Origin of the sequence: Mucilaginibacter gossypii, from assembly GCF_900100945.1 — a bacterium.
Classification (GTDB): domain Bacteria; phylum Bacteroidota; class Bacteroidia; order Sphingobacteriales; family Sphingobacteriaceae; genus Mucilaginibacter; species Mucilaginibacter gossypii.
In genome coordinates, this window is record NZ_FNCG01000006.1 from 57,672 (window position 1) to 115,342 (window position 57,671).

Genomic DNA, 57,671 nt, shown 5'->3' on the forward strand with positions numbered 1-57,671 from the left:
CCTTTTTGGCGGCGACGTTGACAAGGCTATTGAACCCGCACTGGCTATAGAGGTATTCCATAATTTCACGCTGATGCATGATGATATTATGGATAAAGCCCCGCTCCGCCGTGGCAAAGCAACTGTGCATGAAAAATGGAACGCCAATGTCGCTATCCTCTCCGGCGATGCCATGATGGTAGAAGCCAACCGCCTGATGATGAAGGTTGATGACAGCATTTTGCGTAATGTACTTGACGTTTTTAACGATACTGCGACCGGCGTGTGCGAAGGCCAGCAAATTGATATGAGCTTTGAACAGCGTAACAATGTAAGTATTGAAGAATATATCAACATGATCCGTCTTAAAACGGCGGTGCTGTTAGGTGGTACATTAAAAATCGGCTCCATCATTGGCGGTGCAGCTTTAACCGACGCAGACCTGATCGATGCTTTTGGCGTAAACCTGGGCATAGCGTTTCAGCTACAGGACGACATACTGGATGTTTATGGCGATCCTGAAAAGTTTGGCAAGCAGGTTGGCGGCGATATCATCTCCAATAAAAAAACATTTTTGCTAATCAGGGCCCTTGAACTGACAAAAGGCAGCCAGGCACAAACGCTAAACCAATGGCTAAGTGCAGCTGAATTTGACACTGCAGAAAAGGTTAAAGCTATAACCAACATTTACAACGAACTTGATATCAGGCAGCATGCTGAAAAAGCGATGCAAACCTATGCCGATAGAGCTTTCGTAGCCCTCGACGCTATTAATCTGCCCGAAGATCATAAACAATACCTGCGAGATTTTGCAGACGGCTTGCTGGTGAGGGAGAATTGATTTATATTTAAGGATGAAGAAATTTTCACCCATCCTTATCATTTTAATGGTTTCATTAAGCGCTAAGGCGCAAAAACTTACGCCTCCGCATTTCCGTGGTGGCGATAAGGCATTTCATGAATTTTTAGATCAAAACTTAAAATGGCCAAAGGAGGTAAGCGGAGGAGAAGGCATTGTTACCATAAGCTTTTTTGTTGAAAATGACGGCCGTTTAACCGACTTGAAAGTTGTTAAAGGCATGAGTGAACCTTTTAATAAAGAAGCTTTACGGGTAATTTCTTTATCAAAAAAATGGATCCCGGCCATGCGCGACGGGCATTTTATTAAATCAAAATATTCCGTCCCCATACAATTTTATACCGTGCAGGATGTGCAAGTTTTAGATAGCGCAAAAGCTAATTGACCAATCATCATAAATTTCACCAAGGAACAAAGGTCGATGAAGAGAATCCTGTCCGCTGCGATGTTCATAATGGGAGCCCTAGCAACAAAAGCTCAAACAACTGATACAACAAAGGCTAAAGACCCCGTATTTACATCAGTTGAGCAAGTTCCTGTATTTCCGGGTGGCCTCCAGAAGCTTGCCATACTCATTCATGAAAATTTTAAATATCCTAAAGGAGATACAATTGAAGGCCGGGTATATGTTGTGTTTGTGGTAGAAAAAGATGGAAGTCTTAGCGATTTAAAAATTGCCAAAAGTTTATCCAAGGCTACAGATACGGAAGCGCTACGGCTTATAAAAATGACTTCCCCCTGGCAACCAGGCATGAGAGGGGGCCAGCCCGTAAGGGTTCAATATGCCTTACCCATTAACTTTAAACGCAGCCATTAATATTCTATGAAAAAAGCCATACTAATTTCAACTATATTCCTTTTTGCCGGATATGTTCGTGCCCAAACCCTCACCTCAGGCGGAAAGCTTAAACCCGAGCAGGCCATTATGGATGTTCGGCATTATACAATCTCTCTTGTTGTGGATCCGGAGCAAAAAACCATTAATGGTTTTACTACCATTGATGTAATCATGGCGAAACCAACCAGGGTTTTATTGTTTGACCTGTTAGATTCTTTAACTATCAGCAAGGTTTTAGTAAATGGCAAACAGGAAGCATTTGAATACAAGAATAACCTCATTACCATTAATACAGCCAAAGAGCTACCTGCCGGTAAAGCAAGCGTAAAAGTAATATATGGTGGCAAACCCCATGTTGCCCGTAGGCCACCATGGGATGATGGTTTTATCTGGACCCGCGATTCAACCGGGCACCAGTGGATGGCTATCACTGCCGAAGGCACTGGCGGCAAACTGTATTTCCCATGTAAAGACCATCCATCCGACGAGCCGAACGATGGCGTAGATATGTTTATCACTGTTCCTAAAAACCTCGTAGTTGCCGGGCCTGGATTATTAAAAGGCGTAAGCAAGCAAAAGGGAACAGCGACATTTCATTGGCAAACCAAATACACCATTAACAATTACAGTATATTATTCAATGCAGGTGATTATACCGTGGTAACCCGTCCGTATACTACTGTAGATGGGCATAATGTACCCATCCAGTTTTATGTATTAAAAGAGCATGCCTCTAAGGCCGAGCACCATCTTGATATCTTTGTAAAAACAATTAAAGAGCAGGAGAAATATTTTGGTGAATATCCCTGGGTAAAAGAAAAGATAGGCATAGTTGAAACTCCTCATCTGGGCATGGAGCATCAAACCATGAATGCTTACGGTGCCAAATTTAAATACACCAAAGTTGGGGGCGAAGATTACGATGGCCTGATGCACCACGAATTTGGTCACGAATGGTGGGGAAACAAAGTAACCGCCAAAGACTGGGCCGATTACTGGATCCATGAAGGCATCTGTACTTACGGCGATGCGCTGTATGTAAGGGAATTTGAAGGCGAGAAAGCTTATATCAAGTTCTTCCAAAACTCGGCACTCTCATTCGGCAATAAAATTCCGATTGTTATCGGGAAAGATATTGACGAAGAATCGGCTTATAATGGAGATATCTATGGTAAAGCTGCTTTCTTTATGCATACGCTCAGGTATATTATGGGCGATAGCACTTTCTTCCCTACCCTTAAAAGTTTTGTTACCGACCCACGTTATACTTACAGCAATTTGGCCAATACCGATGATGTGATGCAATATTTTAGCAAGGCTGCGGGTAAGGACTTGAAACCGCTATTTGATCTATACATCTACTCAATCAATAAACTTGAAGTACATGTAAAAGCTCAGCGAGGCGATAAATACCAGGTTCAGTTGTTAAATATAGATATGCCCTTGCCTGTTGACATTACAACTGACGGTGTTACCAAACGTTATACACTTGATAAAAAAGGCATCACCGTAACCAGCAAAACCATGCCGGTTATCGATCCTGATACTTACTATTTAAAGAAACTGATCATCGAATAAATAAAGTACTACTATCTTAAGATGAAACATGTCCTACTTATCGCATTTCTATTTGTAATGTTATTACCCGCCGTTAAAGCGCAGACAGCGAAGATAGACACCTCAGTTTATACCGAGGTTGAGCAACTTCCGGAATTTCCTGGTGGTGTTGAAAAATTTAAAGAGTATATATCGAATACTATAAAAAAATCCCCACTTAAAGACCTGCCTTCAGGATTGGTCATTATTACCTTCATTATAGAAAATAATGGCAGTATAACCAATACCCATGTAACCAAAGGGTTAACTTCTGAAACTGATTCGCTTGCCATCGACATAATAAAAAGAGGCCCTAAATGGAAACCGGCTCAGCAAAGCAGCAAAACCGTACGTTGCCTATACTCTGTACCTGTATTGTTTGGAAAAGGTAACGATATACCAGCCGTTGTAAAAAAGATAAAAGAGCGATAATCGGAAATATCTGCAAAACAAAAAATCCCGATCAAAACTGACCGGGATTTTTTATATCCTAATACTTGTTAACTGATTATTCAGCTACAGTTTCTTCAGCAGCATCAGCAGCTTCTTCTTTTTTAGCTTTTGGTGCAGCAGCTTTCTTTGCTTTTGGAGCTTCTTCAGCAGCAGGAGCTTCAACAGCTACAGCTTCTTTTTTAGCTTTTGGTGCAGATGCAGCTACTTCTTCAACTTCAGCAGCTTCAAACGGAACTACTGATACGTATGAACGATTATCAGCTTTCTTTTTGAAAACTACGATACCTTCAGCCAGTGCAAATAAAGTATGATCTTTACCAAGACCAACGTTTAAACCTGGATTGTGTTTGGTACCACGCTGACGAACGATGATATTACCTGCGATTGCTGGTTGACCACCGAAAATTTTGATACCTAAGCGTTTGCTATGCGACTCACGACCGTTTCTTGAGCTACCGGCCCCTTTCTTATGTGCCATTTTTTATTTCTTTTATGGAATTGCAGAACAACTCCGGTTCAACCTTTAATTATAATGTAATACCGGTGATCTCAATTTTGGTAAATTGCTGACGGTGACCGTTTTTCTTTTTGTAACCTTTTCTTCTTTTCTTTTTGAAGATAATTACTTTATCACCTTTTAAATGTGACACGATCTTAGCCGATACTTTAGCACCTTTCAAATCAGAACCTAATTTGAATTTACCTTCGTTTTCTGCTAACAATACACTGTCAAATTCAATACTAGCGCCTTCATCGCCTTGTAACCTGTGTACAAAGATCTGCTGGTCTTTTGCAACTTTAAATTGCTGTCCTGCTATACTTACTATTGCGTACATGTTTGTTAAATATTGTTTTAAATTTCGAGGTGCAAATATAGGGATTGATTATTTAATAAACAACATCCCGATATTTTATTTTTTACCACGATTCTCTACATCAGTTAGTTTTTTTTGAATCTCGGCTATCAACCTTTGATTAGCGTCAATCAGTTTAGGATTGCCAAAATAATCGGTATCAAAGATCACACGCTTGGTTTTTTCTTTGTATTTGAACTCAATAATGTACCGAACAGCTTTTCCATCAGCAACTTTCGACGTATCACCCGTTTCCTTCGACGGAAAATCCCAGAAACCCAGGTCGGCAGCTTTACGGTGCAGGTATAACAGGTCATCTTTAGTTAAACGCAAATGCTCTTTAACCAACGAATCGCGCCTGTCAAGGTATTGGAACATACCTGTACGTGAATCGTATTTATTTACAAGGCTATCCTTATGACCATACTGAAAACTGATCGATTCGAAATCAACGAAGCGGTATGGCGCATTCTTAATCATCATGCCATAATAATACACGCAGTACAGTATAAACGGCACCACAACAGTCATGATCAGAAATACTTTTTTTAAACGGGGAGACATATATAATTATTGAGTTATTGAATTAGTGAATTATTGTTTTTTCATCATGTAATTGCGAGGTACGAAGCAATCACGAACTATACAGAGCGATTCTATATCAGAGACTATCAACAGCTATAATTTATAGGTGTTAATGAACTGCATTCGGTCGGCTGTCTTCGTTTCTTATAATGCCATAATTATAAATTGATTATTAATGCTTTTTTTCTATCTACAAACTTGGGCGTTGCCTGCGGCCCGGGCTTTCCGTTACAAGTCCTCACCTTTCCTGCCCGCAATCCCAGCCCGCGCTGTGGGCTTTTCACTACAATCCCTAACGCGGCCATACGCGCCAGCTCTAAAATATATTTTCCCATCATCACTGCTTTTTGGGATTTACCCTATAGTTCTTCGCAATGACGGCATACTTTATTCTCTTATTATTTGAGTACCTACCTCTTCTCCTTCCCACTTGCTCACAACGGCTGTTGCCATTGCATTGCCTAATACGTTTGTGGCCGAACGTCCCATATCCAACAACGGATCGATACCTATTAGCAAAAACAAGCCGGCTTCGGGGATATTAAACATAGCCAACGTACCTGCTATAACCACGAGCGAAGCCCTTGGCACACCCGCCACACCTTTACTGGTAAGCATCAGCACCAATAACATGGATAACTGGTGCCCGAATGAAAGATGAATATCATATGATTGCGCCAGAAACAATGATGCAAAGGTCATGTACATCATGGAGCCATCCAAATTAAATGAATACCCCAATGGCAATACAAAGCTTACTATTTTATTACTGCAGCCAAAGCGCTCCAGCTCTTCCAGCACCTTTGGATAGGCCGCTTCGCTCGTTGAAGTACTAAATGCGATCAGCATGGCGTCTTTAATTCTGTTAATAAGTCTGAATACCGGCTTTCTCAATACAATATACCCGGCCAATATAATTACCGACCAAAGTACGATGAGCGAAAAATAAAACTCGCTGATAAAAATACCGTACGTTGATAGTACGCCTATTCCCTGCTTGGCCACTACGGCGGTTATGGCACCAAATATGGCTAAAGGGGCCATTTTCATTACATAACCGGTAATCTTCATGATCACATGTGCAAAGGCATCCATTGCTTTGACCACTATTTTGCCTTGTTCGCCTATCGCTGCTGTCGCTACGCCAAAAAATAAAGAGAACACAACAATCTGTAATATTTCGTTATTGGCCATCGCCTCAATAAAGCTCTTAGGGAAAACGTGACCGACAAACTCGGTTAATGATAATGCAGATTTCTTGATACCGGTACTTAAATGACTATCCGGAAGCGGCAGGTGCATGGTTTTGCCCGGTTCAAACAGGTTAACCAATAACATGCCTAATAATAAAGACACCAGCGTAGCGCTGATAAACCAAAGCATGGTTTTGCCACCAATCCGGCCCACAGCTTTGATATCCCCTACCTTGGCTACGCCTACCACCAGGGTGGTAAATACCAACGGGGCCACAATCATTTTTATAAGATTGAGGAAGATCTTGCTCAGGATATTATAAAGTTCAAGTTTATCTTCCCGCGCATCGGTAGCCTGGCTTTGCAGTTTAACCTGGGTAATTCTTTGTAACTTAAGATCTTTGTAGGCCGCAACCGTAGTATCGGGTAATGCTTCAATATTTTTATCAATAGCTTTAATTGCAGTCCCGGCGGTACTGAGCTGTTTATTCAAATCGGCAAAAACGTAGGTATTATAAATATAACCGGCTATCACACCCAATACCAGTGCGATAAAAATGAAGAGCGTCAGTCTGCTTTTTTTCATTTAATTTAATAAGCCTGCAAAACTACAAAATTTACGCGCTGTTTAAACAGGTGTGGGAATATTCTATTTTCCATTTAAATCAGATGAGAAAATAAAATCGTTGCACTCAGCAAACGCTATTTCAGTTTCTTCACTAATTTTGCGTACTACAATTAATTACACCATTATAATTGGAACCCCTTCGTGTAATTCGTTCTAATTGAATCAAGCTTAAAAGGCAATTCGTGAAAAATATTTAAACAATTAGTATTTTACCCGCTTATTTACAACATGAGTATCACAGCTTACGGATTACAGCATATAAAAAAGGAAATTCAGCACCTGCACAACGAGCAATTGGCCGAATTAATGCTGCGCTTGGCACGGTACAAAAAAGAAAACAAGGAGCTGTTGGCCTACCTGCTTTTTGAAGCCCATGATGAAGCCGCTTTTATTGAAAAAGTAAAAGCCGAAGCGGGTTTCATGTTCAGCCAGTTATCATCGCTGAGTTACAACGCAGCAAAGGGTATGCGCAAAATATTGAGGTTGCTGAGCAAGTACACCAAGTTTATGACATCAAAAGGTGCTGAGATTGATTTACTGATCAATTTTTGCGAAAATTACCTTGAATATGCCGACCGGCGCACCTCATACAAACCCTTAAGGCTGATATTGATAAGGCAGGTTGAAAAGATCCGTGGTTTAATTAACAAGCTTCATGAAGACTTACAATTTGACTACCAGGATAGTTACAATAAATTAATAAGCGATGCAGAAAGCAAGCTTGGCTGGTTTAAAAAGAATGATCACTTGTTGTAACATATAAAGTTTAACATCGTCTAAATATAAAATTAACTGAAGTGGCCAACAAAGAAGCAGCATTCAAGCAGATATATGAAGCTAATTCTAAAAAGATATTCCATCTGTGCTATGGTTATACCGGCGATGACGATGCCGCCAATGACCTGCTACAGGAAACTTTTTTAAAGGTTTGGCAAAATTTAGAGAAATTCCGTAACCAGGCCATGATATCAACCTGGATTTACCGCATTGCTGTAAATACCTGCTTAACCTATTTGCGCTCGGAAAAACGCCAGGCCAAAGACGAACTAACCCCACAATTAGCGGAAACAAAACGAGAAGAACTATCGGATAAAAACGAGCAGGTAGCTTTGCTCTATAAATGTATTTCAAAACTGGAAGAATCAGAAAGGATTATTATAACTATGGTACTTGATGAGGTGCCATACCCCGAAATTGCTGAAATTTCGGGTATATCAGAAGGGAACCTGAGGGTGAAAATTTATCGTATAAAACAAAAATTAACGGAGTTATATAACCAGTATGAAAGACTTTGATCATTTGATGTCGGTTTGGCAGGGACAGCCAAAACCAGATCAGCTTTCGGTGGATGAGGTGCTGAAGCAGGTAAAGAAGGGAATAAGGAGTATAACCCAAAAGTTATACTGGAGTATTGTGGCCATGGTTGTAACTGTCGCATTCGCTTTTGTCGTCACTTTTTTCCTGGCATTTAAATCTGCAGTTACTACTATCGGAATCCTCATCGTACTGGTAACCATGTTGATGTATCTTTCATTAATGGTACGTCATTACCACATTTTGAGTAAGCGCGATGCAACACTCAACCCTGCCGAATATCTTGACAGCCTTAAGGCATATCAAAAAAACCGCAGCAAAGTTATAGGTTGGTTTTATTATACCTATATATTGTTGCTCAGCGCAGGCTTGGCCATGTATTTTATCGAAGTACTTGAACATTCATCCCTCACTTTTAAAATAGTAACATATACATCAATCGGGATCTGGTTTTTGTTCACTACGTTTTACCTTAAACCCCGGATGTTTAAGAACGAGGAAGAAAAGCTAAACCTTATGATTGACAGATTAGTGAGGTTGAAAGAACAATTTGATTAAAGGATTAGTTTTTTAGATTTGCCTGATGGCTATTTCCGAAACTGTAACAATTCAAAAATTAACTTTAGCTGATGCCGACGTATTATTGGAGCTAAGCAAAAAAACTTTTTTTGATTTCTTTGCTCATTTAAATAAACCAGAAGATATGGAGGCTTATGCATCTGTAGCCTTCACGCCGCAAAAAATACAAGCAGAGCTCAGTAACCCAAACTCTCATTTTTTCTTCGCGATGCTGGATGGTGAAATAACCGGCTATCTCAAGCTAAACTATTGCCACGCCCAAACAGAATTTCAGGATCCTGCTGCAGTTGAAATTGAGCGCATTTATGTTTTGGCCGAATATCACGGCAAAAAGATAGGCCACCAATTTATTGATTTCACCTTAAAAGCAGCTACGGATAAACACCTGCAATACGTTTGGCTTGGTGTTTGGGAACACAACCTAAAAGCAATTGCTTTTTATGAAAAACATGGCTTTGAAGTATTCAGCAGCCATGAATTTGTCCTGGGAAGCGATAAGCAAACCGATTTATTAATGAGGAAAGCGATCTTATCAAGCTCAAAGCCGAAAGCCTAAGGCCGAAAGCTTTTTTGCTTTATTGATTTCTTTTCGCTTTAAGCCTTAGGCTTTTAGCTATTTAATAACGGCAATTGATAATTAACTCCAACCCTTAACGCTTTTAAGCCTGTAACGCCCTGTAACTCTTCCAGTTCAAGATATTCCAGGTCATCAAGCAAGTAACCCTGTCCTTGCAGGTACCTGATGTACTCGTCATATTCAGCAGCTTCTGTTGGGTTAAAATATACCATGGCTATTTTGCCAGGCTGGGTAAGGCGTTCAAAAGTTCCTGCTATTAAAACTTTATCAATCCGCTTTTTTACCACCTCGTAACGGATATTATAGGCCCCCTCAACGTCAAAACGCCTTTCATCGTTTCTGAAACTGATATCTATAGCGTTTGAGTGAATAAATATCAAGTGCGTGGTTTGCAAAGGACGTGAAAGCTGATCGCCAAGGTCGTTTGTCATCCGGGCTATTTCGGCCATTGACCGTAACTGCCACAAACGGATATTTTTAAGGTACAGCATATCGAAAACGCGTTGCGGCGCTATCGATTGCCCTATGTAAATATCATATTCCACCCCATCTGTACGGAATTTTTCAAAATAACAGGGAAATGATTCCTGCACTTCTGTCTGAGCCTGCTCCAGGTATTGGTTGATAGAAGTATTTATAAGCTGCATGGAGGTTTCCAGCTTACGCCTGTTTTCAAACGAAGCGCCGGTTTCCTCATTCATGGCATTAAAATACCTGTCAATAGTTTCCCTTTCGGCAGGGTAATTATTTCTGAAATGCTCCAGGAAAGGATTAATCTCGTTATGAAGGAAAGTATCCAGCATCAATTCATCATTGGTAGTAATATAACCGCTGATGCGTTCGAGCCACTCTTCGCATTTAGATACCAACTTGCCGGTAAGGCTTAAATGAATATTTTCATTTAAAACCTGGAGCGTTTCAATAAGTATGGTGAGCAGATTTTTCAAATCCTCCTGCAGGGCGCTGTTGCGTTCAACTGTGGAATTGCGGATATCGACAGCCCCGAACAAAGGGTAAACATGGCTGAATGATACTGTTTCAATTTCGGGGCTCTTTTTCTTCTTTCTTTTTTCCTTAAGATAATTCCAGGCCACTTCATTAAACTTCCATTGAACCGACGGTTGCAACGAGGTAAATTTATTTTTGATAACACTTGAAATGCGGGCCTCAAACTGATCGATGCTGTTTTGCAGCAATTGGGCAATCAGCGGGATAGTAGCCTGTAATTTCGAGAGCAGTTTTTCGTAAAAAACAATCTCTTTATATGAAAATACTTCCATGATGCCTACATTTTTCTTATTGTAGTACACCGGGAAAATTCCGTAAGATTTAATGCCGGCTTGTTTCAAAACCTGCAAAAAGGGGAATTTACCTATTTTTTCGTTGGTAATGGAATTGAAAAAGATAGGCCTCGGGTTTTGGTTGTAATCATCAATGATGGCGTCAAACGTTTCTTCCGCAAGGTTAAAATCTTTAGCGGCCTTAAGCAGGATACTTCTGGAGCATTCGTCGTTATCAAAAATAGGCTCATTATTGATAGTTAAAAAAGGCATCAACCCAAACTCAATGCCCGGGCTTTCGGCAAGGGATTTTAGCGAGCTGATGATGTGCGCATATTGCTCCTCCTCATTTGCCGAATGGTTAACAAGCTCAGTACGAATATTTTCGAGCGCATGGGTTAGCGTTACATCAGTTAATGTAATTATCGAAAACCCCTTAAATTTAAAAATATTGAGCGGTATTACCTTTTCAATAAGCTCAAGGCTGGTATGCGAATGTAAATACGGTTCAATAGTATCAAAACTAAGTTCAGGCAGTTCGCCATTCAATTCAATCTCCACGAAACGGGCATCAGTCTGGATATTAAAATACCTTGAAAGACCGGTTTCAGGATCTTCGTATGAAAACAGCAATTCATTCTTAATTGCCGACGAAAAGCCATACATCCGCTCAAGAATCAGGTTATAAATGAACCGCTTTTGCCTATCACTGAACATTTCGTTCTTGGATACATTCAACGCATATAAATTAGAATGATGACTTGAATGGAAATCATAAAAAGCCTCAGTACTGAAAAATATCTTATCAGGTACCGGTGTACTTAGCGCCCAGTGAAATTCCTTTTCGTTAGCTATTGGCGGTGTCAGTATGGAGTAAATGAGCTCCAGCATTTCCCGGTACTTTTCGGCGTCCGTGGGCCGCATATCCAGGTCAATACATATATCATGCTCAAAACGTTCCAAAACATAGCGATAAAACTCGCTTTTGAGCGTCTTTTCGGTAGCAATCCGTTCTTTTAAATGCTCCACGAACGGGTTAAATGTCAGGCATGTTTCAACCTGACAAATGGTGCATTCGTTTTTGCTTATATTGAGTACTTCTGTGTGCATTTTTATAACAGTTTTACCCTCTTTAAAATCTGAAACTTGTTGAAAGATAAGGGTACCATCCTTCTTCAGAGTAACCTGCAATTATCTTGATAACCGCGAGTCTTGCCGGTGCTACGTAAAAGCCTGCGCCGGTGCCGTTATGCCATTTATCTGAACTTTGCCCGTTTTCCCAAACACGGCCTATATCATAAAATCCTAAAACCCCTATTTGTCCTGGAACTATATAACTGGCAAAATCAGTTAATTTTATCCTCAACTCCAGGTTATTATAAAAACTATGCTGGCCGGCAAACCTGTATAACCTGTAGCCTAATAAGTTATCCTGCCCGCCTAAAAACAACGACTGATAAAAAGCGGTTTTTCCGATGGTAATGCCGCCGCCCACCCTATCGGCCAAAACAATGGTGCTTTTGGCATTCAGGCTTTTGTACAAAGCAGCCTGTGGCATAAGCTGGGCAAAACTTGTAGAGTTATTATTTAAGCCATTAAACTCCTGAAGTTTAATATTTACAAAACTTCCCCAGGCCGGAAGCACCTTATCGTTGCGCTTATCACTGGTAAAGTTAACAACAATACCGGCATGCATTTTTGTTTTGTCAAAGGTATAACTGTCGGGCGCGTTTGTGAGTAACGGATATGTAATAAATCGGCCGATATTGTCATCAACATCTAATTTATAGTACTGAAAAGCAGGGCCTACCGTTACAGAAGTGCCCGATTCATTGCGCCACCTAAAGGCTGGGCTAAAGGTAAAATTATCAAAGCGGGTACGGTAATATTTGCGATAATCGCCTACTTTAACAAATGGTGTTTCATTGCCACGGCCAAAAAAATTGATATTATCCGGAAAGTCAAGCTGGGCATCCATCAAAAAGTCGGCTTTGCCAAAAGCGTGGATCCACTCGCCGTTATATTTAATCTTAAAAGCCTTTGTAGTGAACGAGTGACTGGCAAACACTGTTTGCACATCGTTGTAAGGCAGTTTTTGAAAACCCTCCTGGTGAGTATATTTAAAACCTGCTCCAAGCAATACGCCCTCATCCGGGTTGTAAGAGATATTAGCCAGCGGCGCTATCACATTCATCAGGTTAACCCTTAAGTACGATGTATTAGCGCTATCCTTACTTATGTGTTTGTTAACCCTTGATTCATCGCCAGTTATAGTCAGCTTTTTGCCACGGTCATAAAGCTGTACCGTGTTAAGCGATTTTACAATATTGTAAGTTTTGGTGCCTGTGCTATCAATAAACCGCAGCTTAATTGGCGATGTGGCATTATCAAGCACTACTTTATCATCACCGCCGCTTACATAAATGCGGAGCTCTTTGGTAATATCAGGATGATAATTCTGGTTCATGAGCGTATCCTTAATCTCACCATCTTTATTGATCTTATTGATGATCACGTTGAGGCTGCCATTAGGCTCATCTTCCACCGTTACCAGCTCATTTTTATTTGAAGTATGGATATCAACTATTTTATTGATGAATTTGTAGTAATACTCCATTTCGGCCGGGATATTGGCTCGACGCTCCTTCAGTTGTTTCAGCAATACATCATGTCTTAATTTGTACGATGATTCGGGCAGACGCCTTAAACCGGCTTCCAGTACCTCATCAGTTTCTGCCGCAACAAAATCTTTTACAATTTTTGTCCATTGTTCATGACTGTATTGTACCGATGGCCATCGTTGCATGAACATGGTTTTCCATAAGGAATATTTTACGCTGTAGATCTCACCGCTAAAGCCCTGCAGGTTCGGCGCAATCCATGGCTGCGCTGCTATGGTTGGCAATACTCCCTGGTTGGTGTAAAAAACCTGATCGCGGTCGCGCGGAACGGCAGTATAAAATTTACCTTTCCCTTTATCCTCATCGCGCCAGCGCCACTGGTCACCATGCCTGTCCCAGTCGCCGATGAGCAAATCGAGCAGGCGGGCGCGTAAAAACTCCTCGCTGTCTACGGTATTATCATTGTCCTCCAGCATTTTACCAATCATCTTCACGGTATTGTCTGATTTGCCGCCTGGTTCGCGTTCTTCAAGCAAACAAACTTTATTGGCAAAAATATTAGCATATTGCCCTAAAACCGGATCAGCCGATACCACACCGATTATCGGGTTGGCATGGGGAACGCGAGCGGCGGTGGCCAGCGGTGGTACTATTAACGCCGAAAACGGATGCTGGGCGCTCATGGCATCATTAACCCAATCTTTGGCAAAGGTTTCCTGGAATTCATCGGGCAGGATCTTTTCAGGTTGTTTCTCCACACTACGCAGCACCCATTCCTTCCCATCCTTATCAATTAAACGAAGCGAATGTGTCTGGAAACCACCGCCAATGCTTTCAGCCTTTAATCCGCCATGAATTTCCGACAGCCTGATCACAGGAAGTTTGGTTTCGGCAGCCCACTCTTTGCGGTAGTTTTCACCAAACCAGCGGCGGTGAAAATTGCTTACGCTGTCATATTTGGGGTGCACCCTAACCATGATGCTATCTGCCTTGATAGGCGTATGCAGCATATCCGGAATATTTTTCACCGATGTATAAGGTTGTGTATAAGTAAACACCTGCTTAACTCCTTTATCACTGTCGATGTAATAGGTAAAGCGCATCCGTTTATCTATTAACAGATCGGCAGTTACATAGCCTTGAGTAGCATCAGCAAAAAGGGAGTATTTACCTTTAATAGCATAGGTTTGCTTGGCACCTGCGCCGCTAACCACCTGCAACTGTCTGCTTTTGATGAATTGCAGCCCATGCTCATGACCCGCCACATGGATAAGGTTTGGAAAACTGCCAAAAACAGCATCAACCTTTCTGATCATGTCTTTATACAAGGGATGCCCCAAATCTTCGGGGTTTGAAAATGCAGAGCGTAAAAACGGGTAAAGCGAACCGATAACAGGCAACGGTACCCAAAGGTCTTTATTGGCTACGGTAAGCGGGAAAATATGATCTTTAAGCGAAAAATATCCACCATGTGTACCATAACTCTGGAATGGATGATGCGATGCCAGGATGATAACCTTATCTTTGTTTCGCTCAAATATCAGCTTGATCTTATCGGCAATGTCATCTTTGTTTTTGCAATCGCACTCGGCGCCGGGGTTACTTTTATTGAATGGATATAGCCACCATTCGCTATCGAATGCTATTACTGTAAGATCCTTTGTCAGGTTAATCTCAACTGGATCAGGGCAGCCATTTTCAGGCACCATTTTAAGCAGTTTATCACCCTGCTGATTAAGGTACTCCCACTGTCGTTTTATTTTGGCTAAACCAAGCGGGCCCATTTTATCCCAGTCATGATTACCGGGTATAAAGTACACAGGCGCACCGGCAGCCCGCATAGGCTGGTATTGCGATTGCAGGATCTTTTGGGTTTCGGCTTCTTCCGGGCTACCCGGCAATCCTATCCCCCGTGGATAAATATTATCTCCCAGATAAAATACCGAAGTTTTATTTTTAAGCACATTGGCTGCCGCATGTTTTAAAACGGCACTTTGCTGCATGTCTATTTCGCCGGCGTCGCCAATTAAAATCATCCTGTACTGTACCGAATCCTGGGCCTGTGTTTTTAGCGTGCCCAATAGTAAAACAAACAACAAGGGTAGTTTTTTAATCATGAGGTTTGGTTGAGATGTATGTAGTATTTGCACTATTTGTGCTTCAAAGCACTATTTCTTAAAGCTGAATTTCAATATATTGCCAGCACTTAACTGATCGCCCTCGTTTGAGATATACAGGTTGCGCTGGTTATCAAATGCCATACCTTCGGGCTGTCCGAATATGGTAACACTTAAAGGATAAACATTTTTCACTTTCCAGTTAGCATCGGCAACTACCAGCATTTTATTTACCGACGAAAGGATATACCACTCATTGGTAAATGTATTTTTTGCTATTGCCGAAGGGCGAAACGGTACACGCTTTTTATCAGCCAACCGCTCAATTTCCCTAACATCTATTGCAAAACTGCCGGTCTGTTTCAGGGTACCGTCTGCCTGGATTTTCAAAATATAGCCGGTGCTGCTTTGGGATGTTTTTTCATCAGCACAATGCTTGCACAACACATAAACCAAACCGTTTTTTTCATCGGCACACATAGCTTCAAACTCACCTTCGGGTAACTGGCCTTCAGTTTTTTGTACGTTGGTTACTTCTTTAGTCCTAACCTGGTTAAACGGAAAAGTAAATAACGTACCATCGCTTTTTAGCATGATCACCTGTTCACGGCAAATGGCCACATCCTCATAGTCACCGCTTTTGCCAAACTTGGTATAGTTAGCTTTTTTATCGCCCAGTTTCAGGTTAAACAAAAAGCCTTCTTCGTCCTGCTCGGCATAAACCGAATCATTTTTACCATTGTGAAAGGCAAAACCTGAGATTTCGGTGAGATCTTCGGGCATTTTATATTTAACAGGATTATTAAGGTCGTATCCCGTCGGACTGGCAGGGATTGCCTTTTCTTTATTTTTACAAGAGATGATCAAAAAAACTACGGCCACGGCAAGCATGCCGGCTACATAAAGGGTCATTGCTCGTTTAGCACCTTGTTTTTTAAACCCCGTCATATTTTTTTTGCTGTAAAAGTTCATAAATGGCCCGCTGCGATTGTACCGGCGGTTCAGTTTTATCAACCCTTATGTTTTGCAATTGTTCATTTAATTTTACAGCCTGCACATTATCGGCCAGTTGAATATCAAGCATGGCAATTACCTCGTTCCTGATGCGCTCATCATAAACCGGAAAACACACCTCGATACGGCGGTAAATATTACGGTTCATCCAATCGGCCGAGCCCATGAAAACCTCCTGGTCACCGCTGTTATGAAATATAAAAATACGTCCGTGCTCCAGGTAACGATCAACTATACGTCTTATGGTGATGTTTTCGCTCATACCCGGCACCCCGGGTATAAGGCAGCAAATGCTACGTACAATCATCCTGATCTTCACCCCTGCCTGCGACGCTTCGTAGAGTTTGCCAATCAGCACCCGCTCTTCCAGGTTATTGAGTTTTATGGTGATCCCCGCCGGCTTCCCTTTACGGGCCTGCTCAATTTCCCTGTCTATAAGCTCAATAAACTTTGATTGCAAATTAAATTGAGCCACCAGCAGGTGTTCAAAATCAATATCATATCCCTCGGCCGATTTTGCTTTTTTAGCAAGGTAGATAAACAGCAGGTCCATTTCTCGCAGCAATTGCGGATTGGCCGTCATCATTATATGATCTGTATAAAAGGCAGCAGTACTTTCGTTAAAATTACCGGTTGCTAAAAGTCCGGCATATTTAACACGGCCATCAACAAAGCGCTTTACAAGCCCTACTTTGGCATGTACCTTTATAGCTTTATCGCTGTAAATTATATCGGCACCGGCCGCCTTTAGCTTTTTAGCCCATTTGATATTGTTGGCTTCATCAAACCGGGCCTTGAGCTCAACCAACACGCGCACCTTTTTACCACTCTGAGCAGCGCTGATCAGTGCATTTACAATCCGCGAATCGCTGGCTACGCGGTAAAGCGTTACAGAAATTTCCTCAACACTTTCATCGATAGCTGCCTCATTAAAAAACCGGAGAATAGAGTTATAGGATTGATAAGGTGCGTGAAAAATACAATCACCTTTATCAATGTAATCAAATATAGATTCGTCCGCGCTGATCTGCCTGTTCGCCAATGGCGGCCATTTAGTATATTTTAAAGATGGGATACCTACCGGCAAACCCATTAAATCTTTAAGGTTATGGTAAAAGCCGCCTTCAACAACACTTGATCCCAGTACACCCAGTTTATCTTCAACCAAATGCAATATGCGCAACGGAATCCCTGGCTGGTGCAAAAAGCGTGTTGCCAAACCCAGGTCACGTTTTAGCAATTGTTTTTCAATCTGCTCCTGAACGTCGCCATCATAGTCATCTTTAAGCTCAAGCTCAGCATCGCGGGTTATTTTGAAGCTGTAACAGCCTTTTATTTCTTCGGTTTTAAAGATCTTGTCCAGATTATACCGCACAATATCATCCAGGAAAATGATGTATTGTTTACCTCCTTCATTAACACTAAAAAACCGCGGTAACTGGTTTGAGGGAATGTTGAGGATCACTGACCTTTCCTTCTTCTTATCCAAACCAAGGTTCACTAAAAAGTATAGCCGGTTATTTTCGGGGAAGAATTGTTTTTTACCGCCTACCAGGTCAATAGGTTGCAAAAAGGCAAGTACCTGGCTGTAAAAATAGTCGCTCACTCTATCTGCTATAGAAGCCGGAATAGGCTCATTGAACAGCAGGTTTACATTATTTTCTTTTAACAACGGAATAAGCCTGCCTGTAAAAACCTTCCCAAAGCGATTTTGCTGAGCTTCTACCAGTTGCTGGGCTTTATATAGTACATCCTCGCTTTCATCGACTTTATTAAGCAGGTTAAGCTTGTGCAGTGCCATTACCACCGGCATCCGCACGCGATAAAATTCGTCGAGGTTGGATGAAAATATAGCAAGAAAATTTACCCTTTCCATTACGGGGAGTTCTTCGCTTTCGGCCTCCATCAATATGCGTTCATTGAAAAGTAACCAGCTCAGGTCCCTGTCGAAAAATGAGTATTCCATAGGTGCAGATTTTGTTTTTGGCAGTACCCCGACCGCCTACAATAACGAAGATATAATGAATGCTACTACCGATACAATAAGGCCAAACATGAATATATTGTACGATGCCCTGAGCAGCCTGTATTTTTTGCCAAGCACAACACCCTGCGAATAATTATCACGGATTAAGCTACCGTAAAGAAACTCCCGGTCTTCCATCATTTTCTCCATACCATCGCTGTAATCCTGGTATGACATGCGGTAGAAGTTACCGAAGAACAACAGGTTAACTGTTTTCTTATTGATATCCTCGGGGGTAAACAAACCCGGTGGGATTGACGGACGGGTTGAAAGTATGGAGAAGATCATAGTAGCCAAACTAACCGACAAGAGCATAAACGTTGGGATCAACAAATTAGAATGCTCATCAAGTTTACGCAGCACCAAACTGATAATTGCCGAAAGAATGATGGAGTTAACCGTGATCATGATATGGGCCTTATTATCGGCCATATCACTTAAACGCTGATGATTGCTGGAGCTGATCCTGAACATGGTTTCGATCCCGCGATCTGGCCTGTCATTCTTATGTTTTTTACCGCCGTGATCGTCATCGTGGTCTTTATCCTTTTCTTTTTCAACGGTAATAATGGCTTCACGATCTGTTTCTGTAGTGATCATGGCCGGGGTTTCTTTTACTTCAACATCAGCTTGTTTTTCAATTAGCTTTTGAAGATTTCTTTGTTTCTGATCGTTAAGCAGCAGGCGACAGTAATCTGTATAATACTCATGCCCCTGTAAAAACTCGATGTTGTAGCTGCGCCATTCGTCCTTATCAATATCATGTTTCTTGATGGCTTCCATCTCTTTGCGTAACAGCTTATTTTTATCGCGGAAATCATCTGTACCTAAATGAAACAAATCTGCATCGCAAATGATCTGTTGCAATAAGTCGGCAGGGTTTTGCGGCATTTTAGTAGCTAAAATACAGCCGGATACTTTATCAATAACAGGCTGCTCAACTTTATGCTGTTTAAGGAAATGTGTAGCCAGCGCAACACTTTTTGATTCGTGATCCTTTTTATCAGTAAAATATCCGGTATCGTGAAACCAGGATGCAGAGATCACCACAAAAAAATCTTCATCACTTAACTGGTAGTGGTTGGCTATCTGGGTGGCCGCTGCAACAACATCTTTAGTATGCCTCAGGTTATGATAAATTAAATCGGGATCATGATGTACGTCAAAATAGGATATAGCGTACTGTTTTACCTGTTCTAACAGCGGTTGAAATTTCATCGTAGTTTTTGTTGTTAAAAGTAAATCAATTTTTTTAAAATGCCTATTTGCAGCTATGCCGGGGGGAGAACATCATTTATCGGGCATTGTTTGCGCAAAAGACAAGAAAATGGTTGCCTTTATATTTACAAAACGCATACCATCCCAATATACTATTGATTTTCAACATCATAAATTCAACCAATCTCAATCATATGGCGATATTTCGTGGAATGTCAAAAATTTCTGTCAATTAAAAACAAAAACCAATTATAAATGGCCCTTAACTACCCGACAATTTAAGATACTGGTTCTTCGGCAACTCCGGGCCTCTCGTAACTATAATTATAAGGCGGATATGGCACAATGAAAGTTTCCTGCACACGCGACGATTTTTTGAAATAAGGGATCCAGATGGCCGCTGTAACTATTGATCGTAAAAATGGACTAAGTGCTGTTTCTGCAAGTTTACTGCTGATACTGGCAGCCAAAATATAATCCGTCAGGAAAAAAACGAAGCCAAAAGCAAAATAACCGGTAATACATACAGGCAGTATATCGCGCCTATTTAACAGCAACACCAGGCAAAAAAGGGCGTAAACCATTAATGTAATATTACCAATTGCCTCTATAACAACCAGCGACCTGAAATTAAACTCATGTTGGTTGCCATGGTACACATTCCAGGTGTGGAGGCTAAAATAATCGCCTGTAACCATATTTGAACCTGTCACCAAAGCTGTAGCGGCTAAGCCTATTGCGATTAATATAAGCCACCCTCCTATCGGCACAAAGGTCGATCCGTAAGCAAACACAATCCCCGGCGTTTCTCTTTGATAAAACCATACACCCAATAAAACAAGACCAACCGTCAAAAGCAATACAACCAAAACTAATGTACTATTTGTAGTTGATGGCTTAGCAACTCCCTGCGGCGTATAAGAAAAACTGTAGCCCAAGCTGGTATTATTAAGTTTTTTAATATCTCCCTTAAACTCATCGAGTTTGTTTACAGGCACATAGTCACTCAAAAAGGATAGCTTGTAGTTAAGCGATAAAGTATCGCCAGCAGCAGTGAAATCCGATTCATAGTGATAGTAGTCCCGCTTAATGGAATCATGATCTTCATTAATATTCCAGCCGCCTGGCAAAACCACCTTAATAGCATAACTGGCATCGTAAGGGTAGGTAAGAGATACCGGCGTTTTTATGCGACCGGTTATTGAGGGAAACTGGTTGTAAATAAAATTGGCAAACAGATCGGCGGTAAGTTTGTCGCTGGTAGAATCTTTCTTAAAGAAGTCGGCTATTTTATAAGTTTCTATGGTAGTAAGCTTATTGGCTTTCAAATCATCCTTTACGATAATCGAATCCTTAACTTCTATTTTATTATAGATCTTTGCATAATAATCGAGATAGCTCTTTTCTGTTTCGGCCATCCCCGATGACTCCAGTTTACCCCGCATATAATCAGCTTCATCGCCGGTGTAGGTGGTTTTTACGGTGAAGAGTACCGGTGATTTTCCATCCCTTACTGTGTAAACATCCTCTCCGATAACTTTACCGCCTTTTGATGGCGGAATAGTGGTGAGTGCGTCGCTTCCTGGCTTCAATACCAATCCTTTGTCATAACGCGGAAAGTAAATATCCGTGCTCTCACCGCCCTGGTTATCCATAGTGGCGTCAACCCAAACCTGTTTTCCGTTTACGTTGGCAGTTACCACGGCATGGTTAAAAGCATATGCTGTAGGTATGTATTGCTCAACATGTCCGTTCATATCGGCATTCACCAAAACCATCGAAGCGTCAATCCCTCCTGCCTTCAGCATCGATACCAGCAACAATGACTTATCCTTGCAATCGCCATAACGTTGTTTAAATACTTTTTCGGGGTTATTTGCGCGGTGCGAATACTCGCCTATTTCAATGCCCATGTAACGCACTTCCTGCTGCACCGTACGTACTGCTTCCCTGAAATATTTTTCCTTGTTATTACCTGCATCCTTTTTTAGCGTCGCAATCCGCTCGCCAAGCTCACCCTTGATATTTACTGCCGGCGGGTTTATACTTAAGGCCCAATTAACAACTTCGGGCCAGCTTGCAAACTCACTTACCTGGATAAAACCGCGTTCGTTATACCACGATGGCTGACTATCATCATCGTGCGCCGGCGGTACCTGGAAACCTTCATACTCGTAACGTTTTAAGCCGTTCGCTTCGCTAATGACAGGCTTAGGTACCGTATTAAAAGTTTTAAAGTTCAGCTTGCGCTGAGATGATGCAATAATAGCCGTATAATGATGTGCAATGGGCGTATACCACTGAACATACATATTTGAACAAAATTTACCGTTCAATATAGGGTTACGGCCCGTAATGGTATATGAATATTCAATCCGGTCGCCTTTACGGATATCATCCAAAATACATAAGGCAGAAAAACTTCCCTGGTAAATAAAATTAGAAAGATCCTGCTCATCGGCCAATACCTTAAAGGCCGAAGTTTTTAAGCGGTTTAATGGTTTACCATCGCGCCAAACGGTGATATCATGAAAGTCGAGCCGCTCATAAGCAGGATCAAAACTAACAGAGATCTGCGATGCATTCTGAATGCCGGTTTCGGATACTATTTCGCGGATAATATGATTATAGTCGGCCTGTTTTTCAACCTGCACCTGCTCTTCGATAAGCGCATAATAAAAACCGCGTTCAATAGCACGCGAGGAAGGTTTTTGATTATAAGGCTTTAACACACTAAGCCATGTTGGCCTGCCCGAAATATGCACCGATGGTGTATCGCCAAAAGCAGTCCCGCTGCACCAAAACAACATCACCAAACAAAGGAAAAACGTAAAACGCATTTTAAAAGCTTTTGTATACAGGCTCTGAAAATAAAGAAATTCAGATCAATTTAATGTAACTATTTTAATATTTAACTGTGGGGTTATATGGGATAATAAACGTATTAAACGGCAGGGTGACTGCGCGAAGGATTGACTCACCCCGGCGTTGCTCCGCTCGCCACCCCTCTCTACGCTTCGCGTATAGAGGGGATTTAAAGACTCTCAGGACTTCATGGTTTTATGGGATTAATGCAGGTGTAAAACGATCTTATTCAACACTTCATTTATGTTGCTTATTATTTCATCGTTTTCAAAACGCAGTATTTCTAATCCTAAATCAGATAACACTTTATAGCGATTTTTGTCATATTCTTTTTTATACAAATGGATTGCCCCATCTGCTTCGATAACTAATTTTGCTTCATGACAATAGAAATCGAGGATATAGTATAAACTTTTTCCAAAATATGATTGTACACAAAGAGGGTGTTGCCTAAGGAATTTTTTGCCGGCTAACTTTCTGTTTCTTAATTCAAACCAAAGCTTTTTTTCAGTTACAGTTTCCCGCTGTCTTAATTCTCTGCAAAAATCAATAATACTGCTCATTTTGATAAGGTGATAGGATGAGTAAAGATATTACTTAAATTCAAAATTAAAATTTCTCGTCCCCTCTTTACGCTTGCGTAGAGAGGGGTGACAAGCGCAGCGATGTCGGGGTGAGTAAACTATTAAACCAACAAAGCCACCCCGAAACCGGGATGGCTTTGCCAATAAATATTATCAAGAATTACTATTGCCCTCCGCCTAATACAGCACGGAATTTTGATTCGTAAGCCTTTAACTGGTTTTCAAATTTGGTAGCAAGAGCGGTTTGATGGTTGTCTTTGGTAAACTGCAACAGTCCGTTCAACACTTGCATGCCTATTTGTACATCGCGCCCGTTAATGCTATTAACATCCTGGCTTAGCAGGTAGGCATTATAATCCAACTGATCGGTAAGGTAATTGTCGATATTGCCTGCCAATTTGTTACCCAACACCACGTCATGAAGCTGATAAGCCAATTGGGTTAAATACAATTTGCGACCGGCAACATCTACATACGGGTAAATATCAGGCAGCTCAGCATCATATTTCTGAACTACTTTTAACGCTTTATCGTTTTTACCTTCCTGAACAAGGTTTTGAGCCAAGTCAAGGAATGTAGTTACCATAACGGGGTAAAACATCGAGGTCGACTCATGATCAAGGTATTTGGCGGTTTTAAACTTGCCGAATTTAAACTTGTTCATCACGTTATCATACATTACATCAGTATTGGTTTTGCTCAACTGATCATGTAAAGCTGTATCCGGTTTAAACGGTATTAGGTGATAAGTAAAGCCCTCTTTGTAAAGGTAAGGCTGTAAACCTATCAGGTTTTCGTTACCAATGGTAGTAGTAAAGCAGATAGGGCGCTTCCAGTGGTTATGCGCCAAAATATCAAACATGGCCAAATTCTCTTTGGTTACATAGTTTGATGTATACTTCCATTCCATGGCGGTTGCCAGCTTATCTTTCTGATCGGCTTTTACTACGCCGTTGGCAACTACCTCATCAGGGTTAACCGTAACTTTCAGATTTTTGGTCGGCAGGTAGTTGCCATAGTCGCCGCTTTGATATTGTACCTGCGTAGCCTTATCATCAGAAGTAATAAAATCAAACACTTCTTTAATATCCTGATATCCAGGTAGTTTCTGATCGTTAAAATAAATAACGTCCCTCACCCCTTCTTTATATTTATCAAAAGGCATAGTGATAGGAAGCGGCTCAGAACTGTTCATCTTTTTCTGCATCTGGCGGATATACCAGTCGCCGGTAAACAGGCTTAAGTTTACAATGCGCACATCCGGGCGGATACCTTCAACTTCCTGATCGTACCACAATGAGTACGTATCATTATCGCCATAAGTAAACAAAATAGCATTTGGCGGGCATGAAATAAGATAGTTGTAGGCCATATCATGCGGCGTCATTTTGGTTGAGCGGTCATGATCTTTCCACTCTTTGGCTGCTAAAAGTACCGGGCAAACCAAAAGGCCTATAACGGTTGAACCGATAGCGGCCATTTTAGCGTCGATATATTTGCGGCCAAATTCAGCAATAGCAATTACGCCGAGCCCTATCCATATGGCAAAGGCATAAAACGAGCCTACGTATGAGTAATCACGCTCGCGCGGCTGCACTGATGCCTGGTTTACATATAACACAATGGCCAAACCAGTGAAGAAAAATAGCAAGCCAACAATCAACGCATCTTTACTGCGGCGGTTAACGTGGAAAAACAAACCTATTAAACCAATTATTAATGGCAGGGCGTATAGCGGAGTATAAGTAGTAGCCGCAGTTACTGATTTTGGTAAATGTTTGCCACCGTCAAACAAACCGGTTGTCCAGTTGCCGTCAATACCTTCGGTGCTGGTTTGTCCGTCAGCATCGTTATAACGGCCAACAAAGTTCCAGAAAAAGTAACGCCAGTACATCTGGTACATTTGCCAGCTAAACATCCATTTCAGGTTATCGCCCATAGTTGGGGCCTGCCCTTCAGGGATCCTCAGCCATTGTTTGTAAAACTGCACATCGTTAGCGTCGGTGCTGTACATACGTGGCAATGCTGTGGTATGGTCATAAACATAATCTGTTTTACGACCTGCATTTTCATATTTGGTTTTGCCTTTGCGGTAAATGATACTCCCCTGTTTTTGATCGGTAACCTGCGAATCATACATAGGGCCGGTTAGCAAAGGTACTTCACCGTACTGGATACGGTTAAGGTAACCGTAAAGCGTAAAAGCGTTATCTGGATGTGAGTTATTTAAATTAGTATTAGCAGTTGCACGAATAGGGATATAAGCGAATGAGCCATATCCAAAGTATATAAATGCAACGCAAAGTAAAGCCAGGTTTAATACAGGTTTCTTTTTGCGGATACTGTACATGATCCCCAATACCAGGGCAACAACTATCAGCAGGATGAAAAAGAAAGCTCCGGTACCAAAGCCCATTCCTAAGGAATTGACAAAGAAAAGGTCGAAATAAGCCGCAAACTTAATGGTATATCCCCTGATGCCATATTGTACCAGGCCAAGAATCACTACCCCTGCCAAAAAAGTAAGGATGCTATTGCCAACGGTAATATTTTTGGTTCGGCGGAAATAGTAAACCATTGCGATGGCCGGTATAGTCAACAGGTTTAACAGGTGGATCCCTATGGATAAACCGATAACATACGCTATAAAAACAATCCATTTATCAGCACCGGGTTCATCTGCATGCTCATCCCATTTAAGAATTGCCCAAAATACAATAGCAGTACATAGTGATGACAGGGCAAATACAATGGTTTCGACAGCCGAAAACCAAAACGTATCGGTATACGTGAAGGCCAGGGCACCAACAAGGCCGGCCCCCATAATTACATATAATTTATAACCGTCGATAGCCTCATCACGTTTTTCAACCATCAGTTTTTTGGCAAAAGCAGTAATTGTCCAAAATAAAAACATAATAGTTGCACCGCTGGCCAATGCCGACCCCATATTAGTAAAGAAAGGCACTTTAGTGTTATCGCCAAATGACAATAACGACAAAACCTTGCCTATCATGGCAAAAACCGGGTAACCAGGCTGGTGGGCTACCTGTAAACGGTAGGCACATGAAATAAATTCGCCGCAATCCCAAAAGCTTACAGACGGCTCCAATGTTAAAATATAGGTTATTGAGGCTATAACGAAACAAAGCCAGCCTAACAGGTTATTGATTTTTTTGTACTGCATTTAATAATATCAATTGATTTAATAGCGCGGCAAATATCATGATTTTTATAACTTATTAAAAAAAAACACCTGCACGTGACAAAATTTAACATTAATTAACTTTTTGAAGTACTTGGATTAAAGAAATTTTATTTACCAATCTCCACGAACAGGCATATTTCAATCTATTTATTTAATAACTATAAACCTGCTTTATTGAATAATTAATTCAATGATTATGACCGGTTAACCAAGTATCAATGTCCAAATCAATTTGCATAATTTTAATATATCAGAAACAACCTGCGGGGCATGTATGTATATATCCTTATTTACCAATGAAATTTTTAACTTAGAACAATTAATACTTATTTTGTTGTAATGCAAAAACTCTACTCCTTAAGTTTTCGAAAAACACTTATCATAGCCATAATTGCCTTATTCACATCACAGTTAGGCAAGGCACAATCAGTTTATTTACCTAATTCATACCAGTTGTACCAAAAGTTCAATTCGGATATTTATTCTATAAAAAGCTCGGTTCATACTTCACTACGGCCTTTTTTAATTGATAGCACCATTCTGCATACCTATGATTCGGTAATGAATGTTGGTGTTAAAGACCGCAAAACCTGGGGCGGGCGTAAATTATTTAATGAACACCTTTTTGACGTAAAAGCAAAAGAATATACCTTTTATGCCGACTATATTACTGATCTGCAAGCCGGCAGGGATTTCACTAACAGCAATTCGACCAACTTAAATGTACGTGGCTATCAAATTGGGGGAACAGTGGGCAGCAAATTTTCATTTTACACAAGCGGTTTTGAAAATTCGGCCAAGTTTGTATCGTATTATAACAACTATGTCAATACCAATGGTTTTATACCCGGCCAGGCATATGCCAGGAAGTATACAGGCCAACCGCGCAACTCACAAGATTGGTCGTACGTAACTGCAATACTCTCCTATTCAGTAACAAAAAAACTAAATATTACTTTAGGCGAGGATAAAATGTTTATTGGTGACGGGTACCGGTCGGTGCTCTTATCTGACTTTGCAGCCAATATGCCGCTTCTCAGGCTTACAGCGGACCTTGGCCCTGTACGTTATATGGTAGCGTGGGCCTATATTGAAGACCTCAATAATGTTGCACAAAAATTTGACAGTTTTGGAAGTAACCGCCGCAAATGGGCTTTATTCCATTATATTGACTGGAATATAACCAAACGCGCCTCATTCGGTATGTTTAACGCCCTGATAGCTCCCGAAGCTGATAACCAAGGTAATCGGGCAGGCTTTGACGCCAATTTTGTGAACCCAATTTTATTTGCAAGCTCGCTGGGTCCGGGTGGTTATCAAAAGGACAATGTGTTTTTAGGTTTTAATGCCAAATACAAGATCTTTGATAAAGCTGCGCTGTACGGACAGATCATGTTCGACAGGTTCAAGGGCAGCGATTTCTTTTCGGGCAACAGTACCGATAACACCAACGGCTGGCAACTGGGTATCCGTGGCGCAGATATTTTTAAAGTTAAAAGGTTAAACTATCTATTTGAATATAACACTGTTAAGCCATACACTTACAGTAACCAGCAGTCATTAAGCAGTTATTCGTTTTACGGCGATCCTCTGGCCCATCCTTACGGAGCAAACTTCAGGGAGCTTTTGGGCATTTTGAATTATTCGGTTGGCCGGTTTGATTTCCAGGGGCAACTTAATTATGCCAAATATGGACTTGATGCCACAAAGGCTGAAAATAACGGCAAAATAATTATCAAGCCTTTTATACCTTCGGCAAATACTACAACTACCATAGGCCAGGGTATAAGTACACAGCTTTATTATGGTGAAGGAACTGTTGCTTACATACTTAACCCAAAGTATAATTTACGCCTGGAACTTGGCGCATTGTACCGCCAGGAAAAAAACGATCAGAAAGATTCAAAAAACACCATGATCACCTTCGGAATAAGAAGCTCATTCAGAAATTTATATCACGATTTTTAATCGATAAAAAGCCTTACGAAGTTTAAAACCTTTGTAAGGCTATAAACCAGAGAATCTTTACTCCCTTTTCTTTTTTCTTGAGCCTACAGATACCCCGACGGCTACACCAATTGCTATACCCACAGCAAGGCTATGCAAAGCCAAACCAATAGCTGTGCCAACCACCAGCCCACCGGCAAAATAATTAAGATCTATCCTGTTCAAAATCGATATCAAAATTTAATTTACCAGTATTTTCTAACGGTGTACAAAAACACTTCATCTTCCTCATGTATCAAATTGAACTTGTCACTGCCAGCCATTTTTGATATAGTATCACCAACCTTAGCAACCTCATCGAAGTTGGCCGTTGTGCTTAATGAAACAGGAATGATACGAAATTCTTCGCTATTAACGGAAATCATAACATAGTCTCTGTAGCGATAAACAGATTCCAGCTTACCGTTAATTTCGGCATCGTGAAACTGATTATACTTTGTTACCCGTGCAACTACACAAACAATGATAACAGCAGTTATACAGCACAAAAGAAATAGTTTTTCATTTATTATAAAAGAAAGCCCAAATTACAAAAGAAACTTTTTATTTCTACCCTACTGACAAACTGCTGTCATAACCATATATTTATTTTGAACAGCATTCAAAAGCATCAATATGACCAAGCCTGATATTGCCAGCCTGCGGGTTTATAACCAGCATCTTAATCACGATAAATTTAAAAAACCTGAAGATGTGGTTGGATATATGTGCGCCATGCAGGCGCAGGAATACACGCATGCAAAATGGGCAATTGGTTTACGGATGTTATCACCTGCGGATAAAATGGTAGAAAAGGCTATAACAACCGGAACTATATTGCGCACCCATGTACTAAGACCAACCTGGCATTTTGTATTACCTCAGGATATCCGCTGGATGCTTAGCCTTACTGCTCCAAGAATCAACGCAGGCAATGCCGCCATGTATAAAAAACAGGAGGTTACCGATGCAATTTTTAATAAAAGCTTTGACGTATTTACAAAAGCCCTGCAGGGCGGCAAACAGCTAACCCGTACAGAAATTGCCGCTGCGCTAAATCAGGCAAACATAGCTACCGACGATTTCAGGCTTACCATATTATTAATGAAAGCGGAACTGGAGCAATTAATTTGCAGCGGGGCAAGGCAGGGCAAACAGTTCACCTATGCTCTGCTCGACGAACGGGCACCTGTAACACCAGCCATATCTCGTGACGAAGCGGTAACCAGACTGGTTTTGCGGTATTTTAAAAGTCACGGCCCCGCTACCGTAAATGATTTTGTACATTGGAGCGGCCTTACCGTTGCTGATGCTAAAACCGGGATTGAAATAAACAAAACCCTGCTAAGTAATATCACCATTGGCGGAGTTATGTATTGGATGGGGGCCGATCGGGATTTTGGTGCCGCGAAAAAATCCGGAGCCTATCTCCTGCCAGTTTACGATGAGTTAATTATAGCTTATAAAAATCGCGATGCCATGATACCGGCCGGGTTTCGGGATAAAATGGGGGCTATTACTTTTTTCCCAACTATAATGGTCAATAACCAGGTGGTTGGCAACTGGAGCCGGAATATGGGCAAAAAGAATATTGATATTGAGCTCAAACCATTTAACAAACTCAATAAGGCTCAAAACCAGTCTATTGAAAGCGCCATACAACGTTTTAAAAAGTTTAATGGTATCGGATAACAAACATTAACTACATCAACAAGTTACTTATAAAAACAAGATATTATGCCCGAACTACCCGATCTGCAGGCTTTTAGCCATAACCTGCAAAAAATACTTGCAGGTAAAACCGTTAAAAAAATAGAAGTACCTAACGCTAAAAAACTAAATGTTAGCGTACACGAATTAAACGAGGTATTAAGCGGGCAAAAGCTCGAAAAAGTATATCGCGAAGGGAAGGAACTGCATATTAAATTTAGCAAGGGCAATGTACTGGGTCTGCACCTAATGTTGCACGGTAAACTGTTTTTGTTCGATACCAAGAACGACAACAAGTACAGCATCATCGAGCTGCACTTTGATGATGGCAGCGGATTAGTACTTACCGATTTCCAGGGGATAGCGATGCCTACCCTCAACCCCGAAAAAAAGGACGTACCCGACGCGCTTGATGCCGATGCCGAGTATTTGAGAAAGCGCCTGGCAAAAACAAAAACCAATATTAAAACTGTTCTGCTTGATCAAAAGATTATGAGAGGCGTCGGCAATGCGTACGCCGATGAGATTTTATGGCACGCCCGCATTTCTCCGTTCTCCGTAAGCAGTAAAATACCGGAGGCCAAACTGAAAGACCTGGTTAAGGCAATAAAATCGGTATTGGAAGATGCAGAAAAAAATATCCTTAAATCAAACCCCGACATCATTAACGGTGAAGTTCGTGATTTCATGGATATTCACAATTCAAAGAAAAAACACAGCCCAACAGGCGCCGCGATCATAATTAACGAAGCATCGCGGAAAACATATTATACTGACGAGCAGGAATTGTTCGAGTAAATCTCGCAGGGTTTAAAGAAGAGTATTTAGCGTATTTTGCTGCGCTCGTTTAATGAGCGCAATGCTCAAAAGGCTCCCCTTTAGAGAAGATTTAGAGGGGCATCTACTTCAACTTTTTCACCAGTACATTAAAATCAACACCAACAATCGGAATCTTCTTCCAGGGTTGGGTTTCACCATCCTTATGGAAGGTACCGCCGTTAAATAAGCCGCAGGCAAATCCAACGTTGGAGTTGGTTTTGGTTGTCAAAAATTCAATAGAAACCACAATATCACCGGCCACTTTAACATTGTACGGCGATAAGTCGACGGTGGTTAATTGATGGTTTTCCACATTGTCGTATTTTTTAATGTAGCCTTTTATTTCGTCTTTAACCAAATTAGCTTCATTTGGAAACTTCCCGGCCATTTGGTAAACATTTACTTTAAAAGGGATGCTATCGCTTGACCGGTTTTGAGTATGAAAGTGCAGCGTAAGTAATTGTACCTGTTTTTTACCAGCATTCATTTCAATACCAACCTGCGCACCTTTAACAGCATCAAAGGTATTATTGGATGAGCCGCTTCGGGGTTTGTTGCCTATCGTTTTGGTTTTATCCTGGGCGGATACGCTAACGGCAACGAAGCATAAAAAACATAAGGCAACGAGTTTTGCAAAATTTCGGGAGAATATCGATTTGAACATAACAATAAGTTTTGGATGAATTTATAAGGTAGACGATGGCGATAAACAAATGGTTGCAACCTCGATCTGAAAATTTTTCATAGCGGATCCCTGTAGAGATTCATCACACGCCTCTGCAATCAGGCAACGTCATTCCTTCTTAACAGCACTGTTCCTGATAAAAACAGCCGACATCAGGGCGCCCAAAAAACCCAGGCCGGCGCAGATCCGCATAATATTGCCATAAGCCGAAATAAATCCATTGTGATACGCAATCTCGACTGCCTTTTTGTTGGATCCGTCGATACCGGCGGGCACTTTAGCATTACCTAAGTTGGCCGATTGTTCCATAACTGTCTTTTTATCTTTTTCTTTAAGGGATAACTTCTTCAACTCCCCCTGCATCGCTCCCGAAAAAAATAAAACCGCCAGGGCACCAAAAATGGCATTGGCAAAAACATTGGCAATCCGGGTCATAGCATTATTAATGCCCGACGCTGTACCCGAAAAATGATCACTTACCGATCCCATTACCGTTGCCGTAAGCGGCGCTACTGTTAATGACATGCCGAAGCCAAAAACAAGCACACCGGGAAAAAAGCTTGTCCAATAATCGGAAGGGCCTGCAGTTTGTTTAATGAACGACAATATCAGTAACCCGGCTCCCGCCAAAGCCGGACCGATTATGAGCAATAAACGCGGGCCTTTTTTATCGGCAATAGCTCCTGCATAACGCGCAATGGAGATCATGAGCACAGTGAAAGGTAAAAATGTTAACCCAGATTGCAACTGGCTATACCCCTGCACCTGCACCATGTTTAGTGACATGAACAGCATACCGCCACCCAAACCCGCGTACAGAAAAAATGTAAGCAGGTTTATCCCGCTAAAGGTTTTATTACTAAACAGGTTTAGCGGCATCATGGGATGTTTGCTTGTACCTTCTATCCAAATAAAAACAATGAGCAATAATAAGCCCAGGGCTAATGATCCATAAACCTGCCAGCTATTAAAACCAACCGCCGGCATCCGCAGAAAACCAAATGTTAGCAAAGCAAGCCCTGATGCAATAGAAATAGCCCCGGGAAAATCAATGGTTTGATCGGTATTATCATCCTTACTTTCGGCAACCTTGCGCCACAGGATGAGTAAAGCTACTATCCCTATGGGTATATTAATAAAGAATATGTACCGCCATAAACCGGCATCGGCTAAGGCGCCACCCAATACCGGGCCGCCCACTGTAACTACCGTGGTAATGGCCGACCATGTTCCGATAGCCTTGCCCCTTTCTTTTGCATCGATGGATGATGAAATAAGCGAAAGGCTCCCCGGAATCATCAGTGCTCCTCCTATACCCTGTATGATCCGAAAAACAATGAGATAAAAAACACCTGGTGAAAGCCCGCAAAGGGCTGATCCGGTTATAAAAATAAAGATCCCTATCATGAAGACCTTCTTCCGCCCCAGTTTATCGCCAAGCGAGCCGCCTATTAAAATAAGCGAGGCAAGCATCAACAGGTAAGCGTTCAGGATCCAAAAGAGATCAGCTCCTTTGGCATCAAGGCTTTGTTGTAATGCCGGCAGCACCACATTAAGTGCTGTACCATCAATAAATGCCATGGCCGAAGCCAGTATAGCCGAAACCATGATCCATTTGCCTGCCGGGCTGCCCAATGAAACTGTAGCCATATTTTATAAGGTTGTAATTGAAAGGTTTATTACAAAGTTGCAGTAAATGATCGGATTAAACTGAGCCTAAAAAAACAATTTAAAGTGTTGCAAAAAAATATGACTATCGCCTGAAAACACCGATGTTTTCCGGGCAAAGCAGGATCAGCAAAAATATTGCAGCAAAATCAAGTGGTAAAACTTCCGACTCATTTACTGCCGAAAATAGCATTATCAAAATGGTTAATATAATTATTGCGATAACATGGTTGCGGTGCGGGATAGGAATTCCGATTCTATCAATAAAGCGTTTAGCCCTAAAATTACTCCGATATATAAACGGCAATATCAAAAAGTAAAAAGCACTTGCGGCTATCAAAATCCAATAGAGCACAATTTTTCCGGTCTCATTAATTTTAATTATTCCATTTGCATTTGCCCCCAACATTGCGGTGTTGGATTTAAAAAGCGAATGGGTTGACAGATGAAAAAGGTCAGGTAAACTGCTCATTTTTTCGGTGATGAAAAACAGGCTTGCTATCCCGGTTAAAATTAAAACCACACAAAACTGGATGCTGCGGTAGCGCGAAAGCCTTACAATATATACTGCCGACACTATAAAAATTACAAGTAACAACAATACCGTGAAGTATCCTATAAAACCGCCATAGCGATTGTATATCATCTCAAAATATCCTTTATCAATAAAGAAGAGTATGATAGCCCCTATATTGAACACGATCATTAATCCGAAGATCAACGTCTCAAACTTTGTTAAGCCGTTCTTTTTACGGGCAGTATTATAGGTATTGAGCACGGCCATGATTTTATGAATGATTGTAACAACTAACAAAAACTTGCCAAAACATGTTTTCAGTCCTTCTTTAAAACGAAAACAAGCTCCAAATTATTTCCGTCACACCAACGACAACATTCGTCACATTTAATTCTGAAGGTCATATTGTTGCTGTACCATTGAATCATAAATCAACAGCCACATGAAAAAGCTTATCCTGATACTGATTCATCTCACCATTGCATACCTGTTGAAGGCGCAGCCGCTGCAGCAACCTATAGTTTTGGGCAGGGTGGATACCATTTATTCCAACATCCTGAAAGAGAAACGACCACTTTGGGTTTATACGCCAGGATATGATACCAACTACTTTTCAAAACCGGAATTTCCGGTTTTGTACGTTTTAGATGCCGATGATCATTTCATGTCGCTGGTTACTATGATCAAAGAACTTAGCGCAACTGCAGGCAATACGGTGCTGCCGCAAATGATTATAGTTGGTATTTTGAATACATCCGGACACCGTACACGAGACCTTACGCCTACCAGCAGCGCTATGTACAAGTCATCAGGTGGAGGGGAAAACTTTGCCGCCTTTATGGAAAAAGAACTAATTCCATATATCGACAAAGCATATCCAACTGCTCCCTATCGCACCATGATCGGTCATTCGTTGGGAGGATTAACGGTGATCCATTTATTATTAAAACATACACATGTTTTTAATGCCTATGTAGCTATAGATCCGAGCATGTTTTATGACAACGATAATTTACTTAAACAAGCAACCATTATCCTTAAACAAAAGAATTTTGGCGGTAAAAAGCTTTTCCTCGGTTTTGCCAATACGATGAATGCGGGAATGGATACTATACAAGTAAAAAAGGACACGGCCGAAATATCACATCATATCCGGTCGATCATGAAACTGGCTGATGATCTTTCTGTCAATAAAACCAACAATCTGCAATGGGCTAAAAAATATTATCCCGATGACGATCATAATTCAGTTTCGTTCAATGCTGAATATGATGCCTTACGGTTTATTTTCAAAAACAACCGCTTTCCGCGAAACCAGCCTTATAACCAATATTTTGATAAACAGTATAATGCCGTGCAGCTAAGACAAATGATAGATACCCATTACAAAATGATGTCCGCTGAAATGGGTTACACCGTACGCCCTCCCGAGCCGGAGATGAATGGCATAGGCTACGCGTTTTTGCAACAAAAAGATTATGAAAAAGCGGCTATGTTCTTCCAGGTCAACATAGATAATTACCCGAAAAACTTCAACGTTTATGACAGTATGGGCGATTGCTTTTTAGCCCGTGGGGATAAAGCAAATGCCGAAAAGTATTTTAAGAAAGCTTTATCAATAAAGTATACCAAAGAGATCATGGATAAGCTGGATAAGGTGCAGGCAGAGAAGTAAGAGATTTGGAGGGGCTAATCTATAAAACTCACCGGTTCCAAATCTTTCAACTCGTCTTCAGTAAACAACCTTGAATGGATCATGAACCTAAAACCCGTCGGTATTTCTATTGAAAAACTTGAACCACGGCCTTTGGTAATATCGAGCTGAAGCTGGGTATGCTGCCAGTATTCAAACTGGTCCCTACTCATCCAAAATTCACAGTCATCCACCTCTCCTATTTTAACATCGCTGCCGCCGAGTTTAAACTCGCCTTTTTCAAAGCACATAGGCGATGAGCCATCGCAGCAACCACCGCTTTGATGGAACATCAGGTCGCCAAAGCGGGATTTGAGTTCGGCTATCAGCTTTGAAGCTTCGGGGGTTATGGTTACTCTTTTGATCATGTCTTCAAATTTCGCGCGAAGCTGCAGATAAGTAAAGGAATATTCAAACACATAAAGACTTACGAAGTTTCAGAAACCTCGCAAGTCTGGGGAACGGGGGGATTAAAGCCGGGATTAAAAAAATCCCAGCTTGTTCTTATTATATGAGATCAGCATGTTTTTTGTTTGACGGTAGTGACCAAGCATCATTTTATGATTTTCGCGACCAAAACCTGATTTTTTATAGCCGCCGAACGGCGCATGTGCAGGATATGCGTGGTAATTATTTACCCAAACCCTGCCGGCCAGTATTGCGCGGGGCACCTGGTAAAGCTCGTGCGCATCGCGGGTCCACACACCGGCACCCAATCCGTAAAGTGTGTCATTGGCTATCGCGATAGCTTCTTCAGTAGTTTTGAACGTAGTTACACAAGCCACCGGACCAAAGATCTCCTCCTGGAAAATGCGCATCTTGTTATTGCCCTTAAATAACGTAGGCTGGATATAATAACCGCCTTCCAGCTCACCATCAAGCTTTTTAACCTCGCCGCCACAAAGTACCTCTACTCCCTCTTCTTTACCAATTTTCAGGTACGACTGGATTTTTTCGTACTGGTCGTTAGATGCCTGTGCGCCCATCATTGTGGTGCCATCTAAGGGGTTACCCATAATGATAGCATTAGTGCGTTCTATCACCTTCGACATAAATTTATCGTAGATGTTTTCATGCACCAGGATCCTCGACGGGCAGGTGCAAACCTCGCCCTGGTTAAGGGCAAATAATACTGCGCCTTCAACAGCTTTGTCAAAAAACTCATCATCGGCATCGGCTACCGATTCAAAAAAAATATTTGGTGATTTTCCGCCCAGCTCCATCGTAACCGGGATGAGGTTTTCAGATGCGTACTGCATAATCAAGCGGCCGGTTGTGGTTTCGCCTGTAAAGGAAACTTTGGCAACCCTTGGCGATGAAGCCAGTGGCTTACCTGCCTCCGGACCAAAACCGGTGATAATGTTCAAAACACCAGGCGGCAAAATATCCTGGATCAATTCCATTAATACCATGATGGATGTTGGTGTTTGCTCGGCTGGCTTCACCACGCAACAATTACCGGCAGCAAGCGCAGGCGCAATTTTCCAGGTAGCCATCAACAGCGGAAAATTCCAGGGGATGATCTGTCCTACCACACCTAATGGTTCATTTAAACAAATACTTACGGTATATTCATCATGCTCGGAAATCCCGCCTTCTTCCGCACGGATAACACCGGCGAAATAACGAAAATGATCAATCACCAGCGGCAAGTCGGCAGCGCGACATTCACGAATGGCCTTTCCGTTATCGATGCATTCTACAACGGCCAAAAACTCCAGGTTGGCTTCAATAACATCGGCTATTTTATTTAACAGCGATGCCCTGTGTGCGGCTGAAGTTTTGCCCCATGCCGGGAATGCGGCATGAGCGGCATCCAGAGCCAGTTCAACATCTTCCTTTCCTGATCGTGCAGCCTTGGTGAATACTTTGCCGTCGATAGGCGAAACGTTATCAAAATATTCGCCTTTAACCGGCGGAACAAATTTGCCGCCGATAAAATTGTCGTATTTATCCTTGAAGGATGGTTTAGAAACAGCGCTCATAATTTTTATGGTTTTTTGGTAACACTAATGTAGAGCAACCTCGCTGTAAGGCATTTGCATTATGCTCTCAAAAGGTAGCACAATGGTCGCATTTTTTGCACCCACTTGTTAATCATGATAAGTATACCTAATTTGGTATAAATTATAAATGGCTATGAATAACAAAACCCTGTTATCTCCACTAAGCCTCTCACACGGAAAAGAACTGAATACCCTGGTTGAAAACCGCAGGGCTTACACCATGAACCATTGCGAACTCAACGTTTTTGAAACTTTTGAGCGCAGCGAGCTGGTGCCCTTAACTTTTAGCGACCTGGTAATAACAAGCATGTTGCGCGGCAAAAAGGTGATGCACTTGTTTGATAAACCGGGGTTTGATTACCTCCCCGGCGAAACCGTTATAGTGCCGCCAAATATTACCATGAAAATTGATTTCCCGGAGGCTACTATCAACCAGCCATCACAGTGCACAGCTTTGGCTATTAACCACCAGGAAATTACCAATACGCTTGATTTCTTAAATGAGAATTACCCAAGGGAAGATAAGCGGGTTTGGCAGCTGAACTATAACCAGTTCCACTTTTTTAATAATTATGAGCTGGCCCAGCTCATTAATAAACTCATCCGCATCAGTACCGGCGATGCCCTGACCAAGGATGTGCTTGCCAACCTCACTTTAAAAGAATTGCTAATCCGCATTATGCAGATGCAAAACATTAACGAGATCAGCGATAACCTGCATGAGCTATCAAGCAGTAGCCGATTTGCCTACGTACTGGAATACATTAGGGTGCATTTAAGCGATAAGCTTAATATTGATGCATTGAGCCAAATGGCCTTCATGAGCAAAGCAAGCTTTTTCCGGGCGTTCAGGCACGAGTTGGGGATTTCGCCGGTTGATTATATCATTAAAGAGCGCCTGCAATTAGCCAAGCAGCTCATGAACAATCCGCATAACAGTATCTCTGAAGCTTGTTTTAAAGCCGGGTTCAATAACCTTAACTACTTTAGCCGCGCATTTAAAAAGATAGAGGGCATTACGCCAAGTTATTATAAGGCCAAGCTACGGGATGGGCACCTGAATTAACAGACTAATAAAAATATTGTTCGGAAAGTAAGAAGCAATCTTATACGTGCACTTAGTAAACACTTATAAGATTGCTGTTGTGTAAGGCGCTTAACCTTCTGGTGTTTATGCCGATCTGCGGCTATTACTGATCAATGCTGATTCATAAACAGTGCTGATGATGTCTTCGGCAGAAAAAGTGCCCAGGAAATCCCAGTCGATATGGCTGTAGATAACCTGTTTTGATGGTTCAATAATAATATAGGTGGCCAATAACGGCGCGTTTTCGTCAATGCCCGAAAACCTGTCCCACACAGGGTAATCCTCAGAATACACCCTGAATTGCTGTGCTATTTCTTTATCGGCATCGTGATAAAAATTAAGGGTGAGACTTTGTTCCCACGCCCATTTTTCAAGATCTTCGGTACGTTCGTCACTAATGATAAGCAGGTTGCCGCCGCTTGCCTTAACCTCATGCTGCAAATTATTCAGTTGTTTAAGCTGCGCCAGACCTTGCTGCCCCCAATGACGCGAATAAAAAGAAATAACCAGCGGCTTATTTAATAAATTCCTTTGCGAAATAGGGCCATGTGTTTCGGCGCCATTGTAAAATTGCTGCCAGCGGCTATAATCGTTATTTAACTTAAATTCAGGGACCAAATTGCCCGCTTTTACAGGATGTAATGATTTCAGCTTACGAAACTTAAGATCGGGTTCGGCAACAACTTCAAGCAGATCGAAAAAAGGATATTTATTATTATTTGTGGTTTGCATTTTAAAATAGATTTATGATGTTATGGATAGTGTTTTAAGGTAATTGTAGTTGAGCTTTATTGTTCAACAACAACGGCATAATCCATAAATTACCCGGTAACGCATGAGCAAGCCCGACGGGATGGCGCTGCTTAATTGTTTATTGCTGGATGTGTTCATAAAAATATATTAATTGAGGTCAGTAAATTTAAAGGTGCGTAACAGCTTATCTGAGGTGGAGAGAATTTTAACAACAGCAACATATAGGCATGTACATTTCGCCCCGGTTTTGAGCTGATGTGTATTTATTACTGCTGATTAAACTGTTGCCCGTCATCTGTTTTTGAATGTTACATAACAAATATACTATAATATCTATAAACTTAGTAGAAGTTATTGAAAAATATTTATCAATCCTTCTTATCCTCAAAATACCTTGTCTCTTATTTGGCATTTTATATCGGCTAACATTCAATGCCCTTCCCTTTCTAAAAACAAAACCTTGTAATTTGCGTTCCGTATAACTAATAAATTAGCTATGCAGAACAGGTTGAAACCGCAATATATTATCGTATTTGTTTTAAGTGTTTTAGTCCTTTCCAACTGCAAAAACAACAGCAAAAAACATTACAATTATATAGCTGACTCCCTAAAAAAGAAAATGGCTAAAGAGTGGACAAAAACCATTCCTGGCAACTTTAGTGATCAAACCGAAGTTGTATTTGACAGTACCCGCATCGTCACATTTCTTCAAAAGCACCCCGCTTTGGTTCCCTATGAGCAGGATCTGCGGAGTTTTTACCGTAAGCGTAAATTTGCCTATGCATGGTACGAAAAAGGCACCTTAATTGAACAGGCTGGTAACCTGAACGACAGGCTGATGAACCTGCAAAATGAAGGCATATATAAAGGTACCCCCTATCAAAAAGATTTAGACTCCCTGATATTTGATAATCATTCAAAAACAAGAGTCAAAAAGCCTGATATTGGCACCGAGTTAATGCTCACTGCCCAGTATTTCGCGTTTTCAAAACTGGCTTTCCGGGGCATGAGCGATTCGGTCAGCCGTTCGGTAAACTGGTTCCTGCCGCGTAAAAAGATAGCATATGATGATTATCTTGATACACTCTTAAAAAAAACTTCGAAACAAACCCCTGCTATAAGCGAGCCGGTGTACCGCCAGTACGACTTGCTAAAAAGTTTCCTGGCCAAATACCGCCAGCTTGATGCCCATGAGAACTGGGAGCCAATTATTATCAGCAAAAAACTCAAACTCGGCGACTCGTCGGCTGTAGTTGCCAACATAAAAGCCCGCCTATATAAACTGGAAGATTTTAAAGGCGATACGCTCAACAATAAATTTGATGACGAGTTCAAAGCAGCCATAACCCAATTCCAGCTCAGGCACGGCCTTGGCGCCGATGGCTTACCAGGTCCCGGAACCATGGCCGAAATGAATGTACCGCTCAAGTCACGGATCAAACAGATCATTGTAAACATGGAGCGCTGCCGCTGGCTACCGGTAAGTTTAACTACCGACTACCTCGCTGTGAATATCCCCGAATTTAAACTGCACGTTTACCATGCCGATAGCTTATTATGGAGCTGCAATGTGGTGGTGGGGGAAAAAGTACATCAAACAGTAATATTTTACGGCGAAATGCAGTACGTGGTATTCAGTCCTTACTGGAACCTGCCCGAAAGTATTGTGCGCAATGAAGTTTTGCCGGCCATGAGCAGCAACCCAAATTATCTTAACGAGCATAATATGGTCATTACCGGCCGGGAAAACGGGCTTCCGGTAATTCAGCAAAAGCCCGGACCTGCAAACTCTTTGGGGCTGGTAAAATTCCTGTTCCCTAATAGTTACAGTATCTATTTGCACGATACGCCTTCAAGGTCGTTGTTTGGCGAATCGTCCCGGGCGTTTAGCCACGGCTGTATCCGCGTTGGCGAACCGGTAAAACTGGCTTCATTTCTTTTAAAATACGACAGCACCTGGACAACCTCCCGCATTAATAAAGCCATGCATCTCGGTAAACAACAGCAGGTTACACTCAAACAAAAGATGCCTGTATTTATAGCCTATTTTACCGCCTTCACCGACAGGAATAACCGGCTCAATTTCCGCAAAGATATTTATGACCGCGACGAGCAGCTTGCATCCATGATCATGTCAGGCAGCGGGCAATACTAATCCACTTCTTACCAATCTCTTTTTCTTCATACAGCAGTTTAAAGTACCGGTAATTAATAATTGCAAAATATTTTTCATGGGTTTGTAGGCAATCGCTAAAATTTAATTGTCCTCACTTTAAATCACTAAAGTGCATCCCTACAAAGGATAGTTTTCCTTTAGCACAGTGATCATTAACCAAACTATATGACATTATTAATAAACCCAGGAAAACTGATGCCTATGTAAAAAAAGCTTACTCTCCCCACTACAGGCAATAATTACCCGGAGGGAATTACTGCCTCGAAAAAGATTTTTGAATGTTTATAACTGCGTTGTGCTTCCAGGGCGCTTCGCTATTAACTCCCTTTAAATTCAATAAAATATGAAATTTTTCAAACACCCGGTGGGTGTACAGAGGCCATGGGTATCAAAATCCCTCAACCTGTGTAAATTTGCCCTTGCAGGTATGGTGCTCTTGAATATGCAGGCTTCGGCTGCTGAAGCGCCAAAAGCAAATGCCAAATCAAACTATAATTTTAACTTAAACTTCGCTAAACTTACCGGTAAGGTTGTTGACGAAAAAGGCGAACCCCTTGTAGGCGTAAGCATCAGGATCAAAGGCACCACTACAGGTACACAAACCGATGCCAGCGGTAATTTTACGCTTGATGTTCAGCCAAACACTGTGTTGATTTTGAGCTATATCGGTTATGGCACTAAAGAAGTTGCGGTGGGAGGTAAATCAACTATTACCATTACTTTAACCTCAAACAACAATTTGAACGAAGTTGTGGTAACTGCCTTAGGTATTAAAAAAGAAGAGAAAAAATTAGGCTACGCCATTACAACTGTAAAAGGCGACCTGCTTGATAAAGCGAAAGAAAGCAACGTAGCCTACTCATTAGAAGGCCGCGTGGCAGGTCTGAGCATCAGCGGTGTAAGTGGCGGTCCGGGTTCTTCAGCCCGTATCTTATTACGCGGTGTAACGAGCGGTACAGCTGGCGGCCCGTTATTCGTAATCAACGGTGTACCGATGGACAACACCCAGCGCGGTTCATCCGGCGAATGGGGTGGCGCTGATTATGGCGACGGTATCAGCAACATTAACCCTGATGATGTTGAAACCATTACGGTATTAAAAGGCCAGTCAGCATCCGCTCTTTACGGTACCCGTGCTACAAATGGTGTAATTTTGATCACCACCAAAGGCGGCAAAAAAAATTCGGGTTTTGGTGTTGAATTCAATACCAACTACCAAGCCGACAAGGTTAACAACACTACCGATTTCCAAACCACATATGGTCAGGGTCAGCGTGGTGTAAAGCCTCAAAATGCATCCGACGCACAAGCGTCAACTCGTTTAGCATGGGGTTCAAAACTTGATGGTTCACAAACCATACAGTTTGACGGCAAAATGTATCCATATTCCGCGGTAAACAATAATCTGCAAAACTTCTACCGCACAGGCAATACTTATACTAATACAGTAGCGTTTGACGGCGGTAATGAAACAGGAGCTTTCAGGTTATCAGTTTCGGATATGAATGCAGGTTCGATAGTACCTAACAGCAAACTCGACAGGAAAACTTTCAACTTAAACGCCAACCAAAACGTAACCGACAAACTGAACATCGGTATCGTGGCCAACTACCTGGTTGAAAACTCTACAAACCGTCCAAGCCTTTCTGACGGTCCGGGTAACCCGAACAACATCTGGTTTATCGCCCCTAACTTAAACCAATCTATCCTAAACCCTGGCTACGGTGCTAATGGTTATGAGCAGGTTTGGACAGACGACCCATATGTAACCAACCCTTACTTTGCTGCCAACAAGTTTATCAATAACACCGGCCGTAAAAGGTTAATTACAGCATTAACCGCCCGCTACAACTTCACCAGCTGGATTTACGCGCAGGCCCGTTTAGGTTATGACAACATTAACGATAGCCGCTTTAAAGTAACCCCTACCGGTACCGCGTACTACTCGGGGTTAATGGGCGGCCTGGACGAGCAATCAACCACGCAAACATCCGAATTAAACATCGACGGTTTAATTGGTGTTAAACACGACATTGTTAAAGACCTGTTAAGTTTCGACGTAACCGCAGGTGCTGCAACCCGTAAAAACCAATACGAATATACCAGCCTTAGCGGCGGTCCGTTCACGCTGCCGTTTTTCTATAGCATCAACAACGTAGGCAGCAAAAACTCAAGTTATGGCTTCAGCAAATCAGAAGTGCATTCGGCTTACTACAACGCTGATTTTGCGATTAAAAACTTCCTGACCATTGGTACCAGCGGCCGTTATGATGCATACTCAACGCTTAATGCCGGTAACCGAGGTATATTCACTCCATCGGTATCGGGCGCCTTCATTTTCTCCGAGTTGACACATATACCGAATATTGATTTAGGTAAAATCAGGTTATCATACGCTAAAACAAGTGGTGAGCTAAAAGACGCTTATGGCACTTCGGCTTATTACAGCCTGGGTAACAATATTAATGGTATAACTATCGGTAATTACTCATCTGATCTTTATAACACAGGTTTAAAACCATATACCCTTTCGGAAATTGAGATCGGTACCGAGTTAAAAATGTTTAACGGTCGGTTAAATTTTGATTTTGACTATTTTGCCCGTAAAACTAAAAACGAGATCCTGCGTAGCGGACTTGACATAGCATCAGGTTATACCACCCGTTTAATCGGTTCTCAGTCATTCCAAAATCGCGGCGTGGAGTTAGAGGTTAAAGGTACACCAATCCAAACTTCATCATTCTCCTGGACTCCATCGTTTAACTTTACTTATGTTAAAAACAAGGTGCTAAAAACCGATGAATTCGGCACTACGCAAAATTTAGGCACCTATCGTCCGTTAAATGCTAACCTTGCTTACGTAGTTGGTTTACCTGGCCCGCAAATTATGGCTAACGATTACAAACGCGACGCAAGCGGTAATATTATTTTCGATTCAAGCGGTTATCCTGAGTACACCGATCGTAAAGCAATGGGTACAACAGTGCCTAAAATTTACGGCGGTTTAAACAACGATTTCAGCTACAAACATATTAATCTTTCGTTTTTGGTTGACTACCGTTTTGGTAATAAAATTCTTTCGGCAACAAACGCTTACAGCATCTACCGTGGTTTAAACAAAATCACACTTGATGGCCGTGAAGGAGGTGTAGTAGGCAAAGGTGTTACTGAAGCAGGTACGCCAAACACCAAAAATGTTGAAGCGCAGGATTACTACCAAAATGGTTTATATAAAGTATCGGCTCTTAACGTGTTAAGCGGCGACTTTATTAAACTACGCCAGGTAACATTGGGTTATACCTTTACAAGCGGCATATTGAAAGGTTCACCGTTTAACGGTATTACCGTATCAGCAGTAGGTCGTAACCTTTGGACCATCCTGAAACATTCAGACAATATCGATCCTGAATCAGGCTTCTCAAACAATATCAACTATGCAGGCATCGAAGGTACCAGCTTACCGGCAACCCGCACATTCGGTATTAATGTTAACTTTAAATTTAGAAAATAACAGAGATGAAAAAGAAACTTATATATAGTGGTCTTTGTATTGCAGCGTCGCTTTTTGCCGGCTGTACCAAAGATTTCACCAAAATAAATACCGACCCTAATAAAACGTCGGCCGAAGTGTTCAATCCAAACTTTCTTTTAGCGCAGGCTGAACTTAATTATTCACAAACGGGCTACTCGCAGTTACTTTTTCAAAGTATGTGGTCGCAATCATTAGCTTCAACGTTCGGCTATTATGGTAACGGCGATAAATACACGCAAAGCGGATCATTTAACGATTATGTTGGCCGTGTGTATAGTGAGGGCTATGGCGCTGAAACTTACGCACAGGAAATGAAAAACCTTACAGCGAGCAATGCAGCGTATTCAAATCTGAATAAAATAGGCACTATTATGAAGGTGCTTATCCTGCAACGCGTTACCGATACTTATGGTGATGTTCCTTACTCAGAAGCAGGCATGGCAAAACAGGGTATCTTTTTCCCTAAGTTTGATAAGCAGCAGGATATATATACCGCTATGCTTGCAGATCTTGACGCGGCAGTAAGCGGTCTTGATGCTGCAAAAGATAAACCGACTTCTGATCTGATCTACGGTGGCGATATTGCCAAATGGAAACGGTTTGGTTACTCTTTAATGCTGCGTGTTGCTATGCGTTTAACTAAAGTTGATGCCGCTACCGCGCAAAAATATGCTGAAAAAGCTTATGCCGGTGGTACCATGGCCAGCGTTGATGATAACGCCAAAGTAAAAACAGATAACGCGAATGGTTACAGCAATTCTATCGTTAATGCTTTATTAACTACCGATGATTTCCGTGAAGTACGCTGGTCAAAAACTTTGATCGATTACATGAAATCAACTACCGATCCGCGAGTTAGCGCAATTGCTGAAATCACTACGGGTAACGGTAAAGCAGCTAACGAAAACGAATCGCTTGCTGGTGATAATACCTACAGTAAACAGTTAGGTATGCCGAATGGCTATGATCTTAACGGCGGAGCCACTGATATATCAAAAGCACCGGGTTACCCAGGCGCAACTCCGGCTGTAAGCGCTACAGATGCTCCGGCACCACTTGGCAAATATTCAAGACCAAGGCTCCAAGTTTATTACACCTCATCCGGAAGCATTAACCCTGTTGATAAAAGCACCATCAACATGCTGTTAACTTATGGCGAAACCGAGTTGTTACTTGCCGAAGCTTCGACCAGGAACTGGAATACAGGTAACGCTGCTACGCATTATGCTAATGCTCTTGCTGCTAACATGAAATCGGTCGCGCAAATCAATTCGGCCGCTACGGTAGATGCTGCCGCCATCACAGCTTATGTTGCTACACACCCATTGGTTAGTGCTACCGCACTCCAGCAAATTAACATGGAGTACTGGGTTGAAACTTCAACCTTGTTCATGTTTAACGAAAACTGGACAAACTGGAGAAGATCAGGTTTCCCTGTATTAACACCTGTTGTTTACTCAGCTCAGTTTGATACTCAAATTCCGCGTCGCGTTATTTACCCAATTAACTTGTCATCAACAAACCCTAAAGGTTTAGCAAGCGGAGTTCAATCATTATCTGGTGGTGATAAATTTTCATCACGTGTATGGTGGGATAAATAATACCCCTATATAATTCATTTTAAAAACAAGGCTATGGCTTCATAGCCTTGTTTTTTGGTTTTTACAACAAAAAGGATTAATAATCCGGTGGCAATTATCAATACAAATAAGTAAATTTAAATCTCCCTGCGACCCGGAAAAAATAAAATCTGTTGATAATGTGTTGTTCTTCTCCCCTCGTTAATTTTAAACTTAAAAGGTTAAACACTTTTACATTTTGTACTGTTGCGTTGTTTACATTACAAAGTATGCGCGGTAATGCGCAGCAGCCGCTTTTTAAGCTGCTTACCCCCGACGAAACCAGTGTTAAATTCCGCAATGACCTGATTGAGGACGAAAAGCTCAATGTGCTCTCCTATGAGTACCTGTACAATGGCGGTGGTGTTGCCGTTGGCGATATCAACAATGACGGTCTCGAAGACCTATTTTTTACCAGCAACCTTGGTCAAAATAAACTGTACCTCAACTTAGGGAACCTGAAATTTAAAGATATTACCCAGCAAGCCGGCAGCGGCCTCGCGGGCAGGCCCGGCGACTGGAAAACCGGCGTTACCATGGCCGATGTTAACGGCGACGGCCTTCTAGATATTTATGTATGTTACTCCGGCCTTGGTGATAATGCCAAACGCCGCAACCAGCTTTTCATCAACAAAGGCAACAGCAAATTTGTTGAAATGGCCAAACAATACGGCCTTGATGATCCGGGCTACAGTACCCAGGCTGTATTTTTTGACTATAATAATGATGGCAAGCTGGATATGTTCCTGCTTAACCATAACGTTAAAAAAATCAGCAACCTTGAATTTGCGCAAGCCAAAGCCGAAACCGACGAACTGGCCAGCAATAAACTTTTTGAAAACCAGGATGGTCATTTTGTTGATGTATCCAAAAAAGCGGGCATCATTCAAAATCCCCTCACCTTTGGCCTTGGCGTTGCCATAGCTGATATGAACAAAGATGGATTACAGGATATTTATGTAACCAACGATTACAACGAACCCGACTACCTTTACATAAACAACGGAAACGGCACTTTTACCGAGGATAGTAAAAAGTGCTTCAAACATTTGTCACAATTTTCAATGGGGGTTGATATAGCTGATATCAATAATGACGGCCTTCCTGATATGATGACACTTGACATGCTGCCGCCTGATAACCGGCGTCAAAAGCTGTTGCAACTACAGGAAAACTACGAATCGTTTGAGCTGATGCTGAACCAGAACCTGTACAAACAATATATGCGCAACATGCTGCAGGTTAATAATGGCGATGGTACTTTCAGCGAAATCGGTCAGCTGGCAGGTATTTCCAATACAGACTGGAGCTGGTGCCCGCTAATTGCCGACTTTGACAACGACGGCTACAAGGATATCTTCATCTCCAACGGTTACTTCCGCGATTATACCAACAAGGATTTTTTACGGTACTGGGGCGATTATAAGCTAAAAAAAGCTATGAACCGCGAACCATTCCTGCTCATGGACCTGGTTAAAGCTATGCCCTCTACTACCCTGTCAAACTATATTTTCCAAAATAATCATAACCTTACCTTCACCGATAAAAAACAAGATTGGGGGATCAATAAAGGTGGCATTTCCAGCGGCTCTGTTTATGCCGACCTTGATAACGACGGCGATCTTGACCTGGTTACCAATAATATCAACAGCGAGGCTTCCATATTACAAAACATGACCATGGAAACCGGTAAAAAGAGCTACCTGGCCGTAAACCTTAAACAACCGGAAGGAAATACAAACGCCATAGGTTCAAAAGTATTTGTATATAGCGGTAAGCAAGTACAGTACCAGGAGGTTAACCCTAACAGGGGATATCTTTCGTGCGTATCCACAGTTTTAAATTTTGGATTGGGTGACCAGCAGCAGGCAGATTCAGTACGGATCATCTGGCCCGATCAAACATCGCAATTGCTTAGCAATGTTAAAGCAAATCAACGCTTAAACATTACCTATAAAACAGGCAATCCTATATTTAAAACCAATGGAAAAGCCATTACCAAATCTGTTTTTTGTTTAGCTAAACCGACTATTGATTATACTCATACCGAAAATAGCATCAACGATTTTAAACGCCAGCCTTTGATGCTGTTCATGAGCTCAAAAACAGGACCGGTAATAGCCAAAGCTGATGTAAACAAAGATGGTCTTGAGGACCTATTTATTGCCGGTGATCAGAATACACCGAGCAAAATATTTATTCAAAAAGCAGGCGGCAATTATGCCGTTCAGGAGATATCGGACGTTAACAAAGAAAACACATCAGCAGCGGCGTTTTTTGACGCCAATGGCGATGGTTTCCCCGATCTGTATATAGCCAAAGGCGGCTATTCACTATTAGAACCCGGCGCTAATGAGCTGCAGGACAAGCTTTATCTAAACGATGGTAAAGGCAATTTCAGCTTTTCAAGCACCTCCCTCCCGATATTAACAGCCAGCAGTAAATCATGTGTACGCCCTTGTGATTATAACAACGACGGAAAAATTGACCTGTTTGTCGGATCAAACGTTACACCGGGTTCTTATCCATCTGCACCAAAAAGCTACCTGCTTACCAATACGGGCGGTGGTCATTTTGAAATTACCGATGCACCATTTACAGGCATAGGTATGATCAAAGATGCGCAATGGGCCGACTTGAATGGCGATGGCCGTAAAGACCTGATAGTATGCGGCGAATTTATGTCCATCATGGTATTTACCAACACCAAAGCTGGTTTTGTTGATGAAACAGTCAAATACTTTGACCATCCCGTTAGCGGTTTCTGGAACACGCTAGCCATTACCGATGTGGATAGCGATGGCAAGCCTGATATTATTGCTGGCAACCTTGGCGAAAACACACAGATCCATGCCAGCCAAACAGAGCCTGCCGAAATGTATTTTGCCGATTTTGACGGCAACGGCTCAATCGATCCGTTTTTTAACTTTTATATACAGGGTGTAAGCTACCCCTTTGTGAGCCGCGACGAACTGAACGACCAGATTTACCCGATGCGTAAAAGGTTCGCTTCATATAAAGCTTATTGCGATGCTACCATGAAAGATATTTTCACGCCCGAAGAGCTTACTAAAGCCACTAAACTTACAGCTAATGAAGTTGAAACATGCCTGTTCATGAACCGTGGTGGAAAGTTTGTAAAAGCTGAGCTGCCGTTGCAGGCCCAATATTCGTCGGTATCAGAGATCCTCACCGGCGATTTTAATCATGACGGTAAAACAGACTTCCTGCTGCTGGGCAACCATTCAGATAACCGCCTGAAATTGGGAAGCTTTGATGCAAATTATGGCTGCCTGCTTACCGGCGACGGGAAGGGTAATTTCACATACCAAAGCCAACCGGTTGCAGGGCTATCAGTAAACGGTGACGTAAAATCGGCCACAGAAATAAAAATAAACGGCGCAAATTATGTAATGATAGGTGCATCGGGCCAGGCGTTACAGTTTTATAAGTACTGAATCTTGAGTACCTATTGACTTAAGGCTTGGGACTCGAAACAAAAATTAAAACAGATGATCCAAAAAATATCCATATTGTTTTTAGCGCTTATAAGCACACCAGCTTATGCGCAAAAGAATAAAAAAAACATTCTTCCGTACCTGCATATCGATCAGGCTGTAAATGCTATTTCGGCGGTTATGATCCATGATGTTGTAAACCCGCCCGCTGCTTCCCGTTATTATGCCTATGTAACCCTGGGTGCTTATAATTTGGTTAGCCTAAACAATAAACAGATAATACCGGTTGGCAATTTTATCAAAAGTTACACACAGGATAACCAGATCAGCATCCCGGCTGATAAATATGATTATCGCATAGCCGCTATGTATTGTATACTGGAAACGGGAAAGCAGATGCTCCCATCGGGTTTTATGCTGCAGGATGATGAGGCTAAATATGTAGCCCTTCTTAAAGAGAACGGCGTAACCGAAGATGTGATCAAACAATCAATAGCAGCTGCCACCGAAATGACTGGCAAGGTTATTAATTATTCCAAATCAGATAATTACAACAAACTGAGCGGTCGGCTCAGGTACTCACCTATAAAAGGAGGTAAAAACTGGTTCCCAACCCCTCCAATGTACATGGAGGCCGTTGAGCCTAACTGGAAAACCATTCGGCCTATGTTTATCGACTCCTCTAACCAGTTTGTGCCTATAAGGCCCGCCGTATTCAGCACTGACAGCACCAGCGACTTTTACAAGGAAGCATATGCAGTTTACAAGGTATCCAAAAATCTATCGACTGAACAAATCATGATTGCCAACTTCTGGGATTGCAACCCTTTTGCTGTCACCACATCAGGGCACATGATGATCGGTTTTAAAAAAATCAGTCCGGGTGGGCACTGGATGAACATTGTCGGTATTGCCGTAAAAAAAGCCGGGCTTAGTTTTGATAAATCTATACAGGTGGCAACACTGGTTGCCATGACCGAAATGGATGCTTTTATCAGTTGCTGGGACGAAAAATATCGCAGTAACGGCATCCGTCCCGAAACCTATATTAACAAATACATTGATATTAAATGGGTACCCATGTTGCAAACCCCGCCATTCCCGGAATATCCAAGCGGCCATGCCGTGTTGTCAAATTCGTCGGCTGGAGTATTAAGTTATCTGTTGGGTGATAACTTTGCTTACACAGATGATTCGGAAATCCCCTATGGTGTTGGCCCCCGCGACTTCAAATCATTTAAGCAGGCGGCTGAAGAAGCTTCTTTGTCCCGCTTTTATGGTGGTATTCATTTTAATGATGCCATTGTTAACGGAAATCAGCAGGGGCGCGATGTGGCAGCAGCGGTTGTTAAAAAATTAAAAGTGGCCGGAATAAACTATTTGGGTAAATAAAGCATAGTTAAAAGTGAACTGCTTTTTAACTATGCGCACCAAGTAAGCAAGGTTACTGTACTTTTTATCATACCGGGATCCCGATCTTAATTCAGGAAACCGTTAAGATTCGAGGAGTCGTTCAAAACGTTTATCGGGTATGAACCAGGTCCCGGCTACCACTACATAAATTACCACGCTGATAACAGGATTTAACCATGTACATAAAATAGCAACCGCGTATAGCGCCACAGAAATTTTCCCCTTAAAATCATTGCCGAAGGCTTTTGTTATTAACGAGTCTTCACCGTGATGTTTAATGAGCATTAACGCCAGGATGCGATAGGCAATACCATTCATGATGAGCACCACACCATAAAAGAAAACCGGCCATTGGGTGAGGTGGGTCTCTCCCATCCAGCCGGTTACAAAAGGTATCAACGATAGCCAGAATAACAGGTGTAGGTTGGCCCACAATATTTTACCATTTACAGAGCGTACCGCCTGCAAGGTATGGTGATGATTGTTCCAGTAAATACCTACATATACAAAACTGAGCAGATAGCTTAAAAAAACCGGGATAAGTGGCTTCAAAGCTTCCAGGGTTTCGCCATGCGGAACCTTCATTTCCAACACCATAATGGTAATAATGATGGCTATTACGCCATCACTAAATGCTTCTAACCTGCCTTTACCTAACGCCATGGGCTAAATATAGCATTATTTGGCAAAAGCCTTATAACGCTGCATAGCCTCAACAAAGTAGTAATCGGCATAAGTTAAAGGTACGTCAACTTCGGTACCTGCCGGGAAATGGCCCACGCTGTGTTTCAAAATAAAACCTCCGTTGCTGTTCAAATCAGCTTTATATGCCGGTGCAGATAAGTTTTTGATAATAGTTTGAGCTGTATTAAAATACTCCTGACCATCCTTTTTATCAACGTAACGGCAAAGCTCTAACAAGGCAGAGGCCATAACTGATGCCGCAGAAGCATCGCGAAGCGCGTTAGGGATGTTTGGTGCGTTATAATCCCAGTAAGGTATTTTATCGGCGGGCAAGTTTGGATTGGTCAATATAAAATGCGCTATATTTTTTGCCTGCTCAAGGTATTTTTTGTCTTTAGTTTCGCGGTACATAACTGTATAGCCGTATAGCCCCCAGGATTGTCCCCTTGCCCATGCCGACTCGTTAGCAAAGCCTTGCGCGGTTTTCTTTTCCTTTACCGCTCCTGTTTGTTCATCGTAATTAATTACGTGGTACGAACTAAAATCCGGGCGGAAGTGGTTTTTCATAGTGGTATTGGCATGGGTAACCGCTATTTTATAAAAACTCGAGTCGCCGGTTGCCTTGGTAGCGTAAAACAACAGTTCCAGGTTCATCATATTGTCAATGATCACCAGAAAATCATTAGCCTTTGAATTCCATGAACGGATACAGCCAACCGTTGGGTTAAACCTTGTTGAAAGTGATTTGGCACTATTAATCAGAATTTCTTTATACTCAGGTTTCGGCTCAAGATGGTTTGCTGTACCGAAGCTGCAATACATCATAAAGCCGAGGTCATGCGTCCCTTTATTATATTGTTCTTTTTCGAGGCCTTTCAAGTTTTCATTAGCCTGGTTAAGCAGCTCAGCATCTTTAGTTTGCTGATATAGATTTAGTAATGTACCTGAATAAAAACCACTGCACCACCAGCTGCTATTGCTTGTTTCAAACTTATCGGTAGTAGGGTGGTACGTTTTAGGGAACTGCTCCGGTCCAAATTGTTTGGCCATGTACTTATATTGTATGCCCGCATCAGCAAAGTTTTTTTTGATGGTTGCCAATACATCCTTTTGAGGTTTAAAGCTATTTTGCGAAAAAGAATTGAGGCTTAGCGCTAATAAACATGCAGTAATTGCTGATTTGTACAGGTGTTTAAATTTCATAGACTATAAGTAACTGGTTAAAGTGCTTATGCAGGGCACATTTCAAGTTATAAAAGTGCAGATTTTGGTTCAATAAAAACAAGCACCGGACAGCCATTTGACTATATATTTCTACTACATCGATGTAGTTAGGGCGATTTTTTGCAGTTGAAGACTTGCGAAATTTAAAAACCTCGCAAGGCCGGACAGAGAACGCACAAATCCCTCACCATAGTTCTTAGTTAAAAGCCGTTACAACAAGATTCTTGTAAGCACCTTTGGGGCAGTTTCCATGCCAATAACCTACCTCACCGCTTTTCAATGACGGATCAAGCGGGGTGTACACCATAGCCGGCTTCGGGGCATTATCCGCATAAACCTCCATTTTGCTGCCCCGAACCACCACTTTAACATGAAACCATTTATTTTGCGGGATTATGGCTTTAGGCTGGTATTTTGTTGCCTCATAGTCCCACCAGTTAAACTCGGCCTTTTTTTCGGGCATGTACTGGATGGCGTTAATGGTACCAGATGCCCCCGGCCTGAAATAAACTGTTTCATAATGATGGGCATCCCGGATATGAAAAGCCAAACCAACAAAACCTCCTTTGGGATTTACACAAGCTACATCCATTTCAATAATACCGTCCTTAAAATTTAAACCCGGTTTATACGCTAAACTGGCCGATTTGTAGTCGCCGATTTTCCGTTTGATGAGCAGCGCTTTTTGTCCCTAAAAAGTGCCCAACTCATAGTCAAGCGTATCGTTTTTAGGAATGATCCATTGTTTAGGGTTTATAACGGAAAGGTTGTATACCTGGTGCTTTTGTTGTGCCCGTGTTTCCACGGCAGCGAACAGTGTTAACATTAAGACAAATTTTTTCATGATGATGGTTAGTTTATACTTATTGAGTAATAACAAGGTTGGCAAAATCGCCCGGCAACCCGGACGACCAAAGGCCAACGAGCCCGCTTTGCCGGTTATTCAGTTTTTTTACAGTAAGCGATGGTTGATGGGAATGGTCAACATACACAACAATATTATCTGCATTAACTACAATGCGTGCATGAAACCAGGCCTCCGCCAGCGGAAAAGGATTTACTGCATTTTCATAAACCAGCGGATGTTCCTTACGGAGTTTATCCCAGGGAAAATCCGGCTCGCTGATGTATTGTACCGTATGCTTGCGGCGAAGCGTATCCGTGGTTTGGAAATTAAAAGGGCGGAAATAGATAACATCATTGGTTGTAGTATCAACCCCGTGAAAAGCTATACCCAAAAAGCTTTCCTGAAAAACATCTCTGCCCCGTAAATCGATATCGATAGTGCCTGTCTTAAAATTCACATCTTTAAGCCATAAAATACCATCTAATGTTAGGCCTTGTTTATTGCCATCGGTAAGTTCTTTAACAGTTTGGCGGGTGTAGGCTTTCACCATTTTATTTTCCTTCAGCAATTGGTTAATATCATATGTAACTCTTTTTTGCTGACTGTAACAAAAGCCGCCGCCAAGCGTCATGCTTAGTATGGCAAACAATAAAATCTTGTTGTTCATGGGTTTTGATTTTAACTTTAATCAAAACTTGCAAATTGTCATTACAATAAAGCACGGGCGGCATTTCAAGTTAAGTTCAAGTTTGTTCAAAGCGTTTTAGGGATTTTTAAACCACATTATTACTTGTAGATCAATGGAAAAGGAAAAACAATTGCTTTTGTTATGCCGGCAGCTTATTGAGCGAACCTTAAATTGGGGTGATAGTGATATTTGGGGTAATGATGACTTTGAGCAGCTAAGCCAGCAGATCTTTGATAAAACGCGGGTACAGCTCAGTGTATCAACTCTGAAAAGGATCTGGGGTAAGGTGCGCTACGAAAGCTTCCCTAACGCAGCAACGCTGAACGCCCTTGCTTGTTTCCTTGACTACACCAGCTGGCGCGATTTCAGGCAGCGCCACCAGGTTAACGGCGTAATTGAGCAACCGGTTAAAATAAATGATTCAGATACCGCAGTTTTGGTTCCGCTTTCAAAACCCGGTTTACGCTATATATGGTTTGGCAGCGCATTACTGCTGGTATTGGGCGCATTGTTTTTCATGAGCAGCAAGCGCAATAAACCTATTGATCCCGGCTCAATAAAATTCACCAGCAGGAAAGTTTCTGACGATTTGCCTAACTCGGTTGTATTTAATTACGACGCCTCAGCATTTCATTCTGATAGCGTTTTTATTCAGCAATCATGGGACCCTAATCGCCGCGAACAGGTATCCGGTGACGGCAAACAGTATACCTCTATTTATTATGACCCAGGCTATTTTATAGCTAAGCTCATCGTAGACAAACATGTGCGAAAGGAAACATCGGTATTTATTAAAACCAAGGGCTGGAAAGGCATCATCGATCACCAGCCCATACCTGTTTATCTTTCACGGGAAGAAATTAAAGGGCAGGGCTTTATGGGAATTACCGCTGATGTAATGGAGCAAAAGTTAGGTACTTCTGTTTTTAACAATACCAGGGTAAAGTTTGCCAACATTCGCGAATTTCCGGGAATTAATGCAGATAATTTCACCATGGATTGCACCCTGCGCAATATTTCAACACCCGGTCAATCGGCCTGCGCCAAAGCCGACCTCACCATTTTAGGCAACGGCACCGCCATTGTGATCCCCATATTAAACAAAGGATGCATCGCCAATATGGGCATTTTAACCGGTGAAGAATGGGTTGATGGAAAAAACCATGACCTGAGTGCCTTTGGCACAGATATGTCGCAATTTCAAAACCTGCGTTGTACTGTAAAAGACCACTACCTGAAGATATATCTTAACAACAAACAGATCTTTGAATTTAAACAGGCTCACACCATGGGCCGTATTGTAGGCATCCGTTTTGAATTTGAAGGGCCAGGGGAGGTTAAGCAATATAAATTGGAAACGCCGGGAGGAGCGGTTTATGAAGAGAAGTTTTAGGAAAGGCCGCTCGCGACCGTCAACAAAAAGACCTTAAACAACGTCATTGTTTCATACCTTATAATGACGTTGTTTTAATGTGGGCGATTATTCCTAATTTACCGAATTATCCTCTACCTTAATATCATATCCCTGTACAAGCAAATCACTCACACTTTTGGTAAAAGGCTTAACAAATTGCTCAATCTTAGCATAAACCTGCTGAACGGCACCTTCATTTTGTGGGTCAAAAACAAGCTCATCCAAATTACTGATCGCCTTATTATCACCATGATGTACATCGGCGATTAAAAAGATGCCATTTGTATCGCTCTTATGATCGGGATGGTTAGGTTCTGTTTGAGCGTTAATAGCAAACACCAGTCCATAATCATCATCAGAGATATTTTTTAAAACAGTGATCTCCAATACAAGGCAAAAAGCGCCATTATCGCTGTAACATTGCTGCGTATACTGGCATTTGATCAGATCCTGAAAATCACTTTCGGCCTTTAAGCGTATCTGCTCGTACAAATCAAAAACTGCTTCAAATAAATCCATAAAGAGGTGTTAGTCGGTTAATCCAAAACAAACATAACTATCTCCCGACTTACTTCCAATTTTTCCGCCGCCACAGGCAATAACTACGTACTGTTTACCATCAATTGAATAAGTTGCAGGGGTAGCGTAACCTGCCGCCGGCAAATCGGCTTCCCAAACCACTTTGCCGGTACGTTTATCAAACGCACGGATCTTTTCATCTTTGGTTGCAGCGATAAATACCAGGCCACCTTTGGTAACCACCGGACCACCATAATTTTCCGTGCCGGTTACAGGGATTCCTTTTTTGGTTAACTCAGGATACTCACCCAGCGGCACTTTCCAAAGCAACTTGCCCGATGTGAGGTCGATAGCATTGAGCGTACCCCATGGCGGTTTTATACCGGGATAGCCATCTTTATCTAAAAAACGATTATAACCATTCATGGCATAAGGGACTTCATCAACCATTTTCCTTTCCGCCTCCGAGCTGGCGACGCGATTGCCGGTTGGCTCTTTGGCTACTTCTTTCGCCGCCTTAGTTGCAGGAATCTTGAGCAGGAAAGCAAGCAGGTTCTTTTTATCTGCGGGCGAAATCTGTTTAAAAGAAGGCATCATGTTGCGGCCGGCAGCAATAATACCGCTCACCTGATCGGCAGTATACTTTTTGCCGATGTTTACCAACGATGGATAGGATGCTCCATTACCCTTCAGTTCGGCGCCGTGACAGCCAATGCAATTCGTATTATACACTACGTGTCCTAATGCCTGCGGTGAATGATCGTTAGTGTTGGTTTTAGGTACAT

General features: G+C 41.8%; 47 protein-coding genes (2 of these 47 cut by a window edge). 20 read left to right on the forward strand and 27 right to left on the reverse strand.

Annotated elements, in window-relative coordinates; genetic code table 11:
• The 5 genes in view from BLS28_RS13405 to BLS28_RS13425 are tightly spaced (at most 36 nt apart) and all read left to right on the forward strand, a layout consistent with a single transcriptional unit that may run on beyond the window.
• Positions 1 to 820 carry the 3' portion of a polyprenyl synthetase family protein gene (locus BLS28_RS13405; protein ID WP_091167769.1) on the forward strand. Its footprint begins 155 nt before the window's first position, so the window shows 820 of its 975 coding nt (coding positions 156-975); the start codon falls outside the window, past its left edge; its stop codon occupies positions 818 to 820.
• A gap of 13 nt (positions 821 to 833) precedes the next feature.
• A complete protein-coding gene (locus BLS28_RS13410; RefSeq protein WP_091167771.1) occupies positions 834 to 1,223 on the forward strand; it encodes a TonB family protein in 390 nt (129 codons plus the stop codon).
• A 36-nt stretch (positions 1,224 to 1,259) separates the two neighbouring features.
• Entirely contained in the window at positions 1,260 to 1,655 is a 396-nt protein-coding gene (locus BLS28_RS13415; protein ID WP_091167774.1) for an energy transducer TonB, read from the forward strand.
• Between the two features lie 6 nt (positions 1,656 to 1,661).
• Complete coding sequence (locus BLS28_RS13420) at positions 1,662 to 3,254, forward strand: M1 family metallopeptidase (RefSeq protein ID WP_091167777.1); 1,593 nt, start codon at positions 1,662 to 1,664, stop codon at positions 3,252 to 3,254.
• Positions 3,255 to 3,275: 21 nt separating this feature from the next.
• Positions 3,276 to 3,704, forward strand: coding sequence for an energy transducer TonB (locus tag BLS28_RS13425; RefSeq protein WP_091167780.1), 429 nt, complete (start codon positions 3,276 to 3,278; stop codon positions 3,702 to 3,704).
• A 76-nt stretch (positions 3,705 to 3,780) separates the two neighbouring features.
• Here BLS28_RS13425 and rpmA read toward each other — a convergent pair whose 3' ends face one another.
• The 4 genes from rpmA to BLS28_RS13450 all read right to left on the reverse strand — a co-directional run bounded on the left by rpmA (position 3,781) and on the right by BLS28_RS13450 (position 6,943).
• Positions 3,781 to 4,203 (reverse strand): 50S ribosomal protein L27, encoded by a 423-nt coding sequence (gene rpmA, locus BLS28_RS13430; RefSeq protein ID WP_091167783.1) that lies wholly within the window; start codon positions 4,201 to 4,203, stop codon positions 3,781 to 3,783.
• 49 nt (positions 4,204 to 4,252) lie between these two features.
• Positions 4,253 to 4,561, reverse strand: coding sequence for a 50S ribosomal protein L21 (rplU, locus tag BLS28_RS13435; protein ID WP_090467954.1), 309 nt, complete (start codon positions 4,559 to 4,561; stop codon positions 4,253 to 4,255).
• A gap of 75 nt (positions 4,562 to 4,636) precedes the next feature.
• Positions 4,637 to 5,143 (reverse strand): hypothetical protein, encoded by a 507-nt coding sequence (locus BLS28_RS13440; protein WP_176844452.1) that lies wholly within the window; start codon positions 5,141 to 5,143, stop codon positions 4,637 to 4,639.
• A gap of 408 nt (positions 5,144 to 5,551) precedes the next feature.
• Entirely contained in the window at positions 5,552 to 6,943 is a 1,392-nt protein-coding gene (locus BLS28_RS13450; RefSeq protein ID WP_091167787.1) for a dicarboxylate/amino acid:cation symporter, read from the reverse strand.
• 270 nt (positions 6,944 to 7,213) lie between these two features.
• Between BLS28_RS13450 and BLS28_RS13455 the strand changes: the two genes are divergently transcribed.
• Genes BLS28_RS13455 through BLS28_RS13470 form a run of 4 tightly spaced genes read left to right on the forward strand, consistent with a single transcriptional unit; the run spans position 7,214 to position 9,434 of the window.
• Complete coding sequence (locus BLS28_RS13455) at positions 7,214 to 7,741, forward strand: hypothetical protein (RefSeq protein ID WP_091167791.1); 528 nt, start codon at positions 7,214 to 7,216, stop codon at positions 7,739 to 7,741.
• 41 nt (positions 7,742 to 7,782) lie between these two features.
• On the forward strand, positions 7,783 to 8,280 hold the full coding sequence (locus BLS28_RS13460) for an RNA polymerase sigma factor (protein WP_090525007.1): 498 nt from the start codon (positions 7,783 to 7,785) through the stop codon (positions 8,278 to 8,280).
• Positions 8,267 to 8,857, forward strand: a complete 591-nt coding sequence (locus BLS28_RS13465; RefSeq protein ID WP_090525003.1) for a hypothetical protein — start codon at positions 8,267 to 8,269, stop codon at positions 8,855 to 8,857. The genes BLS28_RS13460 and BLS28_RS13465 overlap by 14 nt, the downstream gene beginning before the upstream one ends.
• A gap of 25 nt (positions 8,858 to 8,882) precedes the next feature.
• Positions 8,883 to 9,434: a GNAT family N-acetyltransferase gene (locus BLS28_RS13470; protein WP_091167796.1), complete on the forward strand. Its 552-nt coding sequence runs from the start codon at positions 8,883 to 8,885 to the stop codon at positions 9,432 to 9,434.
• 53 nt (positions 9,435 to 9,487) lie between these two features.
• On the opposite strand, the gene BLS28_RS13475 is transcribed toward BLS28_RS13470, so the two are convergent.
• The 8 genes from BLS28_RS13475 to BLS28_RS13510 all read right to left on the reverse strand — a co-directional run bounded on the left by BLS28_RS13475 (position 9,488) and on the right by BLS28_RS13510 (position 26,367).
• Entirely contained in the window at positions 9,488 to 11,845 is a 2,358-nt protein-coding gene (locus BLS28_RS13475; RefSeq protein ID WP_143020754.1) for a GAF domain-containing protein, read from the reverse strand.
• 22 nt (positions 11,846 to 11,867) lie between these two features.
• Complete coding sequence (locus BLS28_RS13480; RefSeq protein WP_091167802.1) at positions 11,868 to 15,473, reverse strand: BamA/TamA family outer membrane protein; 3,606 nt, start codon at positions 15,471 to 15,473, stop codon at positions 11,868 to 11,870.
• Between the two features lie 51 nt (positions 15,474 to 15,524).
• Positions 15,525 to 16,421: an SdiA-regulated domain-containing protein gene (locus tag BLS28_RS13485; RefSeq protein WP_256337417.1), complete on the reverse strand. Its 897-nt coding sequence runs from the start codon at positions 16,419 to 16,421 to the stop codon at positions 15,525 to 15,527.
• Complete coding sequence (gene ppk1 / locus BLS28_RS13490; protein ID WP_091167805.1) at positions 16,408 to 18,453, reverse strand: polyphosphate kinase 1; 2,046 nt, start codon at positions 18,451 to 18,453, stop codon at positions 16,408 to 16,410. Before ppk1 ends, BLS28_RS13485 begins: the two co-directional genes overlap by 14 nt.
• Positions 18,454 to 18,489: 36 nt before the next feature.
• Complete coding sequence (locus BLS28_RS13495; RefSeq protein WP_091167807.1) at positions 18,490 to 19,731, reverse strand: Pycsar system effector family protein; 1,242 nt, start codon at positions 19,729 to 19,731, stop codon at positions 18,490 to 18,492.
• 278 nt (positions 19,732 to 20,009) lie between these two features.
• Entirely contained in the window at positions 20,010 to 22,571 is a 2,562-nt protein-coding gene (locus BLS28_RS13500; RefSeq protein ID WP_091167810.1) for a DUF3857 domain-containing protein, read from the reverse strand.
• A 228-nt stretch (positions 22,572 to 22,799) separates the two neighbouring features.
• The gene (locus tag BLS28_RS13505; protein ID WP_091167812.1) at positions 22,800 to 23,159 is read right to left on the reverse strand and encodes an endonuclease domain-containing protein; all 360 of its coding nucleotides are present in this window, start codon (positions 23,157 to 23,159) and stop codon (positions 22,800 to 22,802) included.
• 184 nt (positions 23,160 to 23,343) lie between these two features.
• Positions 23,344 to 26,367, reverse strand: coding sequence for a DUF2723 domain-containing protein (locus BLS28_RS13510; protein ID WP_091167815.1), 3,024 nt, complete (start codon positions 26,365 to 26,367; stop codon positions 23,344 to 23,346).
• Between the two features lie 360 nt (positions 26,368 to 26,727).
• Between BLS28_RS13510 and BLS28_RS13515 the strand changes: the two genes are divergently transcribed.
• Positions 26,728 to 28,356, forward strand: a complete 1,629-nt coding sequence (locus tag BLS28_RS13515) for a gliding motility protein RemB (RefSeq protein WP_256337418.1) — start codon at positions 26,728 to 26,730, stop codon at positions 28,354 to 28,356.
• A 57-nt stretch (positions 28,357 to 28,413) separates the two neighbouring features.
• Here BLS28_RS13515 and BLS28_RS30810 read toward each other — a convergent pair whose 3' ends face one another.
• Together BLS28_RS30810 and BLS28_RS13520 are read right to left on the reverse strand one after the other, a co-directional pair.
• Positions 28,414 to 28,560 carry a glycine zipper domain-containing protein gene (locus tag BLS28_RS30810; RefSeq protein WP_176844450.1) on the reverse strand — a complete coding sequence of 49 codons (147 nt, stop codon included), beginning with the start codon at positions 28,558 to 28,560 and terminating at the stop codon, positions 28,414 to 28,416.
• A 20-nt stretch (positions 28,561 to 28,580) separates the two neighbouring features.
• Positions 28,581 to 28,883 carry a hypothetical protein gene (locus BLS28_RS13520; protein WP_091167818.1) on the reverse strand — a complete coding sequence of 101 codons (303 nt, stop codon included), beginning with the start codon at positions 28,881 to 28,883 and terminating at the stop codon, positions 28,581 to 28,583.
• A gap of 127 nt (positions 28,884 to 29,010) precedes the next feature.
• Here BLS28_RS13520 and BLS28_RS13525 point away from each other — a divergent pair, with 127 nt between their 5' ends.
• Both BLS28_RS13525 and BLS28_RS13530 read left to right on the forward strand, forming a co-directional pair.
• Positions 29,011 to 30,066, forward strand: coding sequence for a winged helix DNA-binding domain-containing protein (locus tag BLS28_RS13525; RefSeq protein WP_091167821.1), 1,056 nt, complete (start codon positions 29,011 to 29,013; stop codon positions 30,064 to 30,066).
• A gap of 45 nt (positions 30,067 to 30,111) precedes the next feature.
• Positions 30,112 to 30,882, forward strand: a complete 771-nt coding sequence (locus BLS28_RS13530) for a DNA-formamidopyrimidine glycosylase family protein (RefSeq protein ID WP_091167823.1) — start codon at positions 30,112 to 30,114, stop codon at positions 30,880 to 30,882.
• A gap of 103 nt (positions 30,883 to 30,985) precedes the next feature.
• Here BLS28_RS13530 and BLS28_RS13535 read toward each other — a convergent pair whose 3' ends face one another.
• The 3 genes from BLS28_RS13535 to BLS28_RS13545 all read right to left on the reverse strand — a co-directional run bounded on the left by BLS28_RS13535 (position 30,986) and on the right by BLS28_RS13545 (position 34,040).
• Positions 30,986 to 31,567, reverse strand: a complete 582-nt coding sequence (locus tag BLS28_RS13535; protein ID WP_091167825.1) for a hypothetical protein — start codon at positions 31,565 to 31,567, stop codon at positions 30,986 to 30,988.
• 129 nt (positions 31,568 to 31,696) lie between these two features.
• Complete coding sequence (locus tag BLS28_RS13540; RefSeq protein ID WP_091167827.1) at positions 31,697 to 33,238, reverse strand: MFS transporter; 1,542 nt, start codon at positions 33,236 to 33,238, stop codon at positions 31,697 to 31,699.
• 103 nt (positions 33,239 to 33,341) lie between these two features.
• Entirely contained in the window at positions 33,342 to 34,040 is a 699-nt protein-coding gene (locus BLS28_RS13545; RefSeq protein ID WP_091167829.1) for a hypothetical protein, read from the reverse strand.
• A gap of 175 nt (positions 34,041 to 34,215) precedes the next feature.
• On the opposite strand from BLS28_RS13545, the gene BLS28_RS13550 reads away from it, so the two are divergent.
• Positions 34,216 to 35,448, forward strand: coding sequence for an alpha/beta hydrolase-fold protein (locus BLS28_RS13550; RefSeq protein WP_091167831.1), 1,233 nt, complete (start codon positions 34,216 to 34,218; stop codon positions 35,446 to 35,448).
• Between the two features lie 14 nt (positions 35,449 to 35,462).
• Here the strand turns inward: BLS28_RS13550 and BLS28_RS13555 are convergent, their stop codons facing one another.
• Both BLS28_RS13555 and BLS28_RS13560 read right to left on the reverse strand, forming a co-directional pair.
• Complete coding sequence (locus tag BLS28_RS13555) at positions 35,463 to 35,834, reverse strand: DUF779 domain-containing protein (RefSeq protein WP_090524975.1); 372 nt, start codon at positions 35,832 to 35,834, stop codon at positions 35,463 to 35,465.
• A gap of 114 nt (positions 35,835 to 35,948) precedes the next feature.
• Positions 35,949 to 37,451, reverse strand: a complete 1,503-nt coding sequence (locus BLS28_RS13560; protein ID WP_091167834.1) for an aldehyde dehydrogenase family protein — start codon at positions 37,449 to 37,451, stop codon at positions 35,949 to 35,951.
• A 154-nt stretch (positions 37,452 to 37,605) separates the two neighbouring features.
• Between BLS28_RS13560 and BLS28_RS13565 the strand changes: the two genes are divergently transcribed.
• Positions 37,606 to 38,538, forward strand: coding sequence for an AraC family transcriptional regulator (locus BLS28_RS13565; protein ID WP_091168305.1), 933 nt, complete (start codon positions 37,606 to 37,608; stop codon positions 38,536 to 38,538).
• A gap of 105 nt (positions 38,539 to 38,643) precedes the next feature.
• On the opposite strand, the gene BLS28_RS13570 is transcribed toward BLS28_RS13565, so the two are convergent.
• Entirely contained in the window at positions 38,644 to 39,291 is a 648-nt protein-coding gene (locus BLS28_RS13570; protein ID WP_091167836.1) for a redoxin domain-containing protein, read from the reverse strand.
• A 517-nt stretch (positions 39,292 to 39,808) separates the two neighbouring features.
• On the opposite strand from BLS28_RS13570, the gene BLS28_RS13575 reads away from it, so the two are divergent.
• The 5 genes from BLS28_RS13575 to BLS28_RS13595 all read left to right on the forward strand — a co-directional run bounded on the left by BLS28_RS13575 (position 39,809) and on the right by BLS28_RS13595 (position 51,489).
• The gene (locus BLS28_RS13575) at positions 39,809 to 41,467 is read left to right on the forward strand and encodes a L,D-transpeptidase family protein (RefSeq protein ID WP_091167838.1); all 1,659 of its coding nucleotides are present in this window, start codon (positions 39,809 to 39,811) and stop codon (positions 41,465 to 41,467) included.
• A gap of 364 nt (positions 41,468 to 41,831) precedes the next feature.
• Complete coding sequence (locus BLS28_RS13580; protein WP_208102453.1) at positions 41,832 to 44,999, forward strand: SusC/RagA family TonB-linked outer membrane protein; 3,168 nt, start codon at positions 41,832 to 41,834, stop codon at positions 44,997 to 44,999.
• A gap of 5 nt (positions 45,000 to 45,004) precedes the next feature.
• Positions 45,005 to 46,621 (forward strand): SusD/RagB family nutrient-binding outer membrane lipoprotein, encoded by a 1,617-nt coding sequence (locus tag BLS28_RS13585; protein WP_091167840.1) that lies wholly within the window; start codon positions 45,005 to 45,007, stop codon positions 46,619 to 46,621.
• Positions 46,622 to 46,869: 248 nt separating this feature from the next.
• Positions 46,870 to 50,097: a VCBS repeat-containing protein gene (locus BLS28_RS13590; protein WP_091167843.1), complete on the forward strand. Its 3,228-nt coding sequence runs from the start codon at positions 46,870 to 46,872 to the stop codon at positions 50,095 to 50,097.
• Between the two features lie 54 nt (positions 50,098 to 50,151).
• The gene (locus BLS28_RS13595) at positions 50,152 to 51,489 is read left to right on the forward strand and encodes a vanadium-dependent haloperoxidase (RefSeq protein WP_091167847.1); all 1,338 of its coding nucleotides are present in this window, start codon (positions 50,152 to 50,154) and stop codon (positions 51,487 to 51,489) included.
• A gap of 102 nt (positions 51,490 to 51,591) precedes the next feature.
• On the opposite strand, the gene BLS28_RS13600 is transcribed toward BLS28_RS13595, so the two are convergent.
• The 5 genes from BLS28_RS13600 to BLS28_RS13615 form a co-directional block, all read right to left on the reverse strand.
• A complete protein-coding gene (locus tag BLS28_RS13600) occupies positions 51,592 to 52,173 on the reverse strand; it encodes a TMEM175 family protein (RefSeq protein ID WP_091167849.1) in 582 nt (193 codons plus the stop codon).
• 15 nt (positions 52,174 to 52,188) lie between these two features.
• Positions 52,189 to 53,397 carry a glycoside hydrolase family 88 protein gene (locus BLS28_RS13605; RefSeq protein ID WP_091167851.1) on the reverse strand — a complete coding sequence of 403 codons (1,209 nt, stop codon included), beginning with the start codon at positions 53,395 to 53,397 and terminating at the stop codon, positions 52,189 to 52,191.
• Between the two features lie 217 nt (positions 53,398 to 53,614).
• Positions 53,615 to 54,010, reverse strand: coding sequence for a hypothetical protein (locus BLS28_RS13610; RefSeq protein ID WP_091167854.1), 396 nt, complete (start codon positions 54,008 to 54,010; stop codon positions 53,615 to 53,617).
• Between the two features lie 99 nt (positions 54,011 to 54,109).
• Positions 54,110 to 54,262 carry a hypothetical protein gene (locus tag BLS28_RS30815; RefSeq protein ID WP_176844454.1) on the reverse strand — a complete coding sequence of 51 codons (153 nt, stop codon included), beginning with the start codon at positions 54,260 to 54,262 and terminating at the stop codon, positions 54,110 to 54,112.
• A gap of 19 nt (positions 54,263 to 54,281) precedes the next feature.
• A complete protein-coding gene (locus tag BLS28_RS13615) occupies positions 54,282 to 54,932 on the reverse strand; it encodes a hypothetical protein (RefSeq protein WP_143020755.1) in 651 nt (216 codons plus the stop codon).
• 133 nt (positions 54,933 to 55,065) lie between these two features.
• Here BLS28_RS13615 and BLS28_RS13620 point away from each other — a divergent pair, with 133 nt between their 5' ends.
• A complete protein-coding gene (locus BLS28_RS13620; protein WP_091167859.1) occupies positions 55,066 to 56,346 on the forward strand; it encodes a hypothetical protein in 1,281 nt (426 codons plus the stop codon).
• A gap of 93 nt (positions 56,347 to 56,439) precedes the next feature.
• On the opposite strand, the gene BLS28_RS13625 is transcribed toward BLS28_RS13620, so the two are convergent.
• A complete protein-coding gene (locus tag BLS28_RS13625; RefSeq protein ID WP_091167862.1) occupies positions 56,440 to 56,886 on the reverse strand; it encodes a hypothetical protein in 447 nt (148 codons plus the stop codon).
• 9 nt (positions 56,887 to 56,895) lie between these two features.
• A protein-coding gene (locus BLS28_RS13630; RefSeq protein ID WP_091167866.1) for an outer membrane protein assembly factor BamB family protein crosses the window boundary here: on the reverse strand, positions 56,896 to 57,671 show its 3' end. It continues 1,435 nt past the right edge of the window; the window shows 776 of its 2,211 coding nt (coding positions 1,436-2,211); its start codon lies beyond the right edge, outside the window — the gene reads right to left on this strand; it ends in the stop codon at positions 56,896 to 56,898.

Coding starts and splice junctions, on each gene's coding strand:
- BLS28_RS13410 (WP_091167771.1), top strand. CDS start 834: ATGAAGAAATTTTCACCCATCCTTATCATTTTAATGGTTTCATTAAGC.
- BLS28_RS13415 (WP_091167774.1), top strand. CDS start 1,260: ATGAAGAGAATCCTGTCCGCTGCGATGTTCATAATGGGAGCCCTAGCA.
- BLS28_RS13420 (WP_091167777.1), top strand. CDS start 1,662: ATGAAAAAAGCCATACTAATTTCAACTATATTCCTTTTTGCCGGATAT.
- BLS28_RS13425 (WP_091167780.1), top strand. CDS start 3,276: ATGAAACATGTCCTACTTATCGCATTTCTATTTGTAATGTTATTACCC.
- rpmA (WP_091167783.1), bottom strand. CDS start 4,203: ATGGCACATAAGAAAGGGGCCGGTAGCTCAAGAAACGGTCGTGAGTCG.
- rplU (WP_090467954.1), bottom strand. CDS start 4,561: ATGTACGCAATAGTAAGTATAGCAGGACAGCAATTTAAAGTTGCAAAA.
- BLS28_RS13440 (WP_176844452.1), bottom strand. CDS start 5,143: ATGTCTCCCCGTTTAAAAAAAGTATTTCTGATCATGACTGTTGTGGTG.
- BLS28_RS13450 (WP_091167787.1), bottom strand. CDS start 6,943: ATGAAAAAAAGCAGACTGACGCTCTTCATTTTTATCGCACTGGTATTG.
- BLS28_RS13455 (WP_091167791.1), top strand. CDS start 7,214: ATGAGTATCACAGCTTACGGATTACAGCATATAAAAAAGGAAATTCAG.
- BLS28_RS13465 (WP_090525003.1), top strand. CDS start 8,267: ATGAAAGACTTTGATCATTTGATGTCGGTTTGGCAGGGACAGCCAAAA.
- BLS28_RS13470 (WP_091167796.1), top strand. CDS start 8,883: ATGGCTATTTCCGAAACTGTAACAATTCAAAAATTAACTTTAGCTGAT.
- BLS28_RS13475 (WP_143020754.1), bottom strand. CDS start 11,845: ATGCACACAGAAGTACTCAATATAAGCAAAAACGAATGCACCATTTGT.
- BLS28_RS13480 (WP_091167802.1), bottom strand. CDS start 15,473: ATGATTAAAAAACTACCCTTGTTGTTTGTTTTACTATTGGGCACGCTA.
- BLS28_RS13485 (WP_256337417.1), bottom strand. CDS start 16,421: ATGACGGGGTTTAAAAAACAAGGTGCTAAACGAGCAATGACCCTTTAT.
- ppk1 (WP_091167805.1), bottom strand. CDS start 18,453: ATGGAATACTCATTTTTCGACAGGGACCTGAGCTGGTTACTTTTCAAT.
- BLS28_RS13495 (WP_091167807.1), bottom strand. CDS start 19,731: ATGAAATTTCAACCGCTGTTAGAACAGGTAAAACAGTACGCTATATCC.
- BLS28_RS13500 (WP_091167810.1), bottom strand. CDS start 22,571: ATGCGTTTTACGTTTTTCCTTTGTTTGGTGATGTTGTTTTGGTGCAGC.
- BLS28_RS13505 (WP_091167812.1), bottom strand. CDS start 23,159: ATGAGCAGTATTATTGATTTTTGCAGAGAATTAAGACAGCGGGAAACT.
- BLS28_RS13510 (WP_091167815.1), bottom strand. CDS start 26,367: ATGCAGTACAAAAAAATCAATAACCTGTTAGGCTGGCTTTGTTTCGTT.
- BLS28_RS13515 (WP_256337418.1), top strand. CDS start 26,728: ATGCAAAAACTCTACTCCTTAAGTTTTCGAAAAACACTTATCATAGCC.
- BLS28_RS13525 (WP_091167821.1), top strand. CDS start 29,011: ATGACCAAGCCTGATATTGCCAGCCTGCGGGTTTATAACCAGCATCTT.
- BLS28_RS13530 (WP_091167823.1), top strand. CDS start 30,112: ATGCCCGAACTACCCGATCTGCAGGCTTTTAGCCATAACCTGCAAAAA.
- BLS28_RS13535 (WP_091167825.1), bottom strand. CDS start 31,567: ATGTTCAAATCGATATTCTCCCGAAATTTTGCAAAACTCGTTGCCTTA.
- BLS28_RS13540 (WP_091167827.1), bottom strand. CDS start 33,238: ATGGCTACAGTTTCATTGGGCAGCCCGGCAGGCAAATGGATCATGGTT.
- BLS28_RS13545 (WP_091167829.1), bottom strand. CDS start 34,040: ATGGCCGTGCTCAATACCTATAATACTGCCCGTAAAAAGAACGGCTTA.
- BLS28_RS13550 (WP_091167831.1), top strand. CDS start 34,216: ATGAAAAAGCTTATCCTGATACTGATTCATCTCACCATTGCATACCTG.
- BLS28_RS13555 (WP_090524975.1), bottom strand. CDS start 35,834: ATGATCAAAAGAGTAACCATAACCCCCGAAGCTTCAAAGCTGATAGCC.
- BLS28_RS13560 (WP_091167834.1), bottom strand. CDS start 37,451: ATGAGCGCTGTTTCTAAACCATCCTTCAAGGATAAATACGACAATTTT.
- BLS28_RS13565 (WP_091168305.1), top strand. CDS start 37,606: ATGAATAACAAAACCCTGTTATCTCCACTAAGCCTCTCACACGGAAAA.
- BLS28_RS13570 (WP_091167836.1), bottom strand. CDS start 39,291: ATGCAAACCACAAATAATAATAAATATCCTTTTTTCGATCTGCTTGAA.
- BLS28_RS13575 (WP_091167838.1), top strand. CDS start 39,809: ATGCAGAACAGGTTGAAACCGCAATATATTATCGTATTTGTTTTAAGT.
- BLS28_RS13580 (WP_208102453.1), top strand. CDS start 41,832: ATGAAATTTTTCAAACACCCGGTGGGTGTACAGAGGCCATGGGTATCA.
- BLS28_RS13585 (WP_091167840.1), top strand. CDS start 45,005: ATGAAAAAGAAACTTATATATAGTGGTCTTTGTATTGCAGCGTCGCTT.
- BLS28_RS13590 (WP_091167843.1), top strand. CDS start 46,870: ATGCGCGGTAATGCGCAGCAGCCGCTTTTTAAGCTGCTTACCCCCGAC.
- BLS28_RS13595 (WP_091167847.1), top strand. CDS start 50,152: ATGATCCAAAAAATATCCATATTGTTTTTAGCGCTTATAAGCACACCA.
- BLS28_RS13600 (WP_091167849.1), bottom strand. CDS start 52,173: ATGGCGTTAGGTAAAGGCAGGTTAGAAGCATTTAGTGATGGCGTAATA.
- BLS28_RS13605 (WP_091167851.1), bottom strand. CDS start 53,397: ATGAAATTTAAACACCTGTACAAATCAGCAATTACTGCATGTTTATTA.
- BLS28_RS13610 (WP_091167854.1), bottom strand. CDS start 54,010: ATGGATGTAGCTTGTGTAAATCCCAAAGGAGGTTTTGTTGGTTTGGCT.
- BLS28_RS30815 (WP_176844454.1), bottom strand. CDS start 54,262: ATGAAAAAATTTGTCTTAATGTTAACACTGTTCGCTGCCGTGGAAACA.
- BLS28_RS13615 (WP_143020755.1), bottom strand. CDS start 54,932: ATGAACAACAAGATTTTATTGTTTGCCATACTAAGCATGACGCTTGGC.
- BLS28_RS13620 (WP_091167859.1), top strand. CDS start 55,066: ATGGAAAAGGAAAAACAATTGCTTTTGTTATGCCGGCAGCTTATTGAG.
- BLS28_RS13625 (WP_091167862.1), bottom strand. CDS start 56,886: ATGGATTTATTTGAAGCAGTTTTTGATTTGTACGAGCAGATACGCTTA.